This window comes from Pararhodobacter sp. (genome assembly GCF_034676075.1).
GTDB lineage: Bacteria > Pseudomonadota > Alphaproteobacteria > Rhodobacterales > Rhodobacteraceae > Pararhodobacter.
Genome location: NZ_JAUCCQ010000025.1, coordinates 1 through 43,167, shown reverse-complemented (window position 1 = coordinate 43,167; position 43,167 = coordinate 1). Strand labels below are relative to the sequence as shown.

The following is a 43,167-nucleotide window of genomic DNA, read 5'->3' as shown; positions in this document are numbered from 1 at the left end:
GAGTCCTCGGGGATGAGCGTGGGCGAGTGGCGGGAGTTTAAGGGGGTTTGGGAGTGAGCTGTGTCATTGCTTGAAGGAGGTAAGCTCGCATTTGGAATAGTTGTCGGAGTGTCAACTTCTGCTTTGATTTTGACGCTTTGGCCAAGCTGTGCTGACGGCGCCTCGTCGCTTTGGATGTGCAATGAGGAACCCGAGATCGTCCTCGGCGTTTTGGTTTTCATTCAGGGTGTTGTAGGGGCGATAGCCTGGCCGGTAGCAATTGTGTTTCTAGGTTTCGCTTTCCGTAACGTGATTTCCAATCTGCTGGTGGGCCTTCGGCTGGATCACTTTCGTGCTGGCGGGATGCAACTCGGCTTCTCAAGTGCCGTAAAAAGTGCGTCTGAGAGTATTTCGCAATTCTCGCACGATCATCCGGGGGAACTTGACTCCAGTGGCGACCCTGACGCTCCGCTCAATAGCGAGCAGATGGAAAGAATTGTTTCAAACCGACGATTTGCGGTGGTTATGGCATGGATTGAGATTGAGGAAATGCTTCGAGAAATCGCCAGTTCAAGAGGTATCAGTGGCGGATGGAGTTCAAATTTAAAGCGCTTCAGCAGATCGAGCATCAATCAATTCGAGTTGCCTCCAGAGATAGCGTCTGCAATTTCTGATTTGAGGAGGGCGAGGAATGAGATCGCTCATACCTCGAGTTTGCAAATTTCGGATGGCGAGATTGTCCATTATTTGGAGATCGCCTCAAAGATAAAGAATTACCTTCAGTCGCTAATTTAAAGAGAGATGGTGCGGAGTCGCCTGGTTTTGACCCGAATCTCCCGGTCCTCTTTCGTCCGAGCCTCGTGGAGTTCACGAGCAAGCCGTAGCAAGCCGTAGGGTGCGCATTCATTGCGCACCTTTCCCCGGCCCAAACCCTCGCTCCCTCAATCGCCCCGTCAATCCGCGGCGTTGCTCTCTTCACCGCACAACCGGCAACTCGAACGGATACGTTGGATGGTGCGCAATGAATGCGCACCCTACGGGTTATCGCGGTGCCAACTGGAATACGGCCAATCGCGGGGATGCTCGACAAACCCGTGTTTCACCGGATTGAACCAACAAGTCCGGATGTGATTGTCCCAATCCTGTTCATCGCGGATGTGGTGTTCCCAAAACCGCCGCTGCCACACCCCATGCTCGCGCCGCCGCTCCTGGCTCGCCCGCCGCGCGACCGGCGGCATCGCGCGCGAGAACCGGGCCTTGATCACGCTCCACCGGGTCGCAAAATCCGCGTCCCCCTCGGGCAGCGCCCAGACGCAAAGCATATGGTCCGGCAAGACCACCCAGGCGTCGATGCCGAACGGGCGTTCGATCCGCCTGCGCAGCCAGCCGTAGGGTGCGTGCTGGCACGCACCGCCACTGCGCGACCGTCGCCTCTTGTCATCTCGGGTTCCAAAATCGGTGCGTGCGAGCACGCACCCTACAGGGCGGGGGGCCCTCGAAACTGTCCCGCGATGGTGGGTTGAAAACCCACCCTACGGGGGCCGGACCCCCTCGCGTCGTGTGGGACATCTTGCCAAATCCTTAATCGTCATCCCCAACCCCTTGAAACGAAACGACCCGAGGATTGTCCCACGCGTGGGACACCCCTTGCCTCGGGGCCGTTCCGGGGCCATCCTCCCCCCATGGACCCCGACGCGCTCATCGCCCAGCTGGGCCTCATCCCCCACCCCGAGGGCGGTCATTACCGCGAGACCTGGCGGGCCCAGGCCGGGCCCGGACAGCGCCCCTCCGGCACCGCGATCCTGTTCCTCCTGAAGGCGGGCGAGGTCTCGCACTGGCACCGGATCGACCAGACCGAGATCTGGCTCTACCACGCCGGCGCCCCCCTGATCCTGCGGCTGAGCGAGACCGAGGCCGGCCCCGCCCGCGCCCATTCTCTCGCCCCCCTGACGCCGCAGGTGATCGTCGCGCCCCATCACTGGCAGGCGGCCCGCACGACCGGGGAATTCACGCTGGTTTCCTGCCTCGTCTCGCCCGGTTTCGACTTCGCGGGCTTCACCCTGGCGCCGCCCGGCTTCGACATTCCCGGCGATGCCGAAACCCCCTTGCACCCGCCCGCGAACCCCGCTAAATCCGCCCCACGTTGACCACCGAAGCGCGGAGAGGTGCCGGAGCGGTCGAACGGGGCGGTCTCGAAAACCGTTGTGGGTGAGAGCCCACCCAGGGTTCGAATCCCTGTCTCTCCGCCATCCTTCCCCCAATCCGCAAAGTACCACCGATCCCTCGCTGAACGGGGGCGCGGCAGCGTGCCTTTGAACCGGCAACGACGAGCGCGGCGTCGGTCAGGGCCGCCATGGCAGCTGTCCCGAAGCCGGTGTATGGCGACCACTCCGAAGGCGAAAAACTGGAGTGTTTCGAATGGACGCCGTTCCCCCTGTCGTCATGCGTTATCTTGATGCCTACAACGCAATGGATGTGGCCGCGACGCTCGACTGCCTGTCCGACGATATCCTTTTCGTCAACAAATCCGGCGGAGCAGAGACGAACAGGACCAAGGGGATCAGCGAGTTTCGGGGCTTGGCCGAGCAGGGTGTGCAGCTCTTTGCCGAGCGGCGGCAGGAGGTGACCGATTGCATCGCGATCGACGATCGCGTCGCCTTGCGGATCGCCTATCGGGCGACCATCCGGGCCGATCTGCCGAACGGATGGAAGGCCGGTCAGGTCATCGAGATGGCGGGCACCTCCTTCATCACCCTGACGGATGGCAAGATCAGCGAGCTTGTCGACGCGAGCTGAGTGAGCCCCGGACCGCGGCCGTCAGGTTCGCGGTCCGGGACGCTCGGTCGAAGCTTGCTTTGCCCAAGGGCATTCGATCCGGGCGGCGCCATGCCTTCCGGGGGGAGGCGCTGCCAGTCAGAACCAGCCGTCGAGATGGGCCTTGGCCCGGGCGCAGGCCGTCGGCAGATCGGCCCCGAGCGCCAGATGCCCGGCGATGGCGCTGGCCAGGGTGCAGCCGGTGCCGCGTTTCGTGCCGGGTTTGCGGGGCGAGGCGAGTCGCAGGGCAGGGGCGTCCGGGCGGCAGAGCCAGTCGACCGCCTCGGTCCCCGTTCCATGGCCGCCTTTCAGCAGGACGGCCCGCGCCCCCAGTTCGAAGAGGGCCGCGGCCAGCCGGTCGGGGGCGGTCGCCTCGGGCAGGCCGGTCAGCCGGGCGGCTTCGGGCAGGTTGGGGGTGATCAGGGTCGCGCGGGGGAACAGCACGGCGATCATCGCCGCCAGACCCGCCGCGTCGATCAGGCCGACCCCGGCGCTGGTGGCGAGGACGGGGTCCAGCACGGTGGGCACCGGGGGCAGCGAGTCGGCCACGGCCGCCACGATCTCCGCATCCGCCAGCATCCCCAGCTTGGCCGCCCGGACCGGCCCCGCGGCGTGGATCTGCGCGGCGACCATAGGGGCGGGCAACGGATGCTGCAGGCAGCCGCCCGCCGAATCCTGCGCCGTCACCGCGGTTGCGGCAATGCGCGCAGGCAGGCCCAGCTCGGCCATCACCGCGAGGTCCCGGGCCAGCCCGGCGCCGGTCGAGCTGTCGAGCCCGGCAATGATCAGCACGCTCATTGCCCATCCGCCAGCAGCGCGAGCCGCGTCGCCCCGCGCGCGGCCAGCGCCGAGGCGCCGCGCCAGGCGCGCAGGCCGCTCGAACAGCAGAGCACCACGCGCCCCGGGGGGATCGGCCATTGGGCGAGGGCCTCGGGGCTGAGCGACACCGCGCCCGGCAGGGTCGCGACGCTGCCCGGCGGGCGCAGGTCGATGAGGAGGTCCCCGGGTTCGATCTGCATCGCTGCGAGGAAGCCGAAGCCCGGCACCTCCTCCGCGTTCCGGAAGTCGAAGCCGCCGAAATGCCAGCGTTCCATATCGAGGGTTACAAGCCGCCCCAGCGGGCTGGGCGAGAGCCCGATCAGCAGCGTGAGCGCCATCTGCGCCTGCACCGCCCCCAGCGCGGCGACGGCGGGACCGAGGACCCCGGCGGTGGCGCAGCTGGCCGCCTGCGCGGGCAGGTCGGGAAACACCGACCGGACGGAGGGGGCGCCGCCGCAGAAGGCACCGGCATAGCCTGAGCGCCCCAGGACCGAGGCTGAAATCAAGGGCTTACCTGACGCCTTGCAGAGGTCCGACAGCGTATAGGTCACGGCGAAACTGTCGGCGGCGTCGATCACCAGATCGGCCTCGGCGATCAGGGCCGGGGCGTTGGCCGGGTCGAGCCTCAGGGTCAGGCCGAGAGTGCGGCAATCGGGGTTCATCTCCGCAGCGCGGGAGGCGGCGAGGGGGGCCTTGGGCTGGCCGATCTCGGCCTCGCGGAAGAGGGTCTGGCGGTGAAGGTTGCTCAGGGCCACGGTGTCGGTGTCGACGATGGTGAGGTACCCCACCCCCGCCGCCGCCAGTGCCGGGATCACCGCCGAACCCAGGCCCCCGGCGCCGACCACCAACACCCGCGCGGCGCTGAGCCGGGCCTGACCCTTGGGGCCTACCCCGGGGACGGCGATCTGGCGGTCATAGCGGGTCATGCGCGGCCTCCGCCTCGGTCAGCCAGTGCCGGGTCCTTGCCTCGGGATCGGAGGCGGTGACCAGATCGGTGACCACCGCGGCGACATCCGCCCCGGCGGCGAAAAGTCCCGGCAGACGCTCGGCCGTGATCCCGCCGATGGCGACGAGGGGCAGGTCGCCGATCCGTGCCTTCCAGCGGCGGACCTTCTCGAGCCCCTGCGGCTGCCAGCGCATCACCTTCAGCTGGGTCGGCCAGATCGGCCCCAGCGCGACATAGGCGGGCGAGAGCGCCAGAGCCCGGTCGAGTTCCGCCCGGTCATGGGTGGAGATCCCCAGCAGGGCCCCGGCGCGGGCAATGGCGGCGGTGTCGGCGCTGTCCAGATCCTCCTGCCCGAGGTGGATGAAATCGACGCCCTGATCGAGCGCTTCCCGCCAGTGGTCGTTGACCACCAGCTGCGCGCCGTGGCGGGCGCACACGGCCATGGCGGCGGCGATCTGGCCGGGCACGTCCTCGGCCGCGCCCTTGAAGCGCAGCTGCACCAGGCGCAGGCCCTGCGGCACCAGCCGGGCGATCATCGCCGCATCGGGCAGGACGGCATAGACGCGCGGCAGCCTCATGTCAGACCGCCCAGACCGAGGTCGGCCATGCCCAGCACCGGTGTCGAGGGCGCCGCCATGTCGCGGGGCGGCATCAGCCCGGCCTCGTAGGCCAGCCGCCCGGCGGCGACCGCCTGACCGAAGGCCCGGGCCATGGCGACGGGATCGCCCGCCCGGGCCACGGCGGTGTTCAAAAGCACGCCGTCAAAGCCCATCTCCAGCGCCCGTGCCGCCTGGCTGGGGGCGCCGAGCCCCGCGTCGACAATGAGCGGCACGTCCCTGAAATGCTGACGCATCGTCGCCAGCGCCTCGGCATGCCGCAGGCCGCGGCCGGTGCCGATGGGGGCACCCCAGGGCATCAGCACGCGGCATCCGGCGTCCAGCAGGCGCTCGCCGACGATCAGATCCTCGGTCGTGTAGGGCAGGACCGAGAAGCCCTCGGCCGTCAGGATCCGTGCCGCCTCGACCAGCGCGAAGGGGTCGGGTTGCAGCGTGTCGGCATTGCCGATCACCTCCAGCTTGATCCAGTCGGTGCCGAAGACCTCGCGCGCCATGCGGGCAGTGGTGACGGCCTCGGTGACCGAATGGCACCCGGCGGTGTTGGGCAGGATGCGGGCGCCGGTCTGCCGGATGAGCGACCAGAAACCGTTCGCCCCCGGCGCCCCGGCGGCCTCGCGCCGCAGTGAGACGGTGACGACGGCGGCGCCCGAGGCGGCGATGGCCTCGGCCAGCACCGAGGGCGAGGGGTATTGCGCCGTGCCCAGCATCAGACGCGAGGGGAGTTCGATGTCGTAGAGCTGCATCTCAGCCCCCCTGCATCGGCGCCAGAACCTCGATCCGGTCGCCCTCGCGCAGCGGGGTTGCGGCGCGCTCGCCCGCGGGGACGAAGCGGCCGTTCAGGGCGGTGGCGAGGGCGCCGGTCTGGTAGCCGAGTTCGGTCAGGGCCTCGGCGAGCGTGGTGGCGGTGATCTCGGTGGGCGTGCCGTTCAGGTCAAGGCGCATGGGCGGGCTCCGGTGCGGTGAGGGTGTCGGCCAGCTGCTCGGCCAGCGCGGGCGCGGTCAGGAAGCCGTGGCGATAGAGGCCGTTGAGGTGCAGCCGCCCCTCCGTGCGACAGACGCGGGGCAGGTTGTCGGGCCAGGCGGGGCGCAACCCGCTGCCGGTTTCCAGCACGGCGGCCTCGGCGAGGGCAGGATGCAGCGCGAAGGCAGCGGCCATCAGTTCCATGCTGCTGCGTAGGGTGAGCGGGCCGGTCGCGTCGCTTTCGATCATCGTCGCGCCCAGCATGTAGAGGCCCTGACCGCGGGGCACGAGGTAGACCGGGAACCGCGGATGCAGCAGCCGCAGGGGCCGGGTCAGCCGGAGGTCGGGGCAATGCAGCAGCATCATCTCGCCCCGCACGGCGCGCAGGCCGGGCAGGGTGCCCCGGGCGGCGATGCCGCGGCAGTCGATCACCTCCCCCTCGGGCAGGGGGGCATTGTGACGGATCTCCACCCCGCGTTTTCGCAACCCTTCGGCCAGTGATTTGAGCGCGGCGCGGGGGTCGAGATGGGCCTCATTCGGGTAGAACAGCGCGGCGGGAAAGCGCCCGGCGAGGTCCGGCTCCAGCGCGGCGATGCCCTCCGGCCCCAGACGCTGATGGCCCCGGGTGCGCAGCGCAAGGCGGTCGAGTTCCGCCCCGTCGCGCGGGGGCGCCACCACCAGCGTGCCGCGCCGCTCCACCCCCGCGACCCGCGCCGCCCACCAATCGGCGGCGGTGGCGCCCAGCCGCGCCACCTCGGGCGGGGCGCCGTCGCTTTCCACATCGGGTGCCAGCATGCCGCCCGCCAGCCAGCTTGCCCCGGCCCCCTCGGGCCCGGGGTCGAGGACGCGCAGGGCGCGCCCCCGTTCGGCCAGCGCGGTTGCGGTGCAAAGCCCCGCCACGCCGGCCCCCAGAACGGTGATCATTCCGCCGCCCCGTCCTTGGGCAGATAGACCTCGCCCTTCTCGCGGAACTTCTCGGCCATCGCCGCCATCCCCTCTTTCTGCGCTTCCGAGCGGATGTCGTGGCTGATCCGCATCGAGCAGAATTTCGGCCCGCACATGGAGCAGAAATGCGCGGTCTTGTGGGCCTCTTTCGGCAAGGTCTCGTCGTGGAAGGCGCAGGCGGTCTCGGGGTCGAGCGAGAGGTTGAACTGATCCTCCCAGCGGAACTCGAACCGTGCCCGGCTCAGCGCATCGTCGCGGGCCTGCGCGCCGGGCAGACCCTTGGCGAGGTCCGCGGCATGGGCGGCGATCTTGTAGGTGATGACCCCGGTCTTCACATCGGCGCGGTCGGGCAGGCCCAGATGTTCCTTGGGCGTCACGTAGCAGAGCATGGCGGTGCCGAACCAGCCGATCATCGCCGCGCCGATGGCGCTGGTGATATGGTCATAGCCCGGCGCGATATCCGTGGTCAGCGGGCCGAGGGTATAGAACGGCGCCTCGCCGCAGGTGGCCAGCTGCTTGTCCATATTGGCCTTGATCTTGTGCATGGCGACATGGCCCGGCCCCTCGATCATCACCTGACAATCCTTGGCCCAGGCGATCTGCGTCAGTTCCCCCAGCGTCTCCAGCTCGGCGAATTGGGCCGCGTCGTTGGCATCGGCGATCGAGCCGGGGCGCAGCCCGTCACCCAGGCTGAAGCTCACGTCATAGGCCCGCATGATGTCGCAGATCTCGGCGAAATGCTCGTAGAGGAAGCTCTCGCGGTGGTGGTGCAGGCACCATTTCGCCATGATCGAGCCGCCGCGGCTGACGATGCCGGTCACCCGGTTCACGGTCAGCGGGATCATGTGCAGCCGCACGCCCGCGTGGATGGTGAAGTAATCCACCCCCTGCTCGGCCTGTTCGATCAGCGTGTCGCGGAACACCTCCCAGGTCAGGTCCTCGGCGATGCCGTTCACCTTCTCCAGCGCCTGATAGAGGGGCACGGTGCCGATCGGCACCGGCGCGTTGCGCAGGATCCATTCGCGGGTGTTGTGGATGTTGCGCCCGGTCGACAGGTCCATGACCGTATCGGCACCCCAGCGGATCGCCCAGACCATCTTGTCGACTTCCTCGGCCATGGAGGAAGTGACGGCGCTGGTGCCCATATTGGCGTTGATCTTCACCGCGAAATTGCGGCCGATGATCATCGGCTCCAGCTCGGGGTGGTTGATGTTGGCGGGGATGATGGCGCGGCCGGCGGCGATCTCCTGCCGGACGAACTCGGGCGTGACCAGATCGGGGATCGCGGCGCCGAAATCCTCGCCGTCGCGGGGACCGGCGGTGGCGGTGCGGCCCAGATTCTCGCGGATCGCCACGAATTCCATCTCAGGGGTGATGATCCCGGCCCGGGCATAGGCCAGCTGGGTGACCGCGGCGCCGTTGCGGGCCCTGAGCGGGGCGCGGGTCAGGGCGAAGGTCGGCGTCAGCCGCTCGCCCGAGACGAAGCCGTTGTCGGCGGGGTGCAGGGCGCGGCCCTCATAGGCCTCGCAATCGCCCCGGGCGGCGATCCAGCCCTCGCGCAGCGGCGGCAGGCCGCGGGTGATGTCGGTCGTGACGGCAGGGTCGGTATAGGGGCCCGAGGCATCGTAGACCGTGACCGGCGGCTCGCCCGCCGAAGGATGCAGCGCGATGTCGCGCATCGGCACGCGGATGTCTGGGTGCAATTGGCCCGCGACATGGCGCTTGGTCGAGGCGGGCAGGGGCCCGGTGGTGACCTCGGGCAGGGCCGAGGCCCGCGCGGCGGGTTGCGGGTTCAGGTCGATCTGGTTCATCAAAGCCTCTTCGCGTTGATGACCCGTCGAATAGGGGAAGAAGCCGGGAATTCCCGTGGTCGCCCTGTGCCGTGTCGGGATCCGGTCTGGACCTTTCCCGTGGGCGGACCGACCCTTTCGGGACCGGCAGCGCGACCGCTTGTGCTTCCTACGCCAGTATCAACTGGGTCAGGTTCAAAGGGTCGCGTCACCGCAGGGTTGCCCCTGCCATCAGCCTCTCAGTCCCTTGGGCGGGACTCCCCTGACAGTCCGGCTGTCATAGACCAAGGGTCAGGGGGGCGTCAACCGAGCGCTTCAACCAGCGCGTGCGGGGGGCGGGAGGGGCCCGCCCCTTCGCGTGTCATTCCGGCAAGAGGAAGCAGGCGATGCCCGGCACATGCAGGAGCGCGACGCAGCGCTCGACCGTCGCCGGGTCGAAATAATGGTCCGCGTCCAACAGGTTGAGCGTGCCGGTGAACTGGCCCTTGATCCGCACCGGGATATTCAGGACCGAGCCGCAGCCCAGCGACTTGATCAGCGCATGATCGCCAAAGACCAGCGCGATCTCCTCGATCGTGTTGCGGATGAAGCAGCGGCCCTGGTCGATGACTTCCTCGTAGAAGGCATCCCGCTCGACCGCCTTGTCGCCCGAGACGGGATAGGCCTCCGGCATGTTGGTCCAGGCACGGCGGGCGATCTTTTCGTCCAGTTTCATGGTCGAGACGGTGAAGAGCTTCACGCCGATCTCGGCCGCGACATAGGCGCCGAGCGCGTCGAAGGCCTCGGCCCGGGTGCGGGCGTTTTCGAGGGCTGCGGTGAAGGTGGCAAGCGGGGTGGTCATGGCTGTTCCTCGGCCGTTTCTTCGGGATTGCTGAGCCGGTAAAGCTCGCGCGCATAGGGGGTGGCCAGGGCGCCGGTCTTCAGCGCCTCGGCACTGGCGATTTCCTCGATCCGGCCGTGCCGCATCACCGCCAGCCGGTCGCACATGAAGGCGACGACGGGCAGGTTGTGCGTGACCATGAGATAGGTCAGCCCGCGTTCTTTCCTGAGCCGTTTCAAGAGGTTCAGGATCTCGGCCTGGATCGAGACATCCAGCGCCGAGGTCGGCTCGTCCAGCAGCAGGAACCGCGGTTCCAGCGCCAGGGCGCGGGCGATGGCGACGCGCTGGCGCTGCCCGCCGGACAGCTGGTGCGGAAAGCGGAAGCGGAAGCGCGCGTCGAGGCCCACCTCGCCCAGCAGTTCCACCACCCGCGCGTCGCGGTTCTTCAGCCCGTGGATCAGCAGCGGCTCGGCCAGCGTGGCGTCGATGGTCTTGCGCGGGTGCAAGGAACCGTAGGGGTCCTGGAACACCATCTGGCACTGGCGCGAAAAGGCCCGGTCCGGCCCGTGGCTGCGGGGCTTGCCGTCAACCTCGATGGTGCCGGTCCAGTCGGGCGCGAGGCCCATGATCGCCTTCAGGATCGTCGACTTGCCCGAGCCGGATTCGCCGACCAGCGCGAAGCTTTCGCCCGGTGCCACGTCGAGGGTGACGTCATGCACGACCTGCGTGTCACCGTAGAAGATGTTCAGGTCTTTCAGATGGATGGCGCTCATGTCGAAGCCCATTGCGAGCGGTCGAGCGTCGGCAGCTCGGCGCGCGTTTCGTTCATCCGGGGGACGGCGGCCAGCAGGCCCTTCGTGTAGGGATGCTGCGCCGCGTGCAGATTCTTGGCGTCCAGCGTCTCGACCACTTGGCCCGCGTTCATCACCATCACCCGGTCGCAATAGCGGCCGACCAGATGCAGGTCGTGGCTGACCAGCATCATGCCCATGCCGTTCTCGCGCACCAGCTCGTCGATCAGGTCCAGCACCTGCCCCTGCACGCTGACATCCAGCGCCGAGGTCGGCTCGTCGGCGATCAGGATGCGGGGGCGGGGGATCAGCATCATGGCGATCATGATGCGCTGGCCCATCCCGCCCGAAACCTCGTGCGGGTAAAGGCCCATCACCCGCTCGGGGTCATGGATGCGGACGGCCTCCAGCATCTCGGCCACGCGGGCTTTCAGCGCCCGGCGGGGCAGGCTTTCGTGGGTGCGGAGCGCCTCCTCGATCTGGCGGCCCACGGTCATCACCGGGTTCAGGCTGAATTTCGGGTCCTGCATGACCATCGAGATCCGCGCGCCGCGGATCTTGCGCATCGCCCGGTCGGAGAGGCCCTGCAATTCCTGCCCCTCGAACTCCATGCGGTCGGCTTTCACCACGCCCGGCGGGCGCACCAGCCCCAGGATCGCGCGGCCGGTCATCGACTTGCCCGAGCCCGATTCGCCGACGATGCCCAGCCGCTCGGTTCCCAGGGTCAGCGAGACGCCATCGACCACGTTGACCGGGCCCCGGGGGGTGGGGAAGGTGACGGTGAGGTTTTGGATATCCAGCAGGCTCATGCCTTGTCCCCGCTCTTCGGATCCAGCACGTCGCGCAGCCCGTCGCCGAGGAAGCAAAAGCCCAGCGAGACGACGATGATGGCGAAGCCCGGCATGGTCGCGACCCACCATTGGTCCAGAATGAAGGCCCGCCCGCGCGAGATCATCGCGCCCCATTCCGGCAGGGGCGGCTGCGCGCCGAGACCGAGGAAGCCGAGGCCCGCGGCGGTCAGGATGATCCCGGCCATGTCGAGCGTCACCCGGATGATGGTGGAGGAGGTACAGAGCGGCAGGATATGCAGCCCGATGACCCGCGCGTGGCTGCCGCCCGCCAGCCGCGCCGCCTGCACGAATTCGGCATTGCGGAAGGTCAGCGTCTCGGCCCGGGCGAGGCGGGCATAGGGCGGCCAGGCAGTGATGGCGATGGCGATGATCGCATTCTCGATCCCCGGACCCAGTGCGGCGACGAAGGCCAGCGCCAGAATGAGCTTCGGCAGCGACAGGAAGATATCGGTGATCCCCATCAGGATCCGGTCCGCCCAGCCGCCGAAATACCCTGACACCGCGCCGAGGATCAGCCCGACAGGGGCCGAGATCACCGCGACCAGCCCGACGATCAGCAGCGTCAGCCGCGCCCCATGCACCACGCGGGAAAAGATGTCGCGGCCCAACTCGTCGGTGCCCATCCAATGCGCGGCGGACGGCGGCAGCAGCCGGTTCGGCAGGTCCTGCCCGATCGGCGAATAGGGCGCGATCCAGGGCGCGAAGGCGGCGCAGAGCACCAGCACCAGCAGGATCGCCATCCCCAGCGCCGCCAGCGGGTTGCGGCACAGGCGGCGGAAGATGTCATAGGCGCGGCCCAGATTGGCCTGCGCGCGCGAGGCGGGGGCGTCGTCGGTCAGCCAGGCAGACAGACCCATCGTTTTCGGGCTCATGTACGGCTCCGGGGATCGAGGATGCGGTAAAGGATGTCGGACAGCTTGTTGATCAGGATGAAGACCGTCCCGATGACCAGCGTCGCGCCCAGAACCGCGTTCATGTCGGCGTTGAACAATGCGGTGGTCAGGTAATTGCCGATGCCCGGCCAGCTGAACACCGTCTCGATCATCACCGAGCCTTCCAGCAGGGCGGCGTAGGAAAGCCCGATCACGGTGATCAGCGGCACGCGAATCGTGCCGAAGGCATGGACCCAGATCACCTTCCATTCCGGCACGCCCTTCACCCGGGCGGTCGTCACGTATTCCTGCCCCAGCTGATCCAGCATGAAGGAGCGCGTCATCCGGGCGATATAGGCGAGCGAGAAGAAGCCGAGGATCGTGGCGGGCAGGATGATGTGATCGAGCGCCGAGAAGAACACGTCCAGATCGCCCGCGATCAGGCTGTCGACCAGCAGAAGGCCCGTCACCGGATCGACCAGCCCGTCATAGAAGATGTCGACCCGCCCCGGCCCGCCGACCCAGCCCAGCCCGGCGTAGAAGAGCGCGAGCCCGACAAGGCCCAGCCAGAAGGCGGGGACCGAATAGCCCAGCAGCGCGAAGATGCGGATCAGCTGGTCGATGAGCCGGCCCCGTTTCACGGCCGACAGCACGCCCAGCGGCACGCCCAGCAGGACGCCGATGACGATGCCGATCGTCGCCATCTCCAGCGTTGCCGGGAAGACGCGGGCGAGGTCGTCGGCCACCGGCCGGTTGGTCGAGACCGAGCGCCCCAGATCGCCCGAGAAGACATCCGCCACATAATGCACGAATTGCACCGGCAGCGGCTGGTCGAGGCCCATGGCGACTCGCGCCGCCTCGTATTGCGCGGCGGTGGCGCGGTCGCCCACGACCGAGAGCACCGGGTCGATGGGAATCACCCGGCCGATGAAGAAGGTGATCGCCAGCAGGCCCAGGAAGGTGAAGGCGAGAATCACCAGGAATTCCACCAGCCGGCGCAGCCCGGCAAAGCGGCGCGGTCCGCGCCGTCTCGGCGCCGAAGGGCCGGAAAGGGCGGCGGATTCTACATCTGTGCTCATGGGACTCCTGCAGGGGAAGCGCCCGCCGGACAGGCGCCCGGGCGGCAGGGAAAAGCGGCGTTCTGTTGCCGAACCTGACAACAATTTTCTTGGCTGTAACAAAAAAGTTTGGTTAGATCAAAAAAATTTTGACAAACCGGAGCGCGGCGCCCCCGCAGAGATGGCCAGACCGAAGCCCCAGACCGACCCCAATCTCGGCACCCGCATCCGGCGGCGGCGCAAGCAATTGGGGCTGACCCTGCAGCAGCTGTGCGACCGCGCCGGGCTTTCGCCGGGGTTCCTGAGCCAGGTGGAAAGGGGCCTTGCCTCGCCGTCCCTGGGCACCATGGCGCAGATCGCCGCCGGGCTCGATCTGGGGCTCGAACATTTCGTCGGCGGCTCGCGCCCCTCTGATGCGCTGACCCGGGCCGGGCAGCGGGGGCAGTTTTCGGTCGATGGCTCCAGCATGGTCTACGAGGCGCTGGCCACGCCTTTCCCGGGCTCGGAACTGTCGTCCTATCTGCTGCATGTGCCGCCCGGTTTCGTCTCGGAAACCGTGGCGCATGAGGGCGAGGAGATCCTCTTTGTCCTGGAGGGTGAGGTGGCCCAGACGCTGGGCGACGAGACCTTCCTGCTGCGCGAGGGTGACAGCCTGCATTACAGCGGCTCGACCCCCCATGCCTGGGCCAACCGCACTGACCGGCCCGCGCGGCTGTTGTGGACCGGGACGCTTTCGGTCCTTGGCGGCCGGCCCAAGACCCACCTGCCGGACATCATCCCCGAGATGCTGCCGGCCAATCTCTAACCCTGAAACCAACACGGAGAAAGACTGCCATGTCCATCCTTCGCCCTGCCATCCTGGCCGCCGTGCTGGCGATGCCGATGAGCGCGCTGCCCGCGCTTGCCGACACGCCCGCCGACGTGCTGGTCGTGGCCCAGAACATCGACGACATCGTCGCCATCGACCCGGCGCAGGCCTATGAATTCACCTCGGGCGAGCTGGTCACCAATGTCTATGACCGCCTCGTGCAATACGACGCCGCCGACACCAGTGTGCTGGCGCCGGGTCTGGCCGAAAGCTGGGAGATCGACGCCGAGGGCAAGACCATCACCTTCACCCTGCGGGATGGCGCCACCTTCCATTCCGGCAACCCGGTGCGGCCCGAGGATGTGGTCTTCTCGCTCGCCCGCGTGGTCAAGCTGAACCTCACGCCCGCCTTCATCCTGACCCAGCTCGGCTGGACGCCCGAGAACGTGGACCAGATGGTCACCGCCGGCGAGGGAAACACCGTCACCATCCGCTACGCCGGCGACTTCTCGCCCGCCTTCGTGATGAACGTGCTGGCCGCGCGCCCGGCCTCGATCGTGGACGCGGAAACCGTCATGGCCAATGAGGTCGACGGCGATATGGGCAACGCCTGGCTGAACGCCAATTCGGCGGGCTCGGGTCCCTTCTCGCTGCGCATGTTCCGCCCGGCCGAGATGATCCGGCTGGAGGCCAACGAGAACTACTTCAACGGCGCCCCGGCGATTGACGGCGTCATCATCCGCCATGTCGCGGAATCGGCCACCCAGCAGCTGCTGTTGGAGCAGGGCGACGTCGATCTGGCGCGCAACCTGACCCCGGACCAGATCGCCGGGCTCGATACCGACGCGCTCAGCGTCGAGACCTTCCCGCAGGCCGCGGTCCATTTCCTGTCCTTCAACCAGGCCGACGCTCAGCTGACCAACCCCGCCGTCTGGGAAGCCGCGCGTTACCTCGTGAACTATCAGGGCATGGTGGACAGCTTCCTCGCCGGTCAGATGGAAGTCCATCAGGCCTTCTGGCCGAACGGCTTCCCGGGCGCGCTGAACGACACGCCCTTCACCTATGACCCGGCCCGGGCCGAGCAGATCCTGGCCGATGCCGGGGTCGAACTGCCGATCACCGTGACGCTGGACGTGATCAACGCAGCCCCCTTCACCGACATGGCGCAATCGCTGCAGGCCTCCTTCGCGCCCGCGGGCATCAACTTCGAGATCCTGCCCGGCACCGGCAGCCAGGTGATCACCCGCTACCGCGAGCGCAGCCATCAGGCGATGCTCCTCTATTGGGGCCCGGACTTCATGGACCCGCATTCGAACGCCAAGGCCTTCGCCTATAACGCGAACAACAACCAGGACGCCTATGCGGCGACCACGACCTGGCGCAATTCCTGGGCCGTGCCCGAGGCGATGAATCAGGAAACGATGGCCGCGCTCACCGAAGCCGACCCGGCGCGGCGCGAGGAGATGTATCTGGACCTGCAGCGTCAGGTGCAGGCCGCAAGCCCCATCGTGATCATGTTCCAGGCGTCCTATCAGGTGGCGATGTCGAACCGTGTCTCGGGCTATGTGAACGGCGCGACCTCGGATTTCGTTTATTACCGTCTGGTCGAGAAGACCGAGTGATCGAGGCCACGGCCTGAGCTGAACCCGGGCCGTCCGCCAGTTGCGGGCGGCCCTTTTCACGCCAAGATACGGAGGTCCCGATGGGGATCCACGAAACCCGCCTTGCCGCCCTGCGCGCGGTCATGGCTGAAACCGCCACCGACCTCGTGGTCCTCGGCCCCTCGACCAGCATGGTCTATCTGACCGGCGTCGATCCGCATGGCGACGAACGCCCGGTGCTGGTCATTGTCGCCAAGGATTACGCGGGCTTCCTGATGCCCGCTCTGAATGCCGACATGGCCCGCCAGCATACCGATCTGCCGTTCCATGAATGGGCCGATGCCGAAGGACCCGCCGCCGCGTTGGCCGCGCTTCTGGACAAGTGCGATGCCAAGCGTCCGGGCCTGTCCATCGTCCTGGACGAGACGATGCGCGCCGATTTCGCGCTGATGGTGCTGGATGCGCTGGAGGCGCCGAAACGCCGCTACACCGCCGACACCATCGGCCGGTTGCGCGCCCGCAAGGACGCGGCCGAGACCGAGGCGCTGATCGCCTGCGCCCGGCTCAACGACGACGCGGTGCGCCATGCGATGACCCAGCTTCGCGCGGGCATGACCGAGCTGGAGCTGCAGGCGATCATCCGCGATTATTACAAGGCGCATGGCGCGGCGGCCGAATTCACCATCATCGGCTTCGGTGCCAACGGCGCCTTCCCGCACCACCACACCGGCGAGACGGTGCTGGAAGACAACATGGCGGTGCTGATCGACACCGGCTGCCGGATCGGCGGCTATCCCTCGGACATGACGCGCAGCTTCTGGTTCGGCGAGGAGCCGGCCGAGTACAAGAAGGTCCGCGAGACGGTCGAGGCCGCCGTGCAGGCGGCGCTCGACGCCGCCAAGCCGGGCGCCATCGCCCGTGAGGTCGACGCCGCGGCGCGCGGCGTGATCGAGGCTGCGGGCTACGGGCCGCGTTTCGTCCACCGCACCGGCCACGGGCTGGGCATGGATGTGCACGAGACGCCCTATATCACCGCCACGTCGGACAGCGTGCTGGAGGAAGGCAATGTCTTCTCCATCGAGCCCGGGATCTATCTGACCGGCCAGTTCGGCGTCCGGCTGGAAGACATCGTGGTGCTGCGCAAGGACGGGGCGGAGGTTCTGAGCGGCCTGCCGCGGATGCTGGACCTCTGACCCGGGGTGGCGGGGCGCGTGTCAAAAGTGACACGTTTCCCCGCTGCGCCGGTTTCCTTGACCGTCCCGCAGGCCTTTGCGCTATCCACGCCGGGTCGGGAAAGGACAAGATCCCGTGCCGGGGCGACAGGGGCAGTGGAGGCCCCTGCCACGCCCCGGACGGGAGCGTACCCCTTGGGGCGCCGCAGGCAGGAGGGCAGGGAGGATGGCCCGCAACAACAGAATGCCGCCGCGCCGGGCGTGGCCCCGGTTCCGGCTGCGCCTTGCGGGACTGGGCGCCGCGCTTCTGGCCCTCGCCGCCCCGCCCGCCGGGGCCGAGGTGCTGCGCATCCTCACCTCGCTGCCCCCCGCCACCACCGCCCCGCTGGTCGAGGCCTTCCGCGCCCATCACCCCGGGACCGAGGTTCTGGTCCTCAACAAGAACACCGTCGCCGCGGTCGAGGAGCTTCTGCGCGGCAATGCCCGGGCCTTCGACGTCTTCTTCGCCTCCTCGCCCGAGGCGTTCGAGATCCTCTCCCGTGACGGCCGTTTCGCGGGGGACGGCAGCTGCGCGGCGGCAGGGCAGGCGGGCTATGCGCCCTTCGCCATTTCCTCGATCGGCTGGACGCTGCGTCGGGACGGCGGGCAGCGGGTGCCGCGCAGCTGGGAAGAGCTGCTTGACCGCCGCTACGAGGGGCAGATCGGCATGGCGCCGCCCTCGCGCTCGGGCACCTCGCATATGCTGGTCGAGCGGTTCCTGCAGGTGCGGGGCTGGAACGACGGCTGGGGTTTCCTGCTGCGGCTGGCGCGCAACCTCGCCACCGTCACCTCGCGCAGTTTTGCCGTCACCGACGGGGTGCGCAGCGGACGCTTCGACATCGGGCTGACCATCGACTTCCTCGCCGGTTCCTCGCAACCCGAACTGATGTTCCACTACGGCACGCCCGCGGTCCTGTTCCCGGCGCAGATCGGCGTTCTGGCCGGGGCCGGGGACCCGGGCATGGGCTGCGCCTTTCTCACGCTGGTGACGGGGGACGAGGGGCAGCGGCTGATGCTGACGCCCGGCATCGGCCGCATCCCCGCCTCGGCCCCGGTGCGCGAGGAGGCGGGCGCGCTGATCCCGTCCGAGATCACCACCGCGCTGCGCTCGCGCTGGCTCGATTACAACGCGGGCCTTGCCTCGGACCGGTTCTGGGCGGTGAATGTGCTCTTCGATCTGGCGATCACCGACCGGCTGGAAACCCGCCGCCTGCTCTGGTCGCGGCTGGAGGCCCTGCGCGGGCGGGGCGACGGGCATGCGCTGGACCTGCTGGCCCGCCAGCTCTCGCGCCTGCCGGTCAGTGAAAGCGAGGTGCTGAACCTCGACCGTGGGCCCGCCGTCAGCCGGGTGATGGAACTGACCGACCTGCCCGCCGCCCAACGCGCCCTGATCCGTAACTGGGACGAACGCATCGCCGGCCAGCTGGCCGCCATCGACGGGGCGCTGACCGCGCTGGAAGGGCGGGCGCCATGAGCCGTACGCCCCGCCCGGGCGGCCGCGTCTGGCGGCGGCTTTTGCTGCTGGTCGGGCTGATCGTCTTCATCCTCTGGGCCAATCTGGCGGCGGCGATCTATCTCCTCTGGGGCGCGCAGCAGAATTACCGCGTGCTGGCCGATACCGAGGTGCCGCGGCTGCTGCTGGTCGGCGAACTCTCGCGCCATTCGGCGGATCTGGCGGGGCTCGCCACCTCGGTCCTGTCCGGCCAGACCGGCGAGGACGCCTTCGTCGCCGAGACGCGCAGCATCGGCGATGCGATCCGCGCCAGTCTTGCCGCCGCCGGATCGGGGGCCGAGGCGGTCAATCCCATCGGCCAGGGCGGTCTTGGCGCGACGCTCGCCGAGGTGTTGCTCGCGGCCGAGGCGCAGCGCGACCTCGGCGCAAGGCTCGACGCGCAGGTCGAGGCCCTGCGCTGGCTCAATGTCGACATCCAGGACGAGGTGGAGCCGGTCCTGCGCGATTTCGATTACAACATTGCCGCGCGGATGCTGGAACTCTGGCAGGCCGAGGATCCCGCCGCCCGCGCCGCGCTGGCCGCCAGCATCGGCGCCGAGCGTGAGGAACGCGACATCTTCGCCGAGATCGGCTCGGATGCGGCGGTGGCGATGACGCTGGTGGTGCAGGGGGCGGTGGCAGAGGATGCCGAACGGGTCACCCAGCTGGAAACCCTGCTGCACGACTTCCGCGCCCGGCTGAACGAGCGCCTCTCGGCCCTGCCCGAGGCGCCGGAACTGGTGACCTTGCGCCAGTCCATCGACCGGCTTTTCGCGCTCTTTGCCGGGGAGGGCTCGGTCATCGACCACCGTCGTCGCTGGATCGAGGCGCGCGACCGCGCCTATCAGGCGATCACTGCCACGCTGGCCGAGATCGACGCAATCCAGACCCGGCTGGGCGATCTGTCCAACACCGAGCGCGAGGCGGTGCTGGCCCGGATCGAGGCCTCGGCCGAGCAGATCCGGACCATGACCTTCTGGCTGGTGGGGGGTACGGCGCTGGTGGTGGGGCTGGGCGCGCTGGGCATCGACCGGCTGATCCGCACCCGGATCGTGGTGCCGCTCAGGTCGCTGACCGAACGGCTGATGGCCACGGCCGAGGCCGAAGCCGGGCCGCGGGGCGGCGACGATCTGGAGCGGCTATCCTTTGCGGTGGGCGAGTTCCAGCGCGCCATCGCCGCCCGCGATGCCGCCATCGAGACCCTGCGCCGCACCCAGGACGAGCTGGTGCAGGCGGGCAAGATGGCGGCGCTGGGCGCGCTGTCGGCGGGGATCAGCCACGAGATCAACCAGCCCCTCGGCGCCATCAGCTACCGCATGAGCCTGCTGAGCGATGCCGCCCAGACCGGCGATCTGGCCGAAGTGACGCGGCAGGCCGAGCTGGTGACGGCGCTGTCCGAACGGATCCAGCGCATCGTCCAGCACCTGCGCCGCTTCGCCCGACGTGGCCGGTTCGAGCCGACGGCGCTGGCGCTGGACGAGTTGGTCGGCAATCCGGCGCGTCTGCTGGAACCAAGGCTGCGCGAGGTGGGGATCACGCTGGACCTCGACCCCTCGCTCAAGGATGCGCGGGTGATGGGCGATCCGATCCTGACCGAACAGGTGGTGCTGAACATCCTGACCAACGCCGTCGACGCGGTGGTCGATCTGGGCCCCGAGGCCCCCGCCGAGCGCCGTCGCATCCGGGTGGCGGCCGAACCCGAGCCCGAGGCGTGGCGCCTTGCCGTCTGCGACACCGGGATAGGGCTGGGCGATCTGGAGCCCGAGGCGGCGATGATGCCCTTCGTCTCGACCAAGCAGGCGGGCAGGGGCATGGGGCTGGGCCTGTCGATTTCCTACAACATCGCGCGCGACATGGGGGGCGATCTGACCCTCGCCGCGCGTACGGACGGGCCCGGCGCCGTCGCCACGCTGCGGCTGCCCCGGGCAGCGGAGGACGATAACCATGGCTAGACAGGTCTATGTGGTCGATGACGACGCGGATTTCCTGGCAGCGATGCTGGAGATGCTGGTCAGGGCCGGGTTCGAGGCGCGCGGCTTCGACACCGGCAAGGCGCTGCTCAAGGGCCTCGATCCCGATTTCGAGGGCGTCGTCGTCTCGGACCTGCTGATGCCGGGGATGAGCGGCCTCGACCTGCTGGCCGAGGTGCGCAAGGCGGCGCCCGATGTCCCCGTGATCCTGATCACCGGCCATGGCGACATTCCCGCCGCCGTCGCCGCGACCCGGGGCGGGGCCTTCGATTTCCTGGAGAAACCGGCCCCGCCCGAACTGCTCAGGGCGACGGTGAAACGGGCGCTCGACGCGCGCGCGCTGGTGCTGGAGAACCGGCGCCTGCGGGCAAGGATCGCGCGGGGCACCGATATCCGCGCCCGGATCCTCGGCCGGTCCGAGCCGGTGAAGGCGCTCAGGCGCGAGGTGGTGGCGGTGGCCGATACCGCCATCGACGTGCTGCTGGTCGGCGAGGCCGGGACCGAACGCGAAAGCATCGCCCGGGTGATCCACGACGTGGCCGGGACCCGGGGCGATTTCGTGACGATCAGCGGGCCGGCGCTGACTGAGGCCAATTTCGACGACACGATGCGCGGCGGCGGCGACCGGGCCGGGGTCATGGCGCTGGCGGCCAATGGCACGCTCTTCGTCGACCGGCTGGCCGCCATCGGCGAGCCGATGCTGTCGCGCCTGCTGACGCTCCTGACCACCCGCCCGCCCGAGGGGCGCTGCCGGATCATCGCCTCGGCCACGCCGGACGAGGCCGCCGACCAGCTGCGCGAGATCGTCCTGCGGCTGAACCTGGCCGAGATCGCCGTGCCGCCCTTGCGCGAACGGGGCGACGATTTCTATTTCCTCTTCGAGCATTTCGTCCGGGACGCCGTGGCGCGGCACAACCGCCCCTTCCCGGTGGTGCCCGCGGCCGAGTTGCGCCAGCTCCGGGCGCATGGCTGGCCGGGCAATCTGCGCGAGCTGAAAAGCGTGGTCGAGCGGCTGGTGATCGGGCTCAGCGTCTCGCTCAAGGACCGGCCCCAGCCGCCGGACGAGGCGCAGGATTACGACAGTGCCATGCGGCACTTCGAGACCGAACTCTTGCTGGCGGCGCTGAGGCGCGCGGGCGGGCGCAAGGCGGAGGCGGCCGAGTCGCTGGGCATCCCGCGCAAGCGGCTCTACCTCAGAATGCGGGCCTGCGGGCTGTCCTGATGGGTCAGAACTGACCCGCCAGGCGTGTCGACCCTGACCCAAACGCCCATATTTTTCTCTGCGTTTTTAATAGTTTGCGCAAATTTTCGTCATGGCCTACCGATGCTGACCATTCATCAGACGCATAGGGAGGGAAATCATGCGCAAGATCCTGAAGGGAACGGCGGCGGCGTTCGTTCTGACCAGCACCGCATCCATGGCCTGGGCCGAGGGGAGCGTCGTCGTCGTGACGTCCTTCCCCGATGACATGACCTCGGTCATCGAGGCCGCGTTCGAGGCGGCACATCCCGAATACGACCTGGAGATCCTGAACCGCAGCACCTCGTCCGGCGTGCGCTATGTGCAGGAGATCGCGGCCAACAACACCGCCGACATCTTCTGGGCCTCGGCGCCCGACGCGTTCGAGGTGCTGAAGTCGAACCACCTGTTGGCCCAGGCCGGGATCTCGACCGAGGGCATCCCCGACATGATCGGCGCCTATCCGATCAACGACCCGGACGGCTATTACTACGGCTTCGCCGCCTCGGGCTACGGGATCATGTGGAACACCCGCTATCTGGCCGCCAACGGGCTGGAACCGGCGCGGGAATGGTCTGATCTGGCGCGGCCGGAATATTACGGCCATGTCGGCATGTCCTCGCCCTCGCGCTCGGGCACCACGCATCTGACCGTCGAGACGGTGTTGCAGGGCGAAGGCTGGGACGCGGGCTGGTCCGAATGGAAATGGATTGCGGGCAATTTCGCCAGCGTGACCGAACGCTCGTTCGGGGTGCCGGACGGGGTCAACACCGGGAACTTCGGGCTGGGGATCGTCATCGACTTCTTCGGCTTTTCCTCGCAGGCCTCGGGCTTCCCGGTCGAGTTCGCCTATCCGACCGTCACCGCGCTGGTCCCGGCCAATGTCGGCGTGATCGAGAACGCTCCGAACCCGGACGGCGCGCGCGCCTTCGTGGAATTCCTGCTGTCGCCCGCGGGTCAGCAGACCCTCTTCGATCCGGCGATCATGCGTCTGCCGGTCAACCCGGCCGCCTATGAGGCCGCACCCGAAGGGCTGCCGAACCCGTTCGAGGATACCTCGCTCGGCGCCGAGGTGCTGTTCGACGTCGATACCTCGGGCGCGCGCTACTACGTGGTCAGCTCGCTCTTTGACGTGCTGATCACCTACCGCCTCGACGACCTGCGCGCCGCGGTCCGCGCCGTTCAACTGGCCGAGGAGCGTCACGCCGATGGGTCCAACGCCGAGGCCATGGCGCTGATCGCCGAGGCCCGCGCGCTGATCGACGCCATGCCGATCACCGAGGAGCAAAGCCTCGACCCGGCCTTCAGCGGCGCCTTCACCGCCACCCGCCGCGCCGCCTCGGACCAGGTGGAACAGCGCCAGGCCGAGCTTGAGCAGCAATGGGACGCCTTCGCGACCCAGAACTACGCCCGCGCCCGCGAATTGGCCGACCGCGCCGCCGCGATGTGAGCCGAAAGGGGGCGGGCCCTCCCGCCCCCGGACCGTTTCCCGACCCGTCAGACAGGGCGCCCCAGCGGCCGGCCCTGTCCGCCGCCCAGACCCCAGCGGAGACGATCATGACCCAAGGTCCCCAGCCCTCCGGCAGGCCGATGTCGCTTGCCGACCGGCTTCCTGCCTTCCTCTTCCCCCGGCTGAGCCCGATCGCGCTGGTGGGCCTGTTCATCGCGATCATTCTGGTCGGTTTCCTGATCTATCCGGTGCTGCAGGTCATCGCCGTCGCCTTCCAGAACCCGGTGACCGGCGCCCTGACGCTGGAGAATTTCGGCGATTTCTTCAATTCGTCGCTGTTCCGGCAGAGCTTCTTCAACTCGTTCTACGTCTCGGCCCTGTCCGTCATCGTGGCGACGGTGATCGCGCTGCCGCTGGCCTACATCACCACGCGCTTCAACTTCTCGGGCTCGATCCTGATCCAGTCGCTGGGCTTCATCCCGCTGATCATGCCGCCCTTCGTCGGCGCCGTGGCCATGCAGCTGATCTTCGGCCGCAACGGCACGATCAACCTGCTGCTGCGCGACCATTTCGGCATCACCATCCCCTTCATGGAGGGGCTGAACGGGGTGATCCTGGTGCAGTCGATCCATTATTTCCCCTTCATCCTGATCAACCTCTCGGCCAGCCTGCGGAATATCGACCGGTCGATGGAGGAAGCCGCGCAGAACCTCGGCGCGCACGGGCTGCGGCTGTTCCGACGCATCGTCTTCCCGCTGGCGACACCGGGCTATGTCGCGGGCGCGGCGCTGGTCTTCATCAAGGTCTTCGACGACCTCGGCACGCCGCTGCTTCTGAACGTGAACAACATGCTGGCGCCGCAGGCGTACCTCAGGATCACCTCGGTCGGGCTGAACGACCCGATGGGCTATGTGATCTCGGTGATCCTGGTGGCCTTCTCGATCCTGTCGCTCTGGGCCTCGTTCCTGGTGATGCGGGGCAAGGATTACGCGACGGTGCAGAAGGGCGGCGGCGGCCTCGCCAAGCGCGACCTCGCGCTGCGGGAAAAGATCCTCGCCTACGGCGTCGTCCTCTTCATCCTGCTGATCGTGCTCTCGCCGCATATCGGGCTGTTGCTGCTGTCCTTCGGCACGATCTGGTCCTTCGCCCCGCTGCCCGACGGCTACACGCTCGCCAATTACGTCCGCATGTGGGAGGGCTCGCAGCAATATGTGATGAACACGCTGCTCTATGCCGGGATCGCCGCGACGCTCGACGTGATCATCGGCACGGCCATCGCCTATATCGTGCTCAGGACCGGGATCGCCGGGCGGAAATGGCTGGATTACATGGCTACCGCGGCGCTGGCGGTGCCGGGGGTGGTGCTGGGCATCGGCTATCTCAGGACCTTCCAGAACGTCGACGTGCCGCTGGTCGGCAAGCCCCTGGCCAGCTGGTGGGTGATCATCGCCATCGCGCTGATGATCCGCCGTCTGCCCTATGCGCTCAGGGCCTGCATGGCGGCGCTGCAACAGGTGAGCCTGGCGCTGGAGGAAGCGGCCGAGAGCCTCGGCGCGGGCAAGTTCCGCACCATCCGCCGGATTGTCGTGCCGCTGATGGCGGGCGGGATCCTCGCGGGCTTCGTCACCAGCTTCGCCACCGCCGCGGTCGAGCTGTCGGCGACGATCATGCTCGTCTCGAACGACCGCGACAGCCCGCTGGCCTATGGCATCTACCTCTTCATGCAGACGCCCTCGGGGCGCGGGGCAGGGGCGGCGCTGGGCGTGCTGGCGGTGGTCATCGTCGCGCTGGGCACCGTGCTGTCGCAGATCATCATCGAGCGGGACAAGAAACTGCGCACCGCGGGTCGCGAGTGACCGAAAGATCAGGAGAACAACCATGAAAACCGAAATGTCGGGTATCGAGATCCGCGACCTGCATCTGTCCTTCGGCGACACCCGGGTGCTGACCGGCATCAACCTGTCGATCAAGCCGGGCGAGTTCTTCGCCTTCCTCGGCCCCTCGGGCTCGGGCAAGTCGACGCTTCTGCGCGCCATCGCCGGGTTCGGCCCGCAGCCCAAGGGCGAGATCCTGATCGGCGGGCGCGACATCGCCACGCTGCCGCCGTGGAAGCGCGACGTGGGGATGGTGTTCCAATCCTACGCGCTCTGGCCGCATATGTCGGTGCGCGACAACGTGGCCTTCGGGCTTGAGGAACGCAAAGTTCCGCGCGCCGAGATCCGCGCGCGCGTCGATGAGGCGCTGGCGCTCGTCGGCCTCTCGCATCTGGCGGACCGGATGCCGAACCAGCTGTCCGGCGGTCAGCAGCAGCGGATCGCGCTGGCCCGGACGGTGGTGATCGAGCCGAAAGTGCTGTTGCTGGACGAGCCGCTCTCGAACCTCGATGCCTCGCTCAGGGTGCAGATGCGGCGGGAATTGCTGGCCCTGCAACGCAAGCTCGGCCTGACGACGATCTTTGTGACGCATGATCAGGAAGAGGCGAATACGACCTCGGACCGGATGGCGGTGCTGGATGGTGGCGTGATCCAGCAGATCGGCACCCCGCAGGAGCTGTACGACCGGCCGGTCAACCTGTTCGTCGCCCGCTTCCTCGGCACCGCCAATATCCTGGAGGGCCGGGTCGAGGTGGACGCAGGCGCGGCGCGGTTCCGCACCGCCACCGGCGACGTGTTGAGCCTGCCGGTCGAGGGGCGGGCGGGGCCGTCCTCCATCGTCCTGCGCCCGCAGAACATCCGCATCGAGGAACAGGCGGGCGCCGGGACCCTGCCGGGCGAGGTGCTGCACCGGGAATTCCTGGGCTCGCAGGTCCGCTATCTGGTCCGCGCCGCGGGGACGGAGATCGTGGTCGATCAGAGCCACCGGGCGGGCGAGATCTGGCTCGATCCCGGCGCACAGGTGCATCTGGCGGCCAATACCCGCGATGCGGTGTTGATCCCGCAGGGGGCCTGAGATGACCTCGCCGCTTCTGCTGCTGCGCCATGGCGAGACCGAATGGAACCACGCGGGCCGCATTCAGGGCAGTCTGGATTCGCCCCTGACCCCGCGCGGCCTTGAACAGGCCGAAGAACAGCGGGCGATCCTGGCGCGGCTGACGACCGCCGACCTGCCGCTATATGTGAGCCCGCTGCCCCGGGCGCGGCTGACGGCCGGGATCGCGCTGCCGGACCATGCCCAGACCCTCGACCCCCGGCTGACCGAAATCGCCTGCGGCGCATGGGAGGGGCTGACGCCTGCCGAGCGCGCGGCGGGCTGGCCCGCGCTTGCCGCCGAGTGTGACAGCGACCTCGCGCTCTATGACAAGGCGCCGGGGGGCGAGGGGCTGGCCGGGGTCGAGGCCCGGGTCCGGGACTTCCTGAACGGGCTGGAGGGCCCCGCCGTGGTCGTCGCCCACAAGGTGGTGCTGATCGTCATGCGGGGCCTGCTGCGCGGCCTCGACCGTGGCGCGCTGCACGGGCTGGAGGCGCCGCAGGGCGTGGTGATCCGTCTGGAGGACGGGCAGGAGACGATCCTGCGCTGACGGGCTCAGCCCTTCGGCGCGTAGCGCGGGCGTTCCAGCTCGAACAGCGCGGGGCGGTGCGCGTACCAGCCCGCCCCGTGCATGCGGGCGATCAGGTCCAGCGCGGGCGTGTCGACATAGCCGCGCCCGGCATCGAGCAGGCAGGCATCGTCGATATGGATCGCCTTGACCTCGCCGATCATCAGCATCTGGGCGGGGCCCGTTTCCACCGCCTGATGCAGGATGCATTCGATGGACACCGGCGCACCCGCGATCCGGGGCGGGGCGATCTGGGCGCTGGGCAGCGTTTCCAGCCCGGCGAGGTCGATCTCGCTGACCTCGGGCGGGGCGTCGATGCAGGTGTGGTTCATCGCCTCAGCCTGCGCGCGGCTCACCAGATTGACCACGAAGGCCCGGGTGGCGAGGATGTTGCGCGCGGTGTCCTTCAGCGTGCCGTCGGCTTTGGCCATGATCCCCAGCGCCACCACCGGCGGGTCATTTCCCATCACGTTGAAGAAGCTGTAAGGCGCGGCATTGACCAGCCCCTCGGGCGAGAGGCTGGTCACCCAGGCGATGGGCCGGGGCGTCACCGTCGCGGTGAGCAGCTTGTAGCCCAGCGCGCGGTTCTCGGGGGTCATGTCGTAGCGCATGAAAACCCCCGTGCTGGTTCCCGGCCCGGCATCGCTCAGGCCTCCGCCGGGGTGTTGTCCACCACCGGATGGCGGATCGTGCCGATCCCCTCGACCGAGGCCACGACCACATCGCCCGGCCAGAGCCATTCCTGCGGCACCCGCCCCGCGCCCACGCCCTCGGGCGTGCCGGTGGCAATGATGTCGCCCGGTTCCAGCGTGATCCCGCGGCTGAGGTCGGCGATCAGCTCATCGACCTTGAACAGCATCTTCGAGGTGTTCGAGCGCTGCTTTTCCACGCCGTTGACAGTGAGCCACAGCTCCAGCCCCTGCGGATCGGGGATCTCGTCGGCGGTGACGATGCAGGGACCGAAGGGGGCGTAGCTGTCCATCCCCTTGGAGAAGATCCACTGCCCGGCGCGGCGGTTGTCGCGGGCCGAGACGTCGATCATCACCGAATAGCCGAAGACATGCGACAGCGCGTCGACCCGGTTCACGCGATGGGCGCGGGTGCCGATGATGGCAGCCAGCTCGACCTCCCAATCCAGCTGCTGGGTCATGCTGCGGTCGTGCAGGATCGGCTCGTTCGGGCCGATGACGGCGGTCGGGGGCTTCGAGAAGACCACCGGCTCGCGCGGCAGGTCGGGGTTGGTGTCCAGCGTCGCGGCGCTTTCGGCGACGTGTTCGGTGTAGTTCAGGCCGATGCCGAAGATGTTCTTGCGCGGCCGCGGGATCGGCGCCAGCAGGCGGACATTGGCCAAAGCGGTGGCGGCGCCGAGGGGGAAGCGGCCGTCGCATTCCTCAAGGCATTCAGCCAGCGTCTCCAGCCCCGGGCGTCCGGCGTCGATCAGGCCCAGCATGCTGTTGGGCAGATCCACCTCGAAGGCGGCGCCGAGTGCTGCCACATCGACGCAGAACTCGCCCGCGATCACGCCCAGACGGGCCTCGCCCTCGACCGAGGCGCGATAGGTCACAAGTTTCATGAAGCTCTCCTTGAGGTCTTGTCTTTGCGGCCGGGGGCTTCCCCCGGTTCCGGCAGGTCCAGCCAAAGCGACCGGCCCCGATAGCCGCCTCGGATCAGCGGGCTCTCGCCGCGCAATTCGGGGAAGCTGTCCGCCCAGTCGCGGTAGCGGTCGTTGGTGACGATCAGCGCGCCCAGATCGCGGGCGGCGGTGAGGATATAGGGATCGGCGGGCGTGCCCTTCGGCACCACCATCACCCGTTTCTGGGGGATCTTCAGCAGGGTGCTGAAATCGCTCTCGCGGCCATAGCGGTTGAACAGCAGATAGCCCGCATTCGCGTCGAAGATGACGCAGGCGGCATAACCCCGGGCGTCGAGCTGGCGCAGCACGTCGCGGACAGGGCCGAGGTCGGGCGTATTGTCCCTCCAATGCATGACGTTGGAGCCGTCGAGCACCACCCAGTTGAGCCGGGCACGCGCCCGGGACCGGCGCCAGAAGAACACCAACAGGGCGGCGATCACGACAGGTACAGCCAGCAGCGCGATATCCGCCAATTCGGCGCTGGTCAGGGAAAAGGGCATGGGGGAGGGTCCTTCGGGTTACGGCATCACTGGTTGATGACCGCCATTCTCCCCGAAGGCCTGTTCGCGATAAAGCCCCATCGCCCGCATGACCGGCAGGTCGCTCAGGCAGAAAAGCACGGCGTCCTCGCTGTCCGAGGCGTTGGCATGTTCGTGCCAGGCCCAGGAGGGCACGCAGAAGATGTCATGCTCGGCCCAGTCGAAGCGCTTGCCGTTGATCACCGAATGGCCGCGGCCCTTGGCGACGTGGTACAGATAGCTGCCGGTGTGGCGGTGGGCGCGGGTGCGCTCGCCCGGGCGCAGCATCTGCATGCTGGCGCCCAGCGTCTTCATCACCGGCCCGTTGGTCACCGGGTTGACGTAATCCATCAGGATCCCGTCGAAGGGCGAGCCGTCCGAGCAACCGGCCAGCTTCGACAGCGCCTCATAGGTCGGGGCCCATTCGTATTTGAACATCGGGCTGTAGCCCTTGGACCAGTTGCCGTCCCGCGGCGTCAGCCCGGGATTGCCCCAGGTCTTGGTCATGTCGTCGACCGGATAGGCCACCGCCTGGGTCAGGTCCGGGTGAACCTCGTAGAAATTCGCCTCCATCGCGTTGACGAAGGGGATGTCCAGCCCGTCCTGCCAGATGCAGGGCGTCCCGTCCGAGGCGACGGCATGCTCGTGCCAGGTGCCGTTCGGGGTCAGGACGAAATCGTTGTGGCCCAGCGTCATCTTGTGGCCGTCAACCACGGTATAGGCGCCCGTGCCCTCCATGATGAAGCGGATGGCGCTGGCGGAATGGCGGTGGGCGCTGGCCTGCTCGCCCGGGTGCATGACCTGCAGCCCGGCATAGATCCAGCCCACCGCCGCGGCCACGTCGCTGCGCCCGGGGTTGTTGAGGTAGATCACCCGCCGCCCGGCCTTTTCCGGCGTCACCAGATCGACCGAGCGCAGCACATGCGCGCGCAGATCCTGATAGCGCCAGAGGACGGGGCGCGAGCTGCTGGCGGGCTCCCAGGGTTCGATCTTGTTGGCCACGGTCCAGAGCGCGCCCGCGTCGAAACGCTCAAGCTCGTCGTAATAGGCCAGCAATTCGGGCGTGTCCTCGACATTGGCCCGCCCGGCAACGTCCTCGCGATACTGGTCCCGCGCTTTGCTCATCGGAATCCCTCCTGGCTGTGTGGCCTGATCCTACGGCAGGATTTTATGGAATCAACAGATTTTCGCAAATCTTGTGTTCTTGATTTTTTTCTGGCCGCGGGCGAGAAGGGGAGGAGGCATTATCGACCGCCCGGAGAACCGGCTGAGGGGGCTGCGAGGATGAGCAAGACAGCGAAGTCGATGGGCGAACAGGCCCATGCGATGCTCAGGCACCAGATCATCAGCGGCGCTTTCGCGCCCGAGCAACCCCTGCGGCTGGCCCAGTTGCAGGAGCGTTTCGGCGTCGGCTTCTCGCCCCTGCGCGAGGCGCTGACCCGCCTCACCGCCGAGGGGCTGGTGACCTCGGAACCGATGCGGGGCTTTCGCGTCGCGCCGCTGTCGCTGGAGGATCTGCGCGACACGATGGAAACCCGCGCCTTTGTCGAAACCGAGGCGCTGCGCCGCTCGATCCGGCGGGGCGATGACGATTGGGAGGCCCGGATCGTTTCCAGCCTGCACGCGCTGGGCCGCCAGTTCGAGCGCTCGAGCCCCGACCAGCCCGAGAGTCTGGCGGCGCTCGAGGAACGGCACCGCGATTTTCATTTCGCGCTGGTTTCGGCCTCGGGCTCGCGGCGGCTCGAGCAGATCATCGACAGCCTTTATGTCGGCTCGGTGCGCTACCGGATGCCGAGCCTCAGCAACCGGCACTCCGCCCCGGCGCGCGACCTGATGGCCGAGCACGGGGCGATTGCCGATGCGGCGCTGGCCCGGGACGAGGCGCTGGCGACCCGCCTGCTGGCGGAGCATTACCACCTGACGGCGGAGATGCTCAGCCAGGCGCAGGCGGCGCCCCTAGACCGCGCGGTCTGAGGGGCCTCAGCGACCGAAGTCGCGGGCGTCGATCTGCCCGTCACCGTTGCCGTCCAGCGCGGCCAGCAGCCGGGGCGTCGCGTCGGCCCATTCGGCAGCGCTGATCGCGCCATCACCGTCGGTGTCGTTATAGGCAAGCGTCATGGCGCCGTGGATGCGCTGGCCCGGGGCGTTGTCGCGGCCGAAACCCCGGCCCTGGCCCACGCCCTGACCTTGCCCCATGCCCTGACCCCGGCCTTGTCCGCCGTGGTTGGCCTCTTCCTGCCCGGCAATGGTGCTGGCCATGTTGACCTGTTCCCCGGCGTCGATCGCCCCGTCGCCGTTCAGGTCGAACATGTCGAACAGCGCAGCCCGGCGCAGCGTGACGTCTTCGGCCAGGACCCGGCCGTCGGCGTTCATGTCCCATTCGCTCAGGAACTGGGCCATGGTTTCGCCCCGGCCTTGCCCCGGGCCATAGCCCTGCGCCAGCACGGCGCCCCCGGCAAGCATCAGCCCGGTCAGGATCAGAAGCGGTTTGGCGGCTTTCATATCGACACATCCTTATGTTTGACTTCATAAGTCACACGGCCAGCCCCTGCCGTTCCGCCGCCCCCGGGGTGTCGCAGCCCCCTGTCGCACCCCCGATCCCCATCCGCTTGCCCGCCCCTGCGTCACCGGCTATGTCTGGCGCCGCCGGACGGGCGGGCAGCGGAGGGGCGCGATGCAGGTTTTCACCACCAAGGCGGCGGTGCGCGACAGCGTTCGCGGCTGGCGCGCCGAGGGGCAGAGCGTGGCGCTGGTGCCGACCATGGGCTACCTGCACCGCGGCCATATGGCACTGGTCGAGCGGGCGAAAACCCAAGCCCAACGGGTGGTTACCTCGATCTTCGTGAACCCGCTGCAATTCGGCCCGGGCGAGGATCTGGCGACCTATCCGCGCGACGCCGACCGCGATCTGGCGATGCTGCGCGACGCCGGGGTGGACGGGGTTTTCCTGCCCTCGGTGGAAGAGGTCTATCCGCCCGGTGCTCAGACCATTGTCGAGACGACGGAACTGGCGAGGATGCTGATCGGCAAGCTCAGGCCGGGGCATTTCCGGGGCGTGACCACGGTCGTCACCAAGCTGTTCAACATCGTCCAGCCCGATACCGCCGTCTTCGGCGAGAAGGATTACCAGCAGCTCTGCATCATCCGGCAGATGGTGCGCGACCTCGACATGCCGATCCATATCGAGGGCGTGCCCACGGTGCGCGAGGAGGACGGGCTGGCGCTCTCCAGCCGCAACGTGCGGCTGACGCCGGAGGATCGCGCGGCCTCGGTGATCCTCAGCCAGTCGCTGTTCGCGGCCGAGGCGATGGCGAAGACCGGCATCACCGCCTCGCGGCTCAGGGCCTGGGTCGCGGCCAATATCGGCGCCAATCCCCGCGCCGATCTGCAATCGGCCGATATTCGCGACGCCGCGACGCTGGCGACGATTTCCGGCCCCCTGCAACGCCCCGCCGTGATCCTGCTGGCGGTGCGTTTCGGCAAGGTCCTGTTGATCGACCAGCGCGTCGTCACCCCCTGAGGAGGAAAGCCCATGTCCACCGAACCGCAAGCGCCGATCCGCCGCATCACCGCGCCGCAGATCCGGGCGCGCAAGGGCGGCGAGCCGATCGTCTCGCTGACCTCGTACCACGCGCATACCGCGGCGATCGTTGATAAATATGCCGATTTCATTCTGGTGGGCGACAGTTTGGGCATGGTCATGCACGGGATGGACTCGACCGTGGGCGTGACGCTCGACATGATGATCGCGCACGGGAAGGCGGTGGTCCGGGGCACCAAGCGGGCGCTGGTCGTCGTGGACATGCCCTTCGGCACCTATGAGGAATCGCCGGGCGTGGCCTTCCGCAACGCGGCCAAGGTCATGCAGGACACCCAGTGTCAGGCGGTGAAGCTGGAAGGCGGCGCCCGCATGGCCGAGACGATCCGCTTTCTGGTGGACCGCGGCATTCCGGTGATGGCGCATATCGGCCTGACGCCGCAATCCACCAACGTCATGGGCGGCTTCAAGACCCAGGGGCGGGACGAGGCGACCTGGAAGCACCACATCGCCGATGCCATCGCCGTGGCCGAGGCCGGCGCCTTTGCCGTGGTGGTGGAGGGGGTCGTGGAGCCTCTGGCGCGCGAGATCACCCGGGCGGTGGACATCCCGACCATCGGCATCGGCGCCAGCGCCGATTGCGACGGGCAGATCCTGGTGCTGGAAGACATGCTGGGCCTGAACCCCAAGCCGCCGAAATTCGTCAAGGTTTACGGCGCCTTGGGCGGGATGATCGAGCAGGCGGTCAAGGATTACGCCGACGAGGTGAAATCCCGCGCCTTCCCGGGCACGGACCAGACCTATCGCTGAGGCTCACCAATCCTCGGGCTGGTGGGCATAGCCGATATAGAGCGGGTGCTTGGGGTGCCCGTCCTTGCTGAGGCCCAGATGGCTGAGCGGCTTGCCGGTTGCGCGCAAGACGGCCTCGACCGCGGCGCCCCGGTTCAGATGCGCGCCATGCGTGCCCCAGGCGCAGACCACGGCATCGGCCCAGAGCGCGCTCTCGGCAATGGCCTGATCGTTCCCGGGTCCCACCGGATCGGCCTGCGCCCGCATCACCTTGGGATCGGTCGCGCGATAGGCGAAGATGTTGCAGACCCGGAACGACCCGAACCCCAGCGCCCGCGCCCGGCGCTCGCAGCGCTCGACGGTGGGGTCGTTCTGCACCTCGGTCGCGGTCGAGGGGTTGAGCATGACGAAGAGCACCTTGCGCCCCGCCGGGTCCCAGGTGCGGGTCAACGTGTAGCGGTAGGATTCGCAGGGCGAATAGACGGCGGTCGAGGGCGCGTCGCCCTTGGTATGGGTGCGGGTGATCATGGCGCGGTGATAGCGCGCCCCGCGGCGCCATGGAAGCGCTGGACGGGGAAGGGGGCCTCTGGCAGGGTTTTGGGGGCTGCAGGCAGCCTGTTTTTTGACGGAGGATTTCAATGAAGCACTTTGTTTTCCTGATGGGCCTGTGCTGGGCGGGCGCCCTGCAGGCGCAGGTGGCCGAGGTCAGCGTGACCGGCGATCTGGTGGCGGGCGGCCATGTCAGCGTGGCCTGGACCGGCCCCGATGGCCAGAACGACTGGGTGGGTTTCGCCGAACCCGGCGCCCCGGGCAGCAGCTGGGTCAGCGGCTCCTGGGCCTATACCAATGCCGGCAACCCGCTCACCCTGACGCTGCCCCTGAGCGCCGGTCCCTACGAGCTGCGCTATGTCACCGGCGGCAGCGAGGTTCTGGCGGCGCAAGCCGTGACCCTCGCCGCGCCACAGGGGGCGGGAGAGGTGGCGCCGGGCGCGGCAGCCCTGCAGCCGGTCGGTGCGCTGATGGGCGGCGCGGTGCTGAGCGTCGGCTGGAGCGGCCCGAACGGGCAGGGCGACTGGATCGGCCTGGCGCCGGTCGGAGGCGCGGCCAGCAGCTGGGTCGGGTCCTCTTACGCCTATACCAGCGCCGCCAATCCGGTGCAGATCGGCCTGCCCATCGACGGCGGCAGCTATGAATTGCGCTATGTGACCGGGGGCGGGCAGATCCTGCTCTCGATCCCGCTGACCGTCGCGCCCGGCACCCTGCCCAGCGTGGTCCTGCCCGCGATGACCGCGCCCGAAGGGGCGGTGCTGAGCGTGGCGCTGGGCCCGGACGCCCCCCGGGCGCAGGGCGATTACCTCTATATCGCGCGGCCGGGCGGGGGACCCGGCGATTACAGCGGCGGCTACGTCATCGTCCCCGCCGAGGGCGCTGTGCAGATCAACGCGCCCGCCACCGCCGGCGAATGGGAGCTGCGCTATGTCGTGACCCGGGGCACCGATTACATCCCCGTCGGCAGCGCGCCGCTCACCGTCACCGGGCCCGACTACAAGAGCCCGCGCAACCTGCCCTGAGGGGGTTGGAACCGGACGGTGAGGGGGCTAGTGTCGCCCTCCCCACCGACCCCGAAAGGCCCGATCCCGTGACCCTGTCCCCCGCCGCCCAGCTCCGCATCCCCCGCCAGATCGCCGCCGAGATCGGCGCCCGGCCCGAGCAGGTGACCGCCGCGGTGGCGCTCTTGGACGAAGGCGCGACGGTGCCCTTCGTCGCGCGCTATCGCAAGGAAGTGACCGGCGGGCTGGACGACACCCAGCTGCGGAACCTGGCTGAACGGCTGTCCTATCTGCGCGAGATGGAGGCGCGGCGGGCGGCGATTCTCGACTCGATCGCCGGGCAGGGCAAGCTGACCGACGATCTGGCGAAAGCCATCGGCGCGGCCGAGACGAAGGCGGTGCTCGAGGACCTGTACCTGCCCTACAAACCCAAGCGCCGCACCAAGGCGATGATTGCCCGCGAAAACGGGCTGGAGCCCTTGGCCGAGGCGATCCTCGCCGACCGGACGGCGGACCCCGAGGCTTTGGCGGCGGGTTATCTGTCCGAGGCGGTTGCCGATGCGAAAGCCGCGCTGGAAGGCGCGCGCGAGATCGTGGCCGAGCGGCTGGTGGAAGACGCCGGGCTCAAGGCCGCGCTTCGGGCGCATATGGCGGCGGTCGGGCTGCTGTCCTCCGAGGTGATGCCGGGCAAGGAAGCCGAGGGCGCCAAATTCTCGGATTACTTCGCCCATTCCGAGGCGCTGTCGGGCGTCCCCAGCCACCGCGCGCTGGCCATGTTCCGGGGCCGGAACGAGGGCTTTCTGGCGCTGGATCTGGCGGTCGAGCCCGAAGCCTCGCCCGGCCAGTCCCGCGCCGAAGCCATGGTGCGGACGGCGCTGAACGTCGGGAACGCGGGCAAGGCGGATCAATGGCTGGGGACGGTCGCCGGTTGGGTCTGGCGGGTGAAGCTGAAGCTCTCGCTCACCATCGACCTGATGACCGACCTGCGCGAAAAGGCCGAGGCCGAGGCGATCCGCGTCTTCGCCCGCAACCTCAAGGACCTGCTGCTGGCCGCCCCCGCCGGGGCCAAGGCGACGATGGGGCTGGACCCGGGGATCAGGACCGGCGTGAAGGTCGCCGTGGTCGATCCGACCGGTAAACTGCTGGAGACGGCGACGGTCTATCCCTTCCAGCCGCGCATGGATGTGCAGGGGACCTTGGCCGTGCTGGGCGCGCTGGTGCGCAAGCATGGCGTCGGCCTCATCGCCATCGGCAATGGCACCGCCAGCCGCGAGACGGATGCGCTGGTGGCGGAACTGCTGTCGAAGCTGCCCACGCCCCGCCCGGTCAAGGTGGTGGTGTCCGAGGCCGGGGCCTCGGTCTATTCCGCCTCGGAACTGGCAGCGCGGGAATTCCCCGATCTCGACGTGTCGCTCAGGGGCGCGGTGTCGATTGCCCGGCGCCTGCAGGACCCGCTGGCCGAGCTGGTGAAGATCGAGCCTAAGGCCATCGGCGTCGGCCAGTACCAGCATGACGTCAACCAATCGGCGCTGGGCCGGGCGCTGGATGGCGTCGTGGAGGACGCGGTGAACGCGGTCGGCGTGGAGCTGAACACGGCCTCCGCGCCCTTGCTCGCCCGCGTCTCGGGCCTCGGGCCGGGGCTGGCCGAAGCGGTGGTGGCGCATCGCGACGCCAACGGGCCCTTCGCCAAACGCCGCGACCTGCTGAAGGTCGCGCGGCTGGGGCCGAAGGCCTTTGAACAGGCGGCGGGGTTCCTGCGCATCCAGGGCGGGGCAGAGTCGCTCGATGCCTCCTCGGTCCACCCGGAAGCCTATGATCTGGCGCGGAAAATCGTCAAGGCGGCGGGCAAGGACGTGGCCTCGCTGATGAAGGACCCGGGCGCGCTCAAACGGCTGGAGCCGCGCGATTTCACCGACGAGACCTTCGGCTTGCCGACCGTCAAGGACATCATGGCCGAACTGGAGAAACCCGGCCGCGACCCGCGGCCCGAGTTCAAGACTGCCACCTTCGCCGAGGGCGTCAACGAGATCCGCGACCTGAAACCGGGGATGCGGCTGGAGGGAACGGTGACCAACGTTGCGGCCTTCGGCGCCTTCGTCGATATCGGCGTCCATCAGGACGGCCTCGTCCACGTCAGCCAACTCGCCGACCGTTTCGTCAAGGACCCGCATGAGGTGGTCAAGGCGGGCGATGTGGTCAGCGTGCGGGTGGTCGAGGTCGATGTGGCCCGCAAGCGCATCGGCCTGACCATGCGCAAGGACAATGCCGACACCCGCCCTCAGGACAATCTGCGCGAGAACCGCGGCGGGCCGAAGGGCAGGGGGGCTCCGCCGCCGCGCAGCGCCTCGGCCGGGCCGGCGAAGAAGGACGACACCGGCGCCTTCGGCGCCGCGCTGCTGGACGCGCTGAAAAAGCGCTGAGCGGCGCGGGTGCTCTATCCGCCACAGGCGTAAACCGTTGTAGATTCGTGGCTTGCCCGAATCTGCGCCATAGGGTCTTGATCGGTCGATAGCCTGGGGGGGCAAGATATGACCGATTTTACGACCGTGCCCGCGGTCGATCCTGCTGCGCTGGCCGCGGCCCGCAAACGCATCTGGGGCTGGTGGTGGTTCGACTGGGCCAGCCAGCCCTACAACACCTTGCTGATCACCTTCATCTTCGGCCCCTATGTGGTGGGCGTGGTCGGCGACGGCTCGCGCGCGCAGGCGATCTGGGGCTATGGCATCGGCTTTGCCGGGATCCTCCTGGCGATCTGCGCGCCCCTCCTCGGCGCGGTCGCCGACAAGAGCGGCAAGCGGATGGGCTTCATCTGGTTCTTCTCGGCGCTCTATGTGATCGGCGCCTGGGGGGTCTGGTTCTCGGCGCCCGAGGATTTCAACATCTGGTTCGTGATGCTGATGTTCTGCATCGGCCTCGTGGGGATGGAATTCGCCACGATCTTCACCAATGCCATGCTGCCCGACCTCGCGCCCCGCGAGGAACTGGGCAAGGTCTCGGGCTCGGGCTGGGCCTGGGGCTATGTCGGCGGGCTGGTGGCGCTGATCCTGATGCTGACGCTCCTGGCCGAGGGCTCGACCGGCAAGACGCTGATCGGCATCGACCCGATCCTGGGCCTCGACCCCGCCACCCGCGAGGGAACGCGCTCGGTCGGGCCGCTGACGGCGATCTGGTATGTGGTCTTCATGATCCCCTTCTTCATCTGGGTGAAGGAGCCCCGAAAACCCGGGGCGGTCAGCATCGGGGCGGCGATTTCCGGCGCCTGGCCGGAACTGAAGGCGACGCTCAGGGGTTTGCCCCGCAACCGCAGCCTCTTTGCCTTCCTCGGATCCTCGATGTTCTACCGCGACGCGCTGAACGGCGTTTACACTTTCGGCGGCATCTATGCCGCGGGGGTGCTGGGCTGGAGCGTGGTGCAGGTCGGCATCTTCGGCATCCTCGCCGCCTTTACCGGGGCGATCTTTGCCTGGCTGGGCGGCAAGGCGGACAGCCGGTTCGGCCCCAAGCCGGTGATCGTCTTCAACGTCGTGGCGCTGGCGCTGACCGCGCTGGCCATCGTCTTCGTCTCGCGCACTTCAGTCTTCGGCATGCCGGTGGCGGCGGAATCGGGCCTGCCCGACATCCTGTTCTATGTCCTGGGCGCCATCGTCGGCGCGGCGGGGGGCGCCATGCAATCGGCCAGCCGGACGATGATGGTGCGCCAAGGCGATCAGGACAAGATGACCGAGGGCTTCGGACTTTACGCCCTGTCGGGCAAGGCCACGGCCTTCCTCGCGCCCCTGTCCATCGGCATCGTCACTCACCTGTCGGACAGCCAGCAGATCGGTATCCTGCCGGTGGTCGTGCTGTTCATCCTGGGGCTCATCCTTCTGGCCTTCGTCCATCCCGAAGGCTCGCAACCAAAGGCGCCTGCTTCATGAAAAAACTCGGTCTCGTTCTCGGCTCTCTGATCCTGGCGGCCTGTGGCAGCGGGGCGGGCACCAATTCCGCCACCGCCCAGCAACTGGCCAACCAGCTTTTCGGGGCGGCGACGCGCGGGACCAGCGCCCCGGCCGAGGCCTATGGCACCTACGCGCGGGGCTGCGCCGACGGGCTGGTGGAACTGCCCGAGACGGGACCGACCTGGCAGGCGATGCGCCTCAGCCGCAACCGCAACTGGGGTCACCCCGAGATGATCTCGTTCCTGCAGGACCTGAGCCGTCAGGCGGTGGGGATCGGCTGGCAGGGCCTCTATGTCGGCGACATCAGCCAGCCGCGGGGCGGGCCGATGACCTCGGGGCATGCCAGCCACCAGATGGGGCTCGACGCCGATATCTGGATGCTGTCGCCGGGCAGCCTGACGCTCAGCCGGACCGAGCGCGAGAACATCTCGTCCATCAGCGTTCGGACCGAGGATCAGCGCGGCGTCACCCCGGCCTGGACCCGGCAGCATGCGGCGCTTCTGCGCGCCGCCGCCAGCGATCCGCGCGTCGACCGGGTGTTTGTCGCCGCCGCAGTGAAGATCGAGATGTGCCGCACCGCCACCCCGGCCGACACGCCTTGGCTGCAACGCATCCGTCCGATTGCGGGGCACAATACCCATTTCCACGTGCGGTTGCGCTGTCCTGCCGGATCGCGCCATTGCGAGACACAATCGCCCACCGTGGCGGAACTTTCCAACGGGGGTAACGGTTGTGATGATACGCTGACCTGGTGGGTGACGGATTACCTGAACCCGCCGCGTCGGACCACGCCGGTCGAACCCTCGCCCGAGCCGCCACAACCCCGCCGCCGGTCGGCCCGTGAGATGATCATGGCCGATCTACCCCGCCAATGTGCCCAGGTATTGGAAAGAGAATGAAAGCTGCCCGCGTCATTGCTTCCGCCCTGCTGGGATTGACCGCGCTTCTGCCCGCGGCACTTCAGGCCCAGCCCGCCACCTATTACGCCGGGGTCGTCCAGCACGAGCCCGCCTCCATCCCCGCGACCCAGGTCGTGGCGCGTTACCGTCTGCCGCTGATGTCGGGGGGCATCAACGACTTTTCCGGTATCGCCACCACGGATGGCAACACGGTCTACATGGTCTCGGACCATGGCTTCATCGTCGCCGCCCGTCTGCAACGCGGCTATGGCCAGCGCATCGACGGGATGGAAATCCGTCAGGTGGCGCTTCTGAACGACGAAAACAGCCATCCCCTGACCGGCTCCATGCGCGACGCCGAGGGGGTGACGATCGGCCGCGACGGCGCGCTCTATGTCTCGTTCGAGCAGCACAACCGCGTCATGCGCTACCGCCAGCTTGGCGGACGGGGCGAGGATCTGGGCGCCCATGTCGATTTCTCGCGCCTGCGCGCCGGGCGTGGCCTCGAAGCTGTGGCCGCCGCCCCGGACGGTCGTGTCTATGCCATCCCCGAACGCCCGGCCCGCGCCACCTATGGCTTCCCCAGCTATGTCTGGAGCCCGCGCGGCGGCTGGGGCGACGCCTTCCGCCTGCCGATGGACCTGCAATTCCTGCCGGTCGGCGCCTCGTTCGGCCCGGACGGCATGCTCTATGTCCTCGAACGCGAGCATGGGCCCCGCGGCTACCGCAGCCAGGTCCGCCGCTTCAATGTCAACGGCGAGGGGATCAGCCCCGGGCAATGGGTGATGCGCTCGGATTACGGGCAATTCGGCAATCTCGAAGGGATCAGCGTGTTCCGCGACTGGAACGGTCGGATCCGCATGCTGATGGTCTCGGATGATGACCTGCAGACCGGACCCAGCGAGTTGGTGGACGTGGTGGTCAATCGCTGAACGATTGCAACCGCGTCCGATCGTTCCCATCTTTCGGGGGAGGAACGACAAAGGGTTGAGCCTGTGACGGACGAGCGCACGCATCAGGTGGAACCGGCGGTGCCGGTGATCTGGCTTCTGGGCAAGACGGGGGCGGGCAAGACCTCGGTCGTGCGGGCCCTGACCGGCGAGGGCGAGGTCGGCAACGGCTTCGCCCCCGGCACCCGCGGGGCCGCGACCTATGACTTCCCGGCCACGGCGCCCGCGGTGCGTTTTCTCGATACGCGGGGGCTGGGCGAGGATGGCTACGACCCCTCGGCCGATATCGCCGCCGCGCAGGCCAGCGCCCAGGCGATCCTGGCAGTGATGCGGCTGGACGATCCGGTGCAGGCCCCGGTGGCCGAGATCCTGCGCAAGACCAAACTGCCGGTGCTGCTGGTCCATACCGGCGCCGACCTGGTGCCCGAGCCCGGGGCGCAGATCCGCGCCAAGGCGCATATGACCGAGATGATCGGCCGCGATCTGCCCTCGGTCACCCTGTCGATGCCGCATGAGGGGCTGGTTACCGGGCTGGAGGCGCTGCTCGACGCGCTGGACAGCTTCCTGCCCCGCGCCGCCGCCGCGCTGCGCCGCGCCGACGAGGCGCGCGCCTTCCAGAACGTGCGCGGGCTGGTCCTGCGCTATGCCGCCATGGCCGGAGCCACCGATGTGGTGCCGCTGGCGGGCCTGGCCACCGTGCCCGCCGCGCAGGGCGCGATGCTGCATGCCCTCGCCCGCAAGCATAAGGTCGAGCTGACGCCCGCCCGGCTGGGCCTGCTGGCCTCGGCCATGGGGATCGGCTCGCTGGTCCGCATGGGCACCGGGCTTCTGGTCCGACAGGGCGTCAAGCTGGTGCCGGTCGCCGGCCAGACGCTGGGCGCAGCGGCGGCGGCGGGAACTTCCTTCGCCACGACCTATGCGCTGGGCCGCGCGGCCTCGGCCTGGCTCTATGGCACCGCCCGGGGTAAGGCACCGGACGGGGCGACACTGCGCGCGCTCTACGATCAGGCGCTGAAGGGCGCGCGGCATGCGTCTGGCTGACCGGCTCAGGCATACGCTCCTGCGCTGGGACCGGCTGGGGCTGGCGGCGGTGCTGGCGCTGCCGCTGACTGTCTCGACGCTGCTGGGCTTCCTGTGGCTGAACGAACACGGCTACCTGCTGTGGTTCGCGCTGGGCTCGGCCGTGTTCTACGCCGTGTTCCGGGGCGCCGTGCTGCTGGCCCGCTGGCGCACCCGCGTGGCGGGCGAGCGCGAGCCTCGCAGCCTCGAGGGGCCGAAGCCCGACCCCGAATGGTCCGAGGCCGAGAAAGCCGCCTTCGCCCGCGCCCGGGCCCGCATCGACCGCCGCCTGCGCGAGCCGCTGGCCTGGGACAAGCTGCCGGAAGAGGCGCTGGCGGTGGTCGAGGAAGTGGCGGCGGACCTCTCGACCGGCAAACGCTCGGCGCTGGATTTCACCCTGCCCGAGGCGCTCTTGCTCATCGACCAGGTGGCGCTGCGCTATCGCGCCTTCCTGCTGGAGAACGTGCCCTATTCCGACCGGCTCTCGGTCCGGACGATGCATTGGCTCTGGCGCCAGCAGGATACGGCGCTGACCGCCTGGGAGACGGGTTTCCTGGCCTGGCGCGGGGTGCGGCTGGTGCTGAACCCGGCGGTGGGGCTGCTGCGCGAGGCCGAGCGGGTGCTGGCCACCGGGCTGCAGGACCGCCTGACCGAGAAATTCCGCCGCGACGCGCAGGCCATCCTGCTGGAGGAGGCGGCGCAGGCGGCCATCGACCTCTATTCCGGCCGGCTGAAAGTGTCGGAAGCCGACCTCACCCGCCGCGGCGCCCGGGTCACGGTGCCCGACGCGCCGGTCGAAGGCGCGGTCGAGATCGTCATCGTCGGCCAGACGGCGGCGGGGAAATCGACGCTGGTCAACGCGCTTCTGGGGCGTGAGGCGGCGGAAACCGATGCGGCGCCCACCACCGACCGCGCGGCGGGCCATGCGCTGGACGAGGATCTGCGGATCATCGACACGCCGGGACTCGACGGCTCCGAACGGATGGCCCGGGCGGTGGCGGCGCAGATGGTGACGGCGGATCTGGTGCTCTGGGTGCATCGGGCGAACCGGCCGGGGCGGGCGGCCGATACCGCGCTGGCCCGCGCCTTTGCCGAGGCCATGGCCCGCGACCCGGCCCGCCGGCAGCCGCCGGTGATCCATGTGGCGAATGCTGCGGACCTGCTGCTGCCGGGCTGGCCCCGGGCGGAGAACGCGCTGACCGCGGAGGACCGTGGACGGCTGGACGAGGCGACCTCGGCCATCGGGCGGGCGATGGGCGGCGTCCCGGTGCTGCCGATCCGCGCCGAGGCGCCCGACTGGAACATCGACGCGCTGCGCGAGGCCATCGACCGGGTGCTGCCCGAGGCCCGCATGACCCGCCGCAACCGTCTGCGGCTGGAGGCCGCGGCCGGCGAGGGGCTGCGCGGCAACCTGACCCGCGCGAGAAAGGGCCTCGGCGCTTTCCGCCGCGCCATCCGCTGGAAACGGTAGCGCGGGGGAGGGGTTTCGCCCTCGGCCGCGACGCCTCCGGCGCCGAGGCTCCAAGAGACGAAACGGGGGGCGACCAACGGCACGGCGTACCGCCGCGCCGAAGAAAGGGGGGCTGTCTGCCCCCCTCTTGGCCTGACGGCCAATTCACCCCCCGAGGATATTTGAGGAACAAAGATCAAGATTAGGACTCTCTTTACCTTCATCTTTGTTCTTCAAATATCCTCGGGGGTTTCTCAAGGGGGTGGAAAACCC

At 68.5% G+C, this 43,167-nt stretch carries 42 protein-coding genes, 1 tRNA gene and 1 riboswitch; of the genes, 24 read left to right on the top strand and 19 right to left on the bottom strand.

The features are described 5' to 3' along the window. Positions 1–60 precede the first annotated feature (60 nt). Positions 61–774 carry a hypothetical protein gene (locus tag VDQ18_RS09970; protein WP_323020789.1) on the top strand — a complete coding sequence of 238 codons (714 nt, stop codon included), beginning with the start codon at positions 61–63 and terminating at the stop codon, positions 772–774. A gap of 239 nt (positions 775–1,013) precedes the next feature. Here the strand turns inward: VDQ18_RS09970 and VDQ18_RS09965 are convergent, their stop codons facing one another. Then, positions 1,014–1,451: an REP-associated tyrosine transposase gene (locus VDQ18_RS09965; protein ID WP_323020788.1), complete on the bottom strand. Its 438-nt coding sequence runs from the start codon at positions 1,449–1,451 to the stop codon at positions 1,014–1,016. A 210-nt stretch (positions 1,452–1,661) separates the two neighbouring features. On the opposite strand from VDQ18_RS09965, the gene VDQ18_RS09960 reads away from it, so the two are divergent. The 3 genes from VDQ18_RS09960 to VDQ18_RS09950 all read left to right on the top strand — a co-directional run bounded on the left by VDQ18_RS09960 (position 1,662) and on the right by VDQ18_RS09950 (position 2,775). Then, positions 1,662–2,126 carry a cupin domain-containing protein gene (locus VDQ18_RS09960; protein ID WP_323020787.1) on the top strand — a complete coding sequence of 155 codons (465 nt, stop codon included), beginning with the start codon at positions 1,662–1,664 and terminating at the stop codon, positions 2,124–2,126. 12 nt (positions 2,127–2,138) lie between these two features. Further along, positions 2,139–2,228, top strand: a tRNA-Ser gene (locus VDQ18_RS09955). 169 nt (positions 2,229–2,397) lie between these two features. Continuing rightward, positions 2,398–2,775: a nuclear transport factor 2 family protein gene (locus VDQ18_RS09950; RefSeq protein WP_323020786.1), complete on the top strand. Its 378-nt coding sequence runs from the start codon at positions 2,398–2,400 to the stop codon at positions 2,773–2,775. Between the two features lie 117 nt (positions 2,776–2,892). On the opposite strand, the gene VDQ18_RS09945 is transcribed toward VDQ18_RS09950, so the two are convergent. From VDQ18_RS09945 to VDQ18_RS09890, 12 genes are all read right to left on the bottom strand, one after another. After that, entirely contained in the window at positions 2,893–3,591 is a 699-nt protein-coding gene (locus tag VDQ18_RS09945; protein WP_323020785.1) for a hydroxymethylpyrimidine/phosphomethylpyrimidine kinase, read from the bottom strand. Next, complete coding sequence (locus tag VDQ18_RS09940; protein WP_323020784.1) at positions 3,588–4,538, bottom strand: HesA/MoeB/ThiF family protein; 951 nt, start codon at positions 4,536–4,538, stop codon at positions 3,588–3,590. Before VDQ18_RS09940 ends, VDQ18_RS09945 begins: the two co-directional genes overlap by 4 nt. Next, a complete protein-coding gene (locus VDQ18_RS09935) occupies positions 4,525–5,136 on the bottom strand; it encodes a thiamine phosphate synthase (RefSeq protein WP_323020783.1) in 612 nt (203 codons plus the stop codon). The genes VDQ18_RS09940 and VDQ18_RS09935 overlap by 14 nt, the downstream gene beginning before the upstream one ends. Beyond that, positions 5,133–5,918 (bottom strand): thiazole synthase, encoded by a 786-nt coding sequence (locus VDQ18_RS09930; RefSeq protein WP_323020782.1) that lies wholly within the window; start codon positions 5,916–5,918, stop codon positions 5,133–5,135. Before VDQ18_RS09930 ends, VDQ18_RS09935 begins: the two co-directional genes overlap by 4 nt. Position 5,919: 1 nt before the next feature. After that, positions 5,920–6,117, bottom strand: a complete 198-nt coding sequence (thiS, locus tag VDQ18_RS09925; protein WP_323020781.1) for a sulfur carrier protein ThiS — start codon at positions 6,115–6,117, stop codon at positions 5,920–5,922. Continuing rightward, on the bottom strand, positions 6,107–7,060 hold the full coding sequence (locus tag VDQ18_RS09920; RefSeq protein ID WP_323020780.1) for an FAD-dependent oxidoreductase: 954 nt from the start codon (positions 7,058–7,060) through the stop codon (positions 6,107–6,109). Before VDQ18_RS09920 ends, thiS begins: the two co-directional genes overlap by 11 nt. Continuing rightward, positions 7,057–8,892: a phosphomethylpyrimidine synthase ThiC gene (gene thiC, locus VDQ18_RS09915; protein WP_323020779.1), complete on the bottom strand. Its 1,836-nt coding sequence runs from the start codon at positions 8,890–8,892 to the stop codon at positions 7,057–7,059. Before thiC ends, VDQ18_RS09920 begins: the two co-directional genes overlap by 4 nt. A gap of 127 nt (positions 8,893–9,019) precedes the next feature. Further along, positions 9,020–9,145: riboswitch (TPP riboswitch) on the bottom strand. An 87-nt stretch (positions 9,146–9,232) separates the two neighbouring features. Further along, complete coding sequence (locus VDQ18_RS09910; protein WP_323020778.1) at positions 9,233–9,712, bottom strand: GAF domain-containing protein; 480 nt, start codon at positions 9,710–9,712, stop codon at positions 9,233–9,235. Then, positions 9,709–10,464, bottom strand: a complete 756-nt coding sequence (locus VDQ18_RS09905; RefSeq protein ID WP_323020777.1) for an ABC transporter ATP-binding protein — start codon at positions 10,462–10,464, stop codon at positions 9,709–9,711. The genes VDQ18_RS09910 and VDQ18_RS09905 overlap by 4 nt, the downstream gene beginning before the upstream one ends. Next, a complete protein-coding gene (locus VDQ18_RS09900; protein ID WP_323020776.1) occupies positions 10,461–11,291 on the bottom strand; it encodes an ABC transporter ATP-binding protein in 831 nt (276 codons plus the stop codon). Before VDQ18_RS09900 ends, VDQ18_RS09905 begins: the two co-directional genes overlap by 4 nt. Next, positions 11,288–12,190 carry an ABC transporter permease gene (locus VDQ18_RS09895; RefSeq protein WP_323020791.1) on the bottom strand — a complete coding sequence of 301 codons (903 nt, stop codon included), beginning with the start codon at positions 12,188–12,190 and terminating at the stop codon, positions 11,288–11,290. Before VDQ18_RS09895 ends, VDQ18_RS09900 begins: the two co-directional genes overlap by 4 nt. Before the next feature lie 11 nt (positions 12,191–12,201). Further along, on the bottom strand, positions 12,202–13,284 hold the full coding sequence (locus VDQ18_RS09890) for an ABC transporter permease (protein ID WP_323020775.1): 1,083 nt from the start codon (positions 13,282–13,284) through the stop codon (positions 12,202–12,204). A gap of 160 nt (positions 13,285–13,444) precedes the next feature. Here VDQ18_RS09890 and VDQ18_RS09885 point away from each other — a divergent pair, with 160 nt between their 5' ends. From VDQ18_RS09885 to VDQ18_RS09840, 10 genes are all read left to right on the top strand, one after another. After that, entirely contained in the window at positions 13,445–14,068 is a 624-nt protein-coding gene (locus VDQ18_RS09885; protein ID WP_323020774.1) for an XRE family transcriptional regulator, read from the top strand. 29 nt (positions 14,069–14,097) lie between these two features. Then, the gene (locus VDQ18_RS09880) at positions 14,098–15,693 is read left to right on the top strand and encodes an ABC transporter substrate-binding protein (RefSeq protein ID WP_323020773.1); all 1,596 of its coding nucleotides are present in this window, start codon (positions 14,098–14,100) and stop codon (positions 15,691–15,693) included. 80 nt (positions 15,694–15,773) lie between these two features. Then, positions 15,774–16,865, top strand: coding sequence for a M24 family metallopeptidase (locus tag VDQ18_RS09875; RefSeq protein ID WP_323020772.1), 1,092 nt, complete (start codon positions 15,774–15,776; stop codon positions 16,863–16,865). Positions 16,866–17,070: 205 nt separating this feature from the next. Next, entirely contained in the window at positions 17,071–18,357 is a 1,287-nt protein-coding gene (locus VDQ18_RS09870) for an ABC transporter substrate-binding protein (protein ID WP_323020771.1), read from the top strand. Continuing rightward, complete coding sequence (locus tag VDQ18_RS09865; RefSeq protein ID WP_323020770.1) at positions 18,354–20,327, top strand: sensor histidine kinase; 1,974 nt, start codon at positions 18,354–18,356, stop codon at positions 20,325–20,327. Before VDQ18_RS09870 ends, VDQ18_RS09865 begins: the two co-directional genes overlap by 4 nt. Next, complete coding sequence (locus VDQ18_RS09860) at positions 20,320–21,567, top strand: sigma-54 dependent transcriptional regulator (RefSeq protein WP_323020769.1); 1,248 nt, start codon at positions 20,320–20,322, stop codon at positions 21,565–21,567. Before VDQ18_RS09865 ends, VDQ18_RS09860 begins: the two co-directional genes overlap by 8 nt. 139 nt (positions 21,568–21,706) lie before the next feature. Further along, on the top strand, positions 21,707–23,035 hold the full coding sequence (locus VDQ18_RS09855) for an ABC transporter substrate-binding protein (protein ID WP_323020768.1): 1,329 nt from the start codon (positions 21,707–21,709) through the stop codon (positions 23,033–23,035). Between the two features lie 107 nt (positions 23,036–23,142). Continuing rightward, on the top strand, positions 23,143–24,891 hold the full coding sequence (locus VDQ18_RS09850) for an iron ABC transporter permease (protein WP_323020767.1): 1,749 nt from the start codon (positions 23,143–23,145) through the stop codon (positions 24,889–24,891). A 22-nt stretch (positions 24,892–24,913) separates the two neighbouring features. Then, on the top strand, positions 24,914–25,984 hold the full coding sequence (locus tag VDQ18_RS09845; RefSeq protein ID WP_323020766.1) for an ABC transporter ATP-binding protein: 1,071 nt from the start codon (positions 24,914–24,916) through the stop codon (positions 25,982–25,984). Between the two features lies 1 nt (position 25,985). Further along, positions 25,986–26,552, top strand: a complete 567-nt coding sequence (locus VDQ18_RS09840; RefSeq protein WP_323020765.1) for a histidine phosphatase family protein — start codon at positions 25,986–25,988, stop codon at positions 26,550–26,552. A gap of 5 nt (positions 26,553–26,557) precedes the next feature. On the opposite strand, the gene VDQ18_RS09835 is transcribed toward VDQ18_RS09840, so the two are convergent. The 4 genes from VDQ18_RS09835 to VDQ18_RS09820 are packed head-to-tail and all read right to left on the bottom strand — an operon-like array spanning position 26,558 to position 29,846. Continuing rightward, positions 26,558–27,181, bottom strand: coding sequence for a flavin reductase family protein (locus VDQ18_RS09835; protein ID WP_323020764.1), 624 nt, complete (start codon positions 27,179–27,181; stop codon positions 26,558–26,560). A 35-nt stretch (positions 27,182–27,216) separates the two neighbouring features. Then, a complete protein-coding gene (locus tag VDQ18_RS09830; RefSeq protein ID WP_323020763.1) occupies positions 27,217–28,143 on the bottom strand; it encodes a fumarylacetoacetate hydrolase family protein in 927 nt (308 codons plus the stop codon). Then, positions 28,140–28,703 (bottom strand): NYN domain-containing protein, encoded by a 564-nt coding sequence (locus tag VDQ18_RS09825; protein WP_323020762.1) that lies wholly within the window; start codon positions 28,701–28,703, stop codon positions 28,140–28,142. The genes VDQ18_RS09830 and VDQ18_RS09825 overlap by 4 nt, the downstream gene beginning before the upstream one ends. A gap of 18 nt (positions 28,704–28,721) precedes the next feature. Beyond that, positions 28,722–29,846, bottom strand: coding sequence for a cupin domain-containing protein (locus VDQ18_RS09820; RefSeq protein ID WP_323020761.1), 1,125 nt, complete (start codon positions 29,844–29,846; stop codon positions 28,722–28,724). Positions 29,847–30,005: 159 nt separating this feature from the next. Between VDQ18_RS09820 and VDQ18_RS09815 the strand changes: the two genes are divergently transcribed. Continuing rightward, on the top strand, positions 30,006–30,695 hold the full coding sequence (locus VDQ18_RS09815; protein WP_323020760.1) for a GntR family transcriptional regulator: 690 nt from the start codon (positions 30,006–30,008) through the stop codon (positions 30,693–30,695). Between the two features lie 6 nt (positions 30,696–30,701). Here VDQ18_RS09815 and VDQ18_RS09810 read toward each other — a convergent pair whose 3' ends face one another. Then, positions 30,702–31,223, bottom strand: a complete 522-nt coding sequence (locus VDQ18_RS09810; protein WP_323020759.1) for a hypothetical protein — start codon at positions 31,221–31,223, stop codon at positions 30,702–30,704. A 172-nt stretch (positions 31,224–31,395) separates the two neighbouring features. On the opposite strand from VDQ18_RS09810, the gene panC reads away from it, so the two are divergent. Next, a complete protein-coding gene (gene panC / locus VDQ18_RS09805) occupies positions 31,396–32,241 on the top strand; it encodes a pantoate--beta-alanine ligase (protein WP_323020758.1) in 846 nt (281 codons plus the stop codon). Between the two features lie 12 nt (positions 32,242–32,253). Then, on the top strand, positions 32,254–33,069 hold the full coding sequence (gene panB, locus VDQ18_RS09800) for a 3-methyl-2-oxobutanoate hydroxymethyltransferase (RefSeq protein ID WP_323020757.1): 816 nt from the start codon (positions 32,254–32,256) through the stop codon (positions 33,067–33,069). A gap of 3 nt (positions 33,070–33,072) precedes the next feature. Here the strand turns inward: panB and VDQ18_RS09795 are convergent, their stop codons facing one another. Next, positions 33,073–33,576, bottom strand: coding sequence for a DUF1643 domain-containing protein (locus VDQ18_RS09795; protein ID WP_323020756.1), 504 nt, complete (start codon positions 33,574–33,576; stop codon positions 33,073–33,075). A 110-nt stretch (positions 33,577–33,686) separates the two neighbouring features. On the opposite strand from VDQ18_RS09795, the gene VDQ18_RS09790 reads away from it, so the two are divergent. From VDQ18_RS09790 to VDQ18_RS09760, 7 genes are all read left to right on the top strand, one after another. Next, a complete protein-coding gene (locus tag VDQ18_RS09790) occupies positions 33,687–34,619 on the top strand; it encodes a hypothetical protein (protein ID WP_323020755.1) in 933 nt (310 codons plus the stop codon). Positions 34,620–34,693: 74 nt separating this feature from the next. Beyond that, positions 34,694–37,018 (top strand): Tex family protein, encoded by a 2,325-nt coding sequence (locus VDQ18_RS09785; RefSeq protein ID WP_323020790.1) that lies wholly within the window; start codon positions 34,694–34,696, stop codon positions 37,016–37,018. A 108-nt stretch (positions 37,019–37,126) separates the two neighbouring features. Then, complete coding sequence (locus VDQ18_RS09780; RefSeq protein WP_323020754.1) at positions 37,127–38,515, top strand: MFS transporter; 1,389 nt, start codon at positions 37,127–37,129, stop codon at positions 38,513–38,515. Continuing rightward, positions 38,512–39,435, top strand: a complete 924-nt coding sequence (gene mepA, locus VDQ18_RS09775; protein ID WP_323020753.1) for a penicillin-insensitive murein endopeptidase — start codon at positions 38,512–38,514, stop codon at positions 39,433–39,435. The genes VDQ18_RS09780 and mepA overlap by 4 nt, the downstream gene beginning before the upstream one ends. Next, positions 39,432–40,367: an esterase-like activity of phytase family protein gene (locus VDQ18_RS09770; protein WP_323020752.1), complete on the top strand. Its 936-nt coding sequence runs from the start codon at positions 39,432–39,434 to the stop codon at positions 40,365–40,367. Before mepA ends, VDQ18_RS09770 begins: the two co-directional genes overlap by 4 nt. A 63-nt stretch (positions 40,368–40,430) precedes the next feature. Continuing rightward, positions 40,431–41,426 carry a GTPase domain-containing protein gene (locus VDQ18_RS09765; RefSeq protein WP_323020751.1) on the top strand — a complete coding sequence of 332 codons (996 nt, stop codon included), beginning with the start codon at positions 40,431–40,433 and terminating at the stop codon, positions 41,424–41,426. Further along, positions 41,413–42,915, top strand: coding sequence for a GTPase family protein (locus VDQ18_RS09760; RefSeq protein WP_323020750.1), 1,503 nt, complete (start codon positions 41,413–41,415; stop codon positions 42,913–42,915). The genes VDQ18_RS09765 and VDQ18_RS09760 overlap by 14 nt, the downstream gene beginning before the upstream one ends. The last annotated feature ends 252 nt before the right edge of the window (positions 42,916–43,167 follow it).

Coding starts and splice junctions, on each gene's coding strand:
- VDQ18_RS09960 (WP_323020787.1), top strand. CDS start 1,662: ATGGACCCCGACGCGCTCATCGCCCAGCTGGGCCTCATCCCCCACCCC.
- VDQ18_RS09950 (WP_323020786.1), top strand. CDS start 2,398: ATGGACGCCGTTCCCCCTGTCGTCATGCGTTATCTTGATGCCTACAAC.
- VDQ18_RS09945 (WP_323020785.1), bottom strand. CDS start 3,591: ATGAGCGTGCTGATCATTGCCGGGCTCGACAGCTCGACCGGCGCCGGG.
- VDQ18_RS09940 (WP_323020784.1), bottom strand. CDS start 4,538: ATGACCCGCTATGACCGCCAGATCGCCGTCCCCGGGGTAGGCCCCAAG.
- VDQ18_RS09935 (WP_323020783.1), bottom strand. CDS start 5,136: ATGAGGCTGCCGCGCGTCTATGCCGTCCTGCCCGATGCGGCGATGATC.
- VDQ18_RS09930 (WP_323020782.1), bottom strand. CDS start 5,918: ATGCAGCTCTACGACATCGAACTCCCCTCGCGTCTGATGCTGGGCACG.
- thiS (WP_323020781.1), bottom strand. CDS start 6,117: ATGCGCCTTGACCTGAACGGCACGCCCACCGAGATCACCGCCACCACG.
- VDQ18_RS09920 (WP_323020780.1), bottom strand. CDS start 7,060: ATGATCACCGTTCTGGGGGCCGGCGTGGCGGGGCTTTGCACCGCAACC.
- thiC (WP_323020779.1), bottom strand. CDS start 8,892: ATGAACCAGATCGACCTGAACCCGCAACCCGCCGCGCGGGCCTCGGCC.
- VDQ18_RS09910 (WP_323020778.1), bottom strand. CDS start 9,712: ATGACCACCCCGCTTGCCACCTTCACCGCAGCCCTCGAAAACGCCCGC.
- VDQ18_RS09905 (WP_323020777.1), bottom strand. CDS start 10,464: ATGAGCGCCATCCATCTGAAAGACCTGAACATCTTCTACGGTGACACG.
- VDQ18_RS09900 (WP_323020776.1), bottom strand. CDS start 11,291: ATGAGCCTGCTGGATATCCAAAACCTCACCGTCACCTTCCCCACCCCC.
- VDQ18_RS09895 (WP_323020791.1), bottom strand. CDS start 12,190: ATGGGTCTGTCTGCCTGGCTGACCGACGACGCCCCCGCCTCGCGCGCG.
- VDQ18_RS09890 (WP_323020775.1), bottom strand. CDS start 13,284: ATGAGCACAGATGTAGAATCCGCCGCCCTTTCCGGCCCTTCGGCGCCG.
- VDQ18_RS09885 (WP_323020774.1), top strand. CDS start 13,445: ATGGCCAGACCGAAGCCCCAGACCGACCCCAATCTCGGCACCCGCATC.
- VDQ18_RS09880 (WP_323020773.1), top strand. CDS start 14,098: ATGTCCATCCTTCGCCCTGCCATCCTGGCCGCCGTGCTGGCGATGCCG.
- VDQ18_RS09875 (WP_323020772.1), top strand. CDS start 15,774: ATGGGGATCCACGAAACCCGCCTTGCCGCCCTGCGCGCGGTCATGGCT.
- VDQ18_RS09870 (WP_323020771.1), top strand. CDS start 17,071: ATGGCCCGCAACAACAGAATGCCGCCGCGCCGGGCGTGGCCCCGGTTC.
- VDQ18_RS09865 (WP_323020770.1), top strand. CDS start 18,354: ATGAGCCGTACGCCCCGCCCGGGCGGCCGCGTCTGGCGGCGGCTTTTG.
- VDQ18_RS09860 (WP_323020769.1), top strand. CDS start 20,320: ATGGCTAGACAGGTCTATGTGGTCGATGACGACGCGGATTTCCTGGCA.
- VDQ18_RS09855 (WP_323020768.1), top strand. CDS start 21,707: ATGCGCAAGATCCTGAAGGGAACGGCGGCGGCGTTCGTTCTGACCAGC.
- VDQ18_RS09850 (WP_323020767.1), top strand. CDS start 23,143: ATGACCCAAGGTCCCCAGCCCTCCGGCAGGCCGATGTCGCTTGCCGAC.
- VDQ18_RS09845 (WP_323020766.1), top strand. CDS start 24,914: ATGAAAACCGAAATGTCGGGTATCGAGATCCGCGACCTGCATCTGTCC.
- VDQ18_RS09840 (WP_323020765.1), top strand. CDS start 25,986: ATGACCTCGCCGCTTCTGCTGCTGCGCCATGGCGAGACCGAATGGAAC.
- VDQ18_RS09835 (WP_323020764.1), bottom strand. CDS start 27,181: ATGCGCTACGACATGACCCCCGAGAACCGCGCGCTGGGCTACAAGCTG.
- VDQ18_RS09830 (WP_323020763.1), bottom strand. CDS start 28,143: ATGAAACTTGTGACCTATCGCGCCTCGGTCGAGGGCGAGGCCCGTCTG.
- VDQ18_RS09825 (WP_323020762.1), bottom strand. CDS start 28,703: ATGCCCTTTTCCCTGACCAGCGCCGAATTGGCGGATATCGCGCTGCTG.
- VDQ18_RS09820 (WP_323020761.1), bottom strand. CDS start 29,846: ATGAGCAAAGCGCGGGACCAGTATCGCGAGGACGTTGCCGGGCGGGCC.
- VDQ18_RS09815 (WP_323020760.1), top strand. CDS start 30,006: ATGAGCAAGACAGCGAAGTCGATGGGCGAACAGGCCCATGCGATGCTC.
- VDQ18_RS09810 (WP_323020759.1), bottom strand. CDS start 31,223: ATGAAAGCCGCCAAACCGCTTCTGATCCTGACCGGGCTGATGCTTGCC.
- panC (WP_323020758.1), top strand. CDS start 31,396: ATGCAGGTTTTCACCACCAAGGCGGCGGTGCGCGACAGCGTTCGCGGC.
- panB (WP_323020757.1), top strand. CDS start 32,254: ATGTCCACCGAACCGCAAGCGCCGATCCGCCGCATCACCGCGCCGCAG.
- VDQ18_RS09795 (WP_323020756.1), bottom strand. CDS start 33,576: ATGATCACCCGCACCCATACCAAGGGCGACGCGCCCTCGACCGCCGTC.
- VDQ18_RS09790 (WP_323020755.1), top strand. CDS start 33,687: ATGAAGCACTTTGTTTTCCTGATGGGCCTGTGCTGGGCGGGCGCCCTG.
- VDQ18_RS09780 (WP_323020754.1), top strand. CDS start 37,127: ATGACCGATTTTACGACCGTGCCCGCGGTCGATCCTGCTGCGCTGGCC.
- mepA (WP_323020753.1), top strand. CDS start 38,512: ATGAAAAAACTCGGTCTCGTTCTCGGCTCTCTGATCCTGGCGGCCTGT.
- VDQ18_RS09770 (WP_323020752.1), top strand. CDS start 39,432: ATGAAAGCTGCCCGCGTCATTGCTTCCGCCCTGCTGGGATTGACCGCG.
- VDQ18_RS09760 (WP_323020750.1), top strand. CDS start 41,413: ATGCGTCTGGCTGACCGGCTCAGGCATACGCTCCTGCGCTGGGACCGG.